Origin of the sequence: Colwellia sp. BRX8-5 (assembly GCF_014077325.1) — a bacterium.
Lineage (GTDB): Bacteria > Pseudomonadota > Gammaproteobacteria > Enterobacterales > Alteromonadaceae > Colwellia_A.
On record NZ_JACGVR010000001.1, the window covers coordinates 57,672 to 115,342 of the forward strand.

General features: G+C 38.9%; 37 protein-coding genes and 1 pseudogene (1 of these 38 only partly in view). 17 read left to right on the plus strand and 21 right to left on the minus strand.

Translation table 11 applies throughout. The features are described 5' to 3' along the window. Positions 1 to 798: the 3' portion of a leucyl aminopeptidase gene (locus H4J62_RS00250; RefSeq protein WP_404842389.1), read on the plus strand. 717 nt of this gene lie to the left of the window's left edge; the window shows 798 of its 1,515 coding nt (coding positions 718–1,515); the start codon falls outside the window, past its left edge; it ends in the stop codon at positions 796 to 798. 109 nt (positions 799 to 907) lie between these two features. Here H4J62_RS00250 and H4J62_RS00255 read toward each other — a convergent pair whose 3' ends face one another. The 13 genes and pseudogenes from H4J62_RS00255 to H4J62_RS00315 form a co-directional block, all read right to left on the minus strand. Then, a complete protein-coding gene (locus tag H4J62_RS00255; protein ID WP_182213403.1) occupies positions 908 to 1,609 on the minus strand; it encodes a VC0807 family protein in 702 nt (233 codons plus the stop codon). Positions 1,610 to 1,746: 137 nt separating this feature from the next. Continuing rightward, positions 1,747 to 4,437, minus strand: coding sequence for a nitrate reductase (locus H4J62_RS00260; protein ID WP_182213404.1), 2,691 nt, complete (start codon positions 4,435 to 4,437; stop codon positions 1,747 to 1,749). A gap of 97 nt (positions 4,438 to 4,534) precedes the next feature. After that, positions 4,535 to 5,989: pseudogene (nirB, locus tag H4J62_RS00265) on the minus strand (nitrite reductase large subunit NirB); the annotation flags it as partial. 116 nt (positions 5,990 to 6,105) lie between these two features. Beyond that, positions 6,106 to 7,290, minus strand: a complete 1,185-nt coding sequence (locus H4J62_RS00270; protein ID WP_182213406.1) for an alginate export family protein — start codon at positions 7,288 to 7,290, stop codon at positions 6,106 to 6,108. A 60-nt stretch (positions 7,291 to 7,350) separates the two neighbouring features. Beyond that, positions 7,351 to 8,211 (minus strand): ABC transporter ATP-binding protein, encoded by an 861-nt coding sequence (locus tag H4J62_RS00275; protein WP_182213408.1) that lies wholly within the window; start codon positions 8,209 to 8,211, stop codon positions 7,351 to 7,353. Between the two features lie 24 nt (positions 8,212 to 8,235). After that, complete coding sequence (locus H4J62_RS00280) at positions 8,236 to 9,192, minus strand: ABC transporter permease (RefSeq protein ID WP_259364858.1); 957 nt, start codon at positions 9,190 to 9,192, stop codon at positions 8,236 to 8,238. A 123-nt stretch (positions 9,193 to 9,315) separates the two neighbouring features. Next, positions 9,316 to 10,662, minus strand: a complete 1,347-nt coding sequence (locus H4J62_RS00285; RefSeq protein WP_182213585.1) for a CmpA/NrtA family ABC transporter substrate-binding protein — start codon at positions 10,660 to 10,662, stop codon at positions 9,316 to 9,318. Positions 10,663 to 11,063: 401 nt separating this feature from the next. After that, a complete protein-coding gene (locus H4J62_RS00290; RefSeq protein ID WP_182213412.1) occupies positions 11,064 to 12,137 on the minus strand; it encodes a CmpA/NrtA family ABC transporter substrate-binding protein in 1,074 nt (357 codons plus the stop codon). A 41-nt stretch (positions 12,138 to 12,178) separates the two neighbouring features. Next, the gene (locus H4J62_RS00295; RefSeq protein ID WP_259366313.1) at positions 12,179 to 12,814 is read right to left on the minus strand and encodes an ANTAR domain-containing response regulator; all 636 of its coding nucleotides are present in this window, start codon (positions 12,812 to 12,814) and stop codon (positions 12,179 to 12,181) included. Between the two features lie 352 nt (positions 12,815 to 13,166). Further along, complete coding sequence (gene nirD / locus H4J62_RS00300) at positions 13,167 to 13,502, minus strand: nitrite reductase small subunit NirD (RefSeq protein WP_182202631.1); 336 nt, start codon at positions 13,500 to 13,502, stop codon at positions 13,167 to 13,169. A gap of 26 nt (positions 13,503 to 13,528) precedes the next feature. Then, positions 13,529 to 16,072 carry a nitrite reductase large subunit NirB gene (gene nirB / locus H4J62_RS00305; RefSeq protein ID WP_182213414.1) on the minus strand — a complete coding sequence of 848 codons (2,544 nt, stop codon included), beginning with the start codon at positions 16,070 to 16,072 and terminating at the stop codon, positions 13,529 to 13,531. A gap of 230 nt (positions 16,073 to 16,302) precedes the next feature. After that, entirely contained in the window at positions 16,303 to 18,084 is a 1,782-nt protein-coding gene (locus H4J62_RS00310; protein ID WP_182213416.1) for a bifunctional protein-serine/threonine kinase/phosphatase, read from the minus strand. A gap of 6 nt (positions 18,085 to 18,090) precedes the next feature. Further along, entirely contained in the window at positions 18,091 to 19,563 is a 1,473-nt protein-coding gene (locus H4J62_RS00315) for a NarK family nitrate/nitrite MFS transporter (protein ID WP_182213418.1), read from the minus strand. Between the two features lie 656 nt (positions 19,564 to 20,219). On the opposite strand from H4J62_RS00315, the gene H4J62_RS00320 reads away from it, so the two are divergent. From H4J62_RS00320 to H4J62_RS00355, 8 genes are all read left to right on the plus strand, one after another. Continuing rightward, complete coding sequence (locus H4J62_RS00320; RefSeq protein ID WP_182213419.1) at positions 20,220 to 22,688, plus strand: S8 family serine peptidase; 2,469 nt, start codon at positions 20,220 to 20,222, stop codon at positions 22,686 to 22,688. Between the two features lie 183 nt (positions 22,689 to 22,871). Next, positions 22,872 to 23,708, plus strand: a complete 837-nt coding sequence (locus H4J62_RS00325) for a DUF6689 family protein (RefSeq protein WP_182213421.1) — start codon at positions 22,872 to 22,874, stop codon at positions 23,706 to 23,708. A gap of 35 nt (positions 23,709 to 23,743) precedes the next feature. Continuing rightward, positions 23,744 to 24,646: an FHA domain-containing protein gene (locus H4J62_RS00330; RefSeq protein ID WP_182213423.1), complete on the plus strand. Its 903-nt coding sequence runs from the start codon at positions 23,744 to 23,746 to the stop codon at positions 24,644 to 24,646. A 26-nt stretch (positions 24,647 to 24,672) separates the two neighbouring features. Beyond that, on the plus strand, positions 24,673 to 28,026 hold the full coding sequence (locus tag H4J62_RS00335) for a serine/threonine-protein kinase (protein ID WP_182213425.1): 3,354 nt from the start codon (positions 24,673 to 24,675) through the stop codon (positions 28,024 to 28,026). Next, positions 28,016 to 28,738: a sensor histidine kinase gene (locus H4J62_RS00340; RefSeq protein WP_182213427.1), complete on the plus strand. Its 723-nt coding sequence runs from the start codon at positions 28,016 to 28,018 to the stop codon at positions 28,736 to 28,738. The genes H4J62_RS00335 and H4J62_RS00340 overlap by 11 nt, the downstream gene beginning before the upstream one ends. Next, positions 28,735 to 29,373: a response regulator transcription factor gene (locus H4J62_RS00345; RefSeq protein WP_182213428.1), complete on the plus strand. Its 639-nt coding sequence runs from the start codon at positions 28,735 to 28,737 to the stop codon at positions 29,371 to 29,373. Before H4J62_RS00340 ends, H4J62_RS00345 begins: the two co-directional genes overlap by 4 nt. A 101-nt stretch (positions 29,374 to 29,474) precedes the next feature. Continuing rightward, the gene (locus H4J62_RS00350; protein ID WP_182213430.1) at positions 29,475 to 31,949 is read left to right on the plus strand and encodes a S8 family serine peptidase; all 2,475 of its coding nucleotides are present in this window, start codon (positions 29,475 to 29,477) and stop codon (positions 31,947 to 31,949) included. A 179-nt stretch (positions 31,950 to 32,128) separates the two neighbouring features. Further along, a complete protein-coding gene (locus H4J62_RS00355) occupies positions 32,129 to 32,722 on the plus strand; it encodes a PEP-CTERM sorting domain-containing protein (RefSeq protein WP_182213431.1) in 594 nt (197 codons plus the stop codon). Positions 32,723 to 33,150: 428 nt separating this feature from the next. Here the strand turns inward: H4J62_RS00355 and H4J62_RS00360 are convergent, their stop codons facing one another. From H4J62_RS00360 to H4J62_RS00380, 5 genes are all read right to left on the minus strand, one after another. Then, positions 33,151 to 34,785, minus strand: a complete 1,635-nt coding sequence (locus H4J62_RS00360; RefSeq protein WP_182213433.1) for an AMP-binding protein — start codon at positions 34,783 to 34,785, stop codon at positions 33,151 to 33,153. Positions 34,786 to 34,881: 96 nt separating this feature from the next. Further along, positions 34,882 to 36,297: a coniferyl aldehyde dehydrogenase gene (locus tag H4J62_RS00365; protein WP_182213435.1), complete on the minus strand. Its 1,416-nt coding sequence runs from the start codon at positions 36,295 to 36,297 to the stop codon at positions 34,882 to 34,884. Then, a complete protein-coding gene (locus H4J62_RS00370) occupies positions 36,297 to 38,645 on the minus strand; it encodes an RND family transporter (protein ID WP_182213437.1) in 2,349 nt (782 codons plus the stop codon). Before H4J62_RS00370 ends, H4J62_RS00365 begins: the two co-directional genes overlap by 1 nt. Before the next feature lie 10 nt (positions 38,646 to 38,655). Further along, the gene (locus H4J62_RS00375; RefSeq protein WP_182213439.1) at positions 38,656 to 39,843 is read right to left on the minus strand and encodes a YCF48-related protein; all 1,188 of its coding nucleotides are present in this window, start codon (positions 39,841 to 39,843) and stop codon (positions 38,656 to 38,658) included. Positions 39,844 to 39,993: 150 nt separating this feature from the next. Then, entirely contained in the window at positions 39,994 to 41,016 is a 1,023-nt protein-coding gene (locus H4J62_RS00380) for an AraC family transcriptional regulator (protein ID WP_182213441.1), read from the minus strand. 160 nt (positions 41,017 to 41,176) lie between these two features. Here H4J62_RS00380 and H4J62_RS00385 point away from each other — a divergent pair, with 160 nt between their 5' ends. The 8 genes from H4J62_RS00385 (at position 41,177) to H4J62_RS00420 (ending at position 52,660) form a co-directional block, all read left to right on the plus strand. Continuing rightward, positions 41,177 to 43,018 (plus strand): DUF1302 domain-containing protein, encoded by a 1,842-nt coding sequence (locus H4J62_RS00385; protein WP_182213443.1) that lies wholly within the window; start codon positions 41,177 to 41,179, stop codon positions 43,016 to 43,018. Between the two features lie 29 nt (positions 43,019 to 43,047). After that, positions 43,048 to 44,409 carry a DUF1329 domain-containing protein gene (locus H4J62_RS00390; RefSeq protein WP_182213445.1) on the plus strand — a complete coding sequence of 454 codons (1,362 nt, stop codon included), beginning with the start codon at positions 43,048 to 43,050 and terminating at the stop codon, positions 44,407 to 44,409. Positions 44,410 to 44,515: 106 nt separating this feature from the next. After that, positions 44,516 to 46,489, plus strand: coding sequence for an alkyl/aryl-sulfatase (locus tag H4J62_RS00395; protein ID WP_182213446.1), 1,974 nt, complete (start codon positions 44,516 to 44,518; stop codon positions 46,487 to 46,489). A gap of 30 nt (positions 46,490 to 46,519) precedes the next feature. Further along, the gene (locus H4J62_RS00400) at positions 46,520 to 48,145 is read left to right on the plus strand and encodes a GMC family oxidoreductase (RefSeq protein ID WP_182213448.1); all 1,626 of its coding nucleotides are present in this window, start codon (positions 46,520 to 46,522) and stop codon (positions 48,143 to 48,145) included. Between the two features lie 13 nt (positions 48,146 to 48,158). Continuing rightward, positions 48,159 to 48,449: a DUF1145 domain-containing protein gene (locus H4J62_RS00405; RefSeq protein ID WP_182213449.1), complete on the plus strand. Its 291-nt coding sequence runs from the start codon at positions 48,159 to 48,161 to the stop codon at positions 48,447 to 48,449. Positions 48,450 to 48,905: 456 nt separating this feature from the next. Further along, complete coding sequence (locus H4J62_RS00410; RefSeq protein ID WP_182213451.1) at positions 48,906 to 51,023, plus strand: bifunctional diguanylate cyclase/phosphodiesterase; 2,118 nt, start codon at positions 48,906 to 48,908, stop codon at positions 51,021 to 51,023. A gap of 50 nt (positions 51,024 to 51,073) precedes the next feature. Then, positions 51,074 to 51,358 carry a MazG nucleotide pyrophosphohydrolase domain-containing protein gene (locus H4J62_RS00415; protein ID WP_070374689.1) on the plus strand — a complete coding sequence of 95 codons (285 nt, stop codon included), beginning with the start codon at positions 51,074 to 51,076 and terminating at the stop codon, positions 51,356 to 51,358. A gap of 480 nt (positions 51,359 to 51,838) precedes the next feature. Then, a complete protein-coding gene (locus tag H4J62_RS00420) occupies positions 51,839 to 52,660 on the plus strand; it encodes an RMD1 family protein (RefSeq protein ID WP_259364627.1) in 822 nt (273 codons plus the stop codon). Positions 52,661 to 52,755: 95 nt separating this feature from the next. Here H4J62_RS00420 and speB read toward each other — a convergent pair whose 3' ends face one another. From speB to H4J62_RS00435, 3 genes are all read right to left on the minus strand, one after another. Then, on the minus strand, positions 52,756 to 53,682 hold the full coding sequence (gene speB, locus H4J62_RS00425) for an agmatinase (RefSeq protein ID WP_182213453.1): 927 nt from the start codon (positions 53,680 to 53,682) through the stop codon (positions 52,756 to 52,758). 12 nt (positions 53,683 to 53,694) lie between these two features. Then, the gene (speA, locus tag H4J62_RS00430; RefSeq protein WP_182213454.1) at positions 53,695 to 55,605 is read right to left on the minus strand and encodes a biosynthetic arginine decarboxylase; all 1,911 of its coding nucleotides are present in this window, start codon (positions 55,603 to 55,605) and stop codon (positions 53,695 to 53,697) included. 294 nt (positions 55,606 to 55,899) lie between these two features. Further along, entirely contained in the window at positions 55,900 to 57,426 is a 1,527-nt protein-coding gene (locus H4J62_RS00435) for a carbon-nitrogen hydrolase family protein (protein ID WP_182213456.1), read from the minus strand. Between the last annotated feature and the right edge of the window lie 245 nt (positions 57,427 to 57,671).

The window sequence follows — 57,671 nt, forward strand, 5'->3', positions numbered from 1 at the left end:
GGAGCACTTGAGGCTGTTGGCCGTGGTAGTAAAGAAGGGTCACGTTTAGTTGTTGCCCATTATCAAGGTAACGATGAGGCACCGATCGCTTTAGTGGGAAAAGGTATTACCTTTGACTCTGGTGGCTATAGCATTAAAACCGGCGCATCTATTGCCCGAATGAAGTCGGATATGGCCGGTGCAGCTGCAGCGTTAGGGACTATTAAGGGACTTGCTTTAAATAAAGCTAAAGTGAATGTTGTTGCTGTCATGGGGATGGCGGCTAATATGGTCTCTCAATTTTCTATAGCACCCGGTGATGTTGTTAAAACAGCAGAAGGGCTAACGGTTGAGGTGGTTAATACAGATGCAGAAGGGCGCTTGGTTTTATCTGATGCACTCTGGTATGCGCGTCAATACTACAAGCCAGAAATTATGATAGATTTAGCCACTTTAACGGGCTCAAAAGTTCGAGCATTAGGTGATCGTTATGCTGGTTTATTCTCAGATGACGAAGCGTTAGTTACCGAATTAACCTTTGCAGGTAAACAAGTGAATGAAAATTTATGGCGATTACCGCTAGGGTATAAAGATATGCTTGAAACGGACATTGCTGATTTAAAGAATACCGGTTCAGGTGGGCCAGGTGCAACCACAGCAGCTAGTTTTCTCCAGCACTTTGTTGGCGATGTTCGATGGGCTCATCTTGATATTGCCGGTAATGCGCTTAGCAGTAAAGCAAAAGATGAAGTACCCACCGGCGGTACAGGTTTTGGGGTGAGGTTATTGTCTGAATGGTTAATGACTAAAGAAAAATAGTACAGGGTTATTAACTGAGCAATACAAAAATTGACTTTATTGAAAATAGACGGAGTAGGTCGAGGGTTAGCCACTTACATCCGTCTATAATTAATCGGTAGTTAGGAGGTTATTTCTCACCGTTTAATATTTTTTCTAACGTTAAATCTGTTAATTTCATGGTACTTTTTACCACATAGAACATAATTGCAATTAGCATCACCATTGAAGGTACGGCAATCACGGGATAACTTAACAGTGTCATTTCGCCAAGTTGCTCATTAAACTCTACTGTGCCAGCGGGGCTAATAACAATCCATTTAGCTAATAGGTAATTCATAGTGGCAGAAAAAACAAAGGTTGAAGCTAAAAGATGATTTGCCCACTGAATTCTTGCTTTAAACTGATCAGTTTTGTTTTTGCTTGCTAGCGTTTGATAGATTAAATCTAAATTAAATAACAGTGGATTTAACAATATTTTAGCAATTAAGGGTTTTCCCCAAAAACCAGATATCAGCACAACTATGCCGATAACAGATGGAATGGCAGCTTCTTTGATAGCGAGCCATTCAACGTCCAGTTCAAATAAACCTATGCCACCCGTTAACAAGGTACTGAAAAATCCTAATAAGGAAATAAAATTCATCGACTTGTTTTTAATAAAATCATACAAGCCATAACCGAGTGGAAACAATAAGGCAAAAATTAAGGCCGGTACAGTGCCTAAATACTCATCTGTCGAAAGTTTCATTAAAATAATCGATGGAATAGCAATATTATATAGGAGTTCTAAAAAGGTATTCGGGCGTTTAACAGGTGTTTGAATTGGCATTATATTTCATATTTAGGCACAACTGACCATCGCCAGTTTATTTAAGTCTGCCGACATTTTATCTAATAATAGCTAAAATGTCATATTATAATCTGCTAGTGCTCGCAAGCTTTACATTTACTGGCAAGCACTATCCATTATTCACTCCAAGTGCTGTTAATTAATGTGGCCTTATCGATGTGATGTTCACTAAGTAATGCAGCTAATTCTGATTTACATGAACCACAGTTTGTGCCACATTTTAACCCCTCTCCTAATTGTTCAACAGAACTACAGCCGCCTTTAATTGCGCCTACAATGTCTTTTTCACCAATATTAAAACAGCTGCAAATTTGTTTACCTTTGGAGAACTCTTCACTTGAAGTCCCTGCGAGTAAAGATTTAATATTAGCTTCGCTTAGAGATGACTGACCAAAAGCATAATTAAGCCATGCGCTTTCAATACGGGGCTGTGTTGTTGACACATAACACAAGAAAACTAATTTATTGGCTTGTAAGCAAATAATGTAAGAGGTGCCTGCTTGGCTAAATTGGTGCCACTCACCAGATATATGGCTGCTTGTTTGACACCAATTTAAAAGGTCACTTTCAAGTTCAATATTAGCAAATTGATAACTAAGGCCATAATGGGTGCGTGCTTTATTCCAAAAGTCATTACTCATTTGGCATTGCACGATAAATTCTTCGCTAAGATGAAGTTGACCAAACTGGACAAAGTCTGTTTTGCTTAATGCGATCGCGCCATGCTTCATTTCAGGTTGACCAGAAAACGGGTCGGTAATGCTCTCATATAAGTTGTTAACATTTGCGCTAGACGCAAATTGCTTATTCCAATGAATAGGCATAAAACATTCATTAGAACGCTGGTTTTTATCTAACTTTGCATGCACTTTTGCTTGCCCAGTGTTTGATGCAATATTGACTATCTCATCATCTACTATGCTTAATCTCGCCGCGTCATCAGGATTAATATAAAGGTAACATTTATCGGTATGAGCGGTGAGCTGAGGGGATTTGCCTGTTCGAGACATCGTATGCCATTGATCTCTTAATCGACCACTGTTTAACCTAAAGGGAAATTTAGCGGATAATTTTTGAGTTGGCTGGCGTGGCGTAATAGGAAAAAAGACAGCTTTACCTGAAGGGGTAGAAAAATTACCCTCTTCATAAACACGTTTTTTACCTTCAGGATAGGTATCATTAACTGGCCATTGTAGAGGCTTTAAACGGTTATACTGTTTTGGAGTAATGGCTGAAAATGCAGAGATATCAAAGACTCGTTTGCAATTGTTTTCAAAACCTGACAGTTGAGCGAACTCTCTAAATACCTCACTAACGTGTGAATAGTTAAAGCCTGAAAAACCCATGGCCGTGGCAACGTCCGCAATAATTTGCCAGTCGTGCTTTGCTTGTCCGCTCGGAGCTATAGCATTAGTTTGGCGCGAAATTCGGCGCTCTGAGTTGGTAACGGTACCGTTTTTTTCTAGCCATGGCGTTGCCGGTAGTTTTACATCAGCAAAGTCTAACGTATCATTGTTTTCAGCACAGTCTGAGACCACAACATATTCACATTTATTTAATGCTTGGGCTATTTTTTTAACGTTGGGCAAGCTTACCATCGGGTTAGTTGCCATTATCCAGACCGCTTTTATTTTACCTTCATCGATAGCGTCAAACAGATCAACCGCCTTATAACCTGCTTTAACAGCGATAGTGGGGGATTGCCAAAAACGTTGCACTGTTGAGCGGTGTTCAGGGTTTTCAATATCCATATGAGCGGCTAATTGATTAGACAAACCTCCCACTTCTCTACCGCCCATAGCGTTGGGTTGACCTGTGATAGAAAAAGGCCCACAACCGTCTTTGGCTATTTTTCCGGTGGCTAAATGACAATTAATAATGCTTTGACACTTATCAGTGCCTGAGTTTGACTGGTTGATGCCCATTGAATAAAAGCTGAGTACTTTTTCAGTGTCGGCAAATAATTGATAGACACTGGCAAGGGTTTGTTGGTCAAGATCGCAATAGGCTGATACTTCAGCGAGTGACCATTTTTTTGCTGCTAATAAAGCTTGTTCGAAACCTTGGGTATGCTGTGCAATATAGTCATTATTTAAGCCATTGTTAGCGCTTAAGTAGTTTAAAAGACCGTTAAAAAATGCGGCGTCAGTGCCTGGCTTTATCGGTAAAAAATAATCAGCTATTTGACAGGTTGCGGTTTTACGCGGGTCAATAACCACAATTTTCATCGCTGGATTACGTTTTTTAGCACGTTCAATACGTTGAAATAATACCGGATGGGTCCAAGCGGCATTAGAGCCGGTAACTAATAAAAGCTCTGTACTGTCTAAATCGTCATAGCTACATGGTACAACGTCCTCACCGAAACTGCGCTTATAAGCGGCAACCGCTGAAGACATGCAAAGGCGTGAATTGGTATCTATATTGGCTGAACCTATATAGCCTTTCATTAATTTATTCGCCAGATAATAATCTTCAGTCAGTAGCTGTCCTGAGACATAAAAAGCCACGGCATCAGCGCCATGCTCTTTAATAATTTGTGTAAATTTATCGGCAACATGATTTGTCGCTGTTGACCAATCAACCGTTTTATTATTTATTTGTGGCTCAAGTAAGCGGTTGGTTAAATCTGTGGTGGCTAATAAATTGGTACCTTTAACACACAGTTGTCCAAAGTTGGCTGGGTGCTCTATGGTGCCGACTAATGCACTGGCCTTGCCATTGTTAACCGTAATATCAATACCACAACCTACACCACAGTATGCACAAGTTGATTGAACAATATGTGATGATTGAGAACAACTCATAAAATTTACCTTTAAAACAGAGAATGATATACAGCCCGCTTTATATGGGATGTTTTGTTTATTTATTTATGTTCGAATTTTATTCGATGACATTTATACAAATATCTTGTTTAACTTTCACAGCACGGCTTGCAAATTCTGCCTCAGCCAGACTTTTCAATAAAGCGCTACAACCGCCACATCCGCTACTGGCTTTAGTACAAATTTTAATATCATCTAGGGTATAAGCTCCTTGATCGATTGAGCTGATAATATTGCTTTTTGTGACCTGATGACATGAACAAATAATCGCGCTATCAGGTAGTGCACCAACGTCTAATGTTGGCTTTTCACCTGATGAAGGCAATATCAGCGTTTCTGGTGATTCAGGTAAATCTATGGCATTAAGCATATATTGCAATAACGTGTCGTATTCACGGGTATCACCAATTAATACTGCGCCAAGCATTTTGCTTTTGTCACTAGAGATAACAATTTTCTTGTAAACGCCAGCCGGTTGATTTTGATAGGTATAGGTTATTGCCCCGGTTGTTTTTGCGTGAGCGTCACCTATTGAGCCTACTTCAACACCCATGAGTTTCAATTTGGTACTCATATCGGCACCGGTAAACAAGGTTTGTTCACCCATAATATGTTTTGCCGCCACTTTGGCCATCTGATAACCCGGCGCCACTAAACCAAAAATAAAGTTGTTCCAGAGGGCACATTCACCAATAGCATAGATATTTTCATCTGAGGTTTGGCAGTGGTTATTAATCACAATACCGCCTCGTTCCCCCATTTCAAGTGCGAATGATTTAGCTAGATTGTCATAAGGGCGAATACCAGCGGAGAATAAAATAAGGTCAGCTTCTAGCTCGGTATTATCACTAAAACAAAGCTTGTAACGACAGGTTTTGCCGTCTTCAATTACGCTGGTGGCTTTTGATGTATGCACCTCAACACCCAAAGCTTCAATTTTTTCTTTTAATAAGCGACCGCCACCAGCATCAATTTGCACCCCCATTAATTGTGGCGCAAATTCAACGACATGGGTTTTTAAGCCTAAGTGGCTTAGCGCATTTGCAGCTTCAAGGCCGAGTAAACCACCGCCGATAACCACCCCCACTTTACTGACCTTTGCGCTGGCCTGAATCTTATCTAAGTCATCTATGGTGCGATAAACCAAACAATGCTCGCGGTCTTTTCCTGGAATAGGCGGTACAAAAGGATAAGAGCCAGTGGCTAAGATGAGTTTGTCATAAGCGATAACTTGGCCGTTTTGCGTGACAACATGCTTATTGCTGCGGTCGATATCAACAACTTTGGCATTAGTTTGAAAATTTACCGTCCAATCTTGGTAAGTTTTTTCGTCAGCCATGGCCAGATCTGCCGCTGTTTTACCGCTAAAGTATGTTGAAAGGTGAACACGGTCATAAGCAAGGCGAGGCTCTGCTGACAAAACGGTTATCTCAATGGCTTGAGCAGCTGTGTTCATTTGAGCCAATTGCTCAACAAAATGGTGACCGACCATGCCGTTACCGACCACGACAACTTTTTGTTTCTCTATGATTTGTTGGTTACTTGAGCTAATTTTATTTACCTGCTGCAATAGTGATATGGGTTTACAATTTGTGATAACGCTTAACAAACCTGTAGAGCGTTATCATTATAAGTGTGTTTGGAGAGCTAAAAATTTGCACTTACCCAAAGCCAAATTTTATCTGTATCAACTTTACCTGCAGTAGAATCGCCTGCTGAGTAAGCCGCATATTTTAAGCCTGCCTTATAATTCTTAGCGAATTTTTTCGCGTAAACGGCATTAATTTCGCTGCCTAAATCATCAACCGTATTGGTTGATTCATCAGCAGAATAATCATGAATTGTCACTGTCCAACCGCCGCCGAATGCTTTACCTGACACAGAGGCATAAAGATCAACCAAGCCTTCTTTTGGTGTGCCTAAAAACTGATCTGTCCAACCATTGAATTTATGCAGTGTCGCCAGGGGTGTTGAAAACCCAACCATTGAATCATCACTGCCTAGAACTTCTGCACCTAATTTAAGAGTTACAGCATCAAAGCTATAGCCGCCTTCTATGGCCATATAGCTTGCAGAGTAGTCAGTTGCACCGCTTTCTGAATCTTGAGTAGCAAATTCGGCTGAATATGAAAACTTGTCTTTTTTACCGTTAAAACTCACCCCGAAAGTATCTAAGCTATTAGCTGTTCCTTCATCAACTTCTAAGAGATAGCTGTAAACGGTTAGTTTGCCATAACTCGTTTTGTAGGCGAGGTTAAGTAAATGGTCTTTTGCATTAAAATCTTTTTCATTGGAAAAAATACGATTACGTTTATTAATGTAGCTATAGCTCATTTTTACATTGTCTAATGCGTCATAAGTTATGGTCGCGGCATCAAATGTTTGTCTATCTTGACGCCATCCTACATGCCCAACATAACGATGATTATCTAAGGTCAGTACTTGGCGACCGACTTTAGCGGTGATCCCATCTTTTTTGTATTGCACATAAGCTTGGTCTAATTCAGTCGTTTCTGGATCGGCAATAACAGAATATTCAGTATTATTGCCCACGGCATCGTTATACCTGTTAATACCCGCTACTTGGCGTGAGTCTTCAAATTCAACAACTGCGGTAAAATTATTGTAGCTAGCACTGGTGTAATTTAGACGAGTTCTTAGCGTTAACGCTGAGGCATCTTTTTTGGTATTGTCTTGATCAACTTTTTCATATCGCAAGTTTAAATCTATACTGGCTTTAGCTTTAGTCTCGCTATTTGCGGTTGCTGAAGCACTGGCACTTGCTAACAAAACCACTGCCGTAATTTTTGAGAATGTATGAACGTTTTTCATGGTTTATCCCTTAAAGTTTTTTTAAATTATTTTTATAATTTTTCAATTTAGCGAAATGTATTAAGCAACACTGGACGTCTTTTGTTTTACTTGAGCTTTTTCAGTTGATTTAGCCGATTTAGCTGTGGGAATAACTTCAACCTTTCTTTGTTTTTCATACAAAAAAGTTAAAACAGCTGAGCGTAAACGGTTATATTCAACATCTTCTGCTAGCGCTAAACGGTTTCTTGGATGAGGTAAGTTGACGTCTAATATTTCGCCTATTGTCGCGGCTGGCCCGTTGGTCATCATGACAATGCGATCTGATAATAAAACAGCTTCATCTACGTCATGGGTGATCATGATGACGGTGTTGTTAAGCTTTTGCTGAATTTCCATTAATGAGTCTTGCATATGAGCTCGCGTTAAAGCGTCGAGCGCACCAAAAGGTTCATCCATCAAAAGTACTTCTGGTTTCATTGCTAAAGCTCTGGCAATACCAATACGTTGTTTCATACCGCCTGAAATTTCATCAGGACGCTTGTCTTTTGCATGATCCATATGAACTAAACGTAAGTTATGTTCGATCCATTCTTTCATTTCGCTTGAAGACATTTTATTTTTGAAGACTTGTTTTACCGCTAACTCAATATTTTGATAGGCGGTTAACCAAGGCAATAATGAATGGTTTTGAAAAACAACAGCACGTTCAGGGCCGGGTTCTGTTACTTCTTTGTTATTTAATAATACGCCACCTAATGTTGCTCTGTGCAAACAGGCAACAATATTCAATACGGTTGATTTACCACAACCTGAATGACCTATAAGTGAAATGAATTCACCTTTTTTTATTTGTAAATCAACACCCTTTAACGCGGTAAAATCACCTTTAGGGGTTGGAAATACCATATCTACTTTGCTGATGTCTAAAATAATGCTCATGTGATTTCCTTAATCCTATATTGGCTAAAGTTGTGCGCTTGATTTGTCCCAAGACAATATTCTTTGCAGTTGCAGCATGGTTCTATCAAGCATGTAGCCAATAAGGCCTATGGTTAATACTGCGGTCATAATGCGACTAAGAGATTGTGAGCTGCCGTTTTGGAATTCATCCCAAACGAACTTTCCTAACCCTGGATTTTGTGCCAGCATTTCAGCCGCAATAAGTACCATCCAAGCAATACCTAATGACATTCTCATGCCAGTAAAAATGGCAGGAATGGAAGCAGGTAAAACAATTTTTTGAATATGCACGTGTTTAGGCAGGCTTAATACTTTACTGACATTCACCCAGTCTTGATTTATTGAAGCCACACCAAAAGAAGTGTTGATGACCATAGGCCAAAGACTACATAAAGTTACTGTGATTAAAGAGGTGATAAAAGATTTAGCAAACATAGGATCAGGAGATACATAAAGTGCACTGACTACCATGGTTACTATCGGTAGCCAAGCCAAAGGAGATACGGGTTTAAAAATTTGTATAATAGGGTTTATTGCCGTATTTAAATTTTTACTTAAACCAATGGCAATACCTAAGGGAATAGCAACAACAGCAGCCACTAAAAAGCCACTAATTACCGTCACTAAACTGGTGAATATTTGGTCTAAAAATGTTTCTTTACCGGTATAAACTCGTATTTTAGCTTGATAGCTTGGATCTTTTGCCATTCGCACTTTATTTCGTTCGTCCTGGCGAATATAAAAAGCATCTTCTTTGGCGCGTTCAGCATTATGTTCATCAATTAAATTAACTACTTGAGTAGCCACTGCACTGGGGCCAGGGAATTTTCCGAGCGAAGTATCAATGCTACTTGCCGTAAACGACCATAGCAGCATAAAACAGAAGATACCGGCCATAGGTAATATCAACGCTTGTGCCTTTTCTGAAATAAAGGACCCGATTATTTTGTTATTGCTCATTGGCACAATACCTAATGTTTTTTTATTAATTACAGCAGTCATTTTTGCTCTCCTTTATGCGCTGCCAGTTAATGGACAGCGCATAACTACTCAGTAAAGTACTGGCTAAAATACGACAAGGTTCTAAAGTTTGTCACCGGCTTTTAGGCCAATTTTAAACTTGTTTATATAGGCGTTTGGTTGAGTACCGTCATAAACAATGTTGTCAATAAAGTGTTTTTGAGGAGCACGGAAACCGTCTTCACCGACTAAGTCTGAAAAGTCGCTTTTAGACAATAACTTGTCATCAACTAATGATTGCGCTGCAGCCATGTAAATATCAGGACGATAAACTTGTGCGGCAATATCTTTGTACCAACTATCAGGTTTGTCATCGCTAATTTGTCCCCAACGACGCATTTGTGTTAAATACCAAATAGCATCAGAGTAGTAAGGATAAGTGGCGTTGTAGCGAAAGAATACGTTGAAGTCAGGTACTGAACGCACATCGCCTTTTTCGTACTCGAAAGTCCCTGTCATGCTGTTTGCGATAACGTCGTAATCAGCACCAACATAGTTCGATTGAGATAAAATTTTCACTGCTTCTGGACGGTTAGCATTATTGTTTTCGTCTAACCATTTAGCGGCACGAATCAATGCGCGTGTTAAACGAATGGTGGTATTTGGGTATTTTTCAGCAAAGGCTTTAGTAATACCAAATACTTTTTCCGGGTTGTTCTTCCAAATTTCATAATCGGTAACGACCGGCACACCAATGCCTTTAAATACGGCTTGTTGGTTCCAAGGTTCACCTACACAATAACCATAAATAGTGCCGGCTTCCATTGTGGCTGGCATTTGTGGAGGAGGCGTTACTGACAACAGCACTTGTGCGTCAATCTTTCCTGATGTATCACCTTTATGAGGAGCGTAAAATCCAGGATGAATATCACCAGCCGCTAACCAATAGCGTAACTCGTAGTTATGTGTCGACACTGGAAACACCATACCCATGTTGAAAGGTTTGCCTTCATCAAGATACTTTTCTACAACAGGCTTTAAGGCATCAGCTTTAATAGGATGAACAGGTCTTCCATCGGCTTGCTTAGGAATATTGACCTTCATTTGCTTCCAAATTTCATTAGAAACAGTAATCGCATTGCCATTTAAGTCCATTGAAAAAGGCGTGATGATTTCAGCTTTAGTCCCGTAACCAATCGTTGCTGCAATGGGTTGGCCAGCAAGCATGTGAGCACCGTCTAATCGACCATCTATAACGCCATCAAGTAATACTTTCCAGTTAGCTTGAGATTCAATCGTGACGTATAAGCCTTCATCTTCAAAAAATCCTTTCTCATAAGCAATAGCGATAGGGGCCATATCGGTTAATTTAATAAAACCAAATTTAAGTTCTTCTTTTTCTGGGTAGCCTAGCTCTGCTGCTTGCAAAGACGAAGTCAGTAGGGAGCCAGAAATACATAGTCCTGCAATAACAGTACGGCATAATTTTTTACATTCATTTTTTAAAGTCGTTTTCAAAATACCTTTCTCCAAATAAAAAAAGCCCACAGTACTTCGGATACAATCCGAGTACTGTGGGCTTCAATGCCAAACTAATAATGACTACGTCGTTGCAGTGCGATTAGTTTTAACGAAATAAGTTTTGAGTCAATTTTCACTTTATCGTTAAAACAACCGCTGTTGATTGAATTAACATGAAAACGCTATTAACTATAAAGCACAATTAGTGCCACCTATTAATTGTATTTAAAATCAGTAACTTACTTTGCTTTATGTTTTTTGATTAAATACTTTGCTCCAACAGTGAGAAGTATTTGCACTATTTTGGTGTCTATAGGCCTGTAGGCAGATACTTCATTTTAATAAAGGCTCTACTTATTCTTATATATTACAGCTTGATAAATATCTTCCCTGTAGATCGAAGTAATGTCTAGATCCGTTATTTGTTGTCTGTTTATGTGTCCACACGCTTGCATTAATTTGGCAATGTTTTCACCGTAATGATGTGCTGGCCTATTGAATGTGGGATCACCTAATGTCGAAAATTGTTGATAGCTTTCTACTTTACGAGGTGATGTATTGTTAAGGGTTAGGCAACTCCCCATTAATGAAGGCGCAATTACGTCGATATGTGTGTCTAAATACTTTGCACGACTCAAGAACCTCGCTGCTTCAAAGCGATTGGGAATATTTTCAAGCCATTGGCATGCTTCATATAAAGCAGATACTAAAGCAAATGTTGTTTCTGGGTGCTTAACTTGCCAATCAGACATTAATCCAAGCACCTTCTCAGGTGAATCTTCCCATAAGTCAGAAGAAGTAACACCTGTGATGCCAACACCTTCTCTAACCGCTTTAGCATTCCAAGGACTACCGACACAAAAGCCATCAAGATCCCCTGAATGCATAGATGGCACCATGTTTGAAGGAGGTACAATTAATAAATTAATGTCTGATGGATCGATATCACTATTCTTTAGCCATTCAACAAGTTGATAATGATGACAGCTATAAGGAAAAACGACAGCGAAGGTTAATTTATTACCTTCTTTTTTTCGTTGCTCTATTTCATGTCTCAATATATTGGCCGAAAATGGCATACTGATCTCATTGGTATTGTGTTGTAATAATATTTTTTGGTAGAGTTTAGTCGATAACGTGATGCCATTACCGTTACGACTCAATATCATTGGGGCAATCACGGTTGACTTTTGTCCGTGTAAACCTAAGTTACAGGCAATGGGCATAGGGGCTAACATTTGGGCGGCGTCAATAACTCCGCTATGCAATTTATCTCTTAATGTGGCCCAAGAATTTTGTTTTGTTAGGTTTACGTTAAGCCCCCATTTTTCGAAAAATCCCATTTCATGAGCAATGACTAAGGGGGCACTATCTGTTAATGGCATAAAGCCAAGGGTTATATTTTTTTTTTCAATATTAAACATAATTGATATTCTCTACAATTCTTTAAAACGTCTTTAAATATCTAAAAAATGCTAGCAACAGAAAGGATGTTTTTGGCAACATCATCCATTTTCTGGCTGTTATCCATCGCTATTTTTCGAATGAAGTGATACGCATCTATTTCAGACAGTTGTTTTGTTTCCATTAACCAACGTTTAGCTTTATCGATACTTTTCTGGCTAGACAATTTTTGTTTAGTGTCAGCAAGTTCTTGTTTTAGTCCTTGAAAAAGCTCAAATCTCGCAATAGCCACATCAATAATTGACTTCACTCTTGTTTGGTTAACTTCCCCTACCACATAAGCACTAACCCCTGATTTGACCATCTGATTAATGGTAGTATTGGCACATTGTTGTTCTGAAAAAACTACGATAGGTTTTGGGGCGAATTGAGAAATTTTATTGAGGTTTTCAAGCATATCTCTGTTTGGAGATTCTATATCAATAATGATAACGTCTGGGTTTAGCTGTTTAACATCTCTTAATAAAGGTACGCCAGAATGAGCAACATGATAGATATCATATTGCTCATTTATCAGTACGCTCATTAATACCTTTGCTTTTGCATGGTTTATTTCAGCAAGCAATACTTTTAATCCTGATGGAACATCCTGATATATCGTATTTTTATTAGGTAAAGACAAGGTTTTATTTTTCAATTTATTCAAATTAAAATTAAGAATTAAGTATATTTAAAATATTAAAGCACAATTCACACCAGAAGTTTAATTACATTTATATCAATTGGTTAGGATTGTCCTTTGATTTTTTATACTCGTTTTTATTAGTTTGTGATGCAAAGGTGCACCAAAATAACCTCTTCTAGGATTGAACTGTTTAAACACCTTAGCATGTAGAATTGGGATAATTAATCTTCGCGTATGCAGACTTTTTTTTAGCAGATGCTAAGTGAGTCATATTAGGCTTAAATTTAATGATGAATGGTAAAAAATAAAAATCCCAGCACCGTTAACTTCGCTAGGATTTTTATGAAAATAAAGGATGAAATCCTTAACCAAATATTTCTAATTTTCCATCAGTAACACGTGTTTCATAGGTCTTAATCGCTAAAGTATCATCATCTAAACAGGCTCCTGAATTTAAAACAAAGCGTTGTTTTAATAAGGGTGAAGCAACGTAAATATTACCTTTAGTTTCACCAATTAAACCGCGGTATAAAACGTTTGCTTTACCAAAGGGATCAAAGTTAGAAATAGCATAAACGGTGTCCTTGCCTACTTGGAATAAAGCCACTTGTTCTTTGTTTGCTAATAATGCACAAACACCTGAGTTTTTAATTAAATCACTGGTTGAGCAAATGGTTTGCCAGCTATTTTCTGTTGTCATTTTATTTTCCTTATTCGTAAACGTATTTATGCAGGTGTTAAATCAACGGCTTGAATTTGAACGCCATATTTTTTCTCATCACCTTGAGCGGGTCTAATTTGATCACGCTCAGTAACGAATTCGATGTTGCCATCGACAGTGTCAGAGTTAACAAACTGACGAAAACGCTTTAATTGCTCTTCACTTTCGATGGTTGTTTTCCACTCACATTGATAGGTATCAACGACATTTTGCATTTGCTTTTCTAATTCATCATTAATCCCTAAGTGATCGTCCTTAACTATTTTCTCCATGTAGGCTAAGCCGCCTTCTAGGTTTTCTAACCAGACAGAAGTACGGGTTAAACGATCTGCGGTACGCACATAAAACATTAAGTAACGATCTATATATTTCACTAAGGTTTCATCATCTAAATCAGTCGCGAATAAGTCGCCATGGCGAGGCTTCATGCCGCCATTGCCACTGACGTACAAGTTCCAGCCGTTTTCAGTAGCAATAATACCAATGTCTTTACTTTGTGCTTCAGCACACTCGCGTGTACAGCCCGAAACCGCAAACTTAATTTTATGAGGAGAACGCAAGCCCTTGTAGCGATCTTCTAAGAAAATGGCCATTGCCATGCTGTCTTGTTGGCCGTAACGACACCAAGTGCTGCCAACACAAGATTTAACCGTACGTAACGATTTGCCATAGGCATGACCAGTTTCCATACCTGCATCAATTAAGCGTTTCCATATCGCCGGTAATTGGTCAACACGTGCGCCGAATAAGTCGATACGTTGGCCGCCTGTTACTTTGGTATATAGGTTATATTCTTTAGCGACTTCACCAATAACAATTAACTTATCTGGGGTTACTTCACCGCCTGGCATACGGGGAACGACAGAATAAGTACCATCTTTTTGCATATTACCTAGAAAGACATCATTGGTGTCTTGTAGTGATACATGGTCTGGTTTTAATATGTAATCGTTCCAAACCGAAGCGAGAATAGACGCAGCTGCTGGCTTACAAATTTCACAGCCTAAACCTGAACCGTGTTTTTCTACTAAAAGGTCAAAGGTTTTAATTTGTTCTGCTTGCACAATGTGAAATAACTCAACCCGGCTGTAAGCAAAATGTTCGCAAAGGTCAGTGCTAATTTCTACCCCACGTTTTTCTAATTCGTGATCTGTTACTTTTTTCAATAAGGCGGCACAACCGCCACAGCCTGTTCCTGCTTTCGTTGAAGACTTTACTTCACCGACATCAACGGCGCCACAATCAATAGCAGCAATAATATCGCCTTTGGTGACATTCAAACATGAGCAGATAGTCGCGGTATTAGGTAAAGCATCCACGCCTAAGGTGGGTTTTTCGCCTGAGCTAGGTAAAATTAAACCGTCGGGATTTTCTGGTAATTCAATACCATTTAATGCGTATTGCAATAAGGTATCGTATTCACTGGTATCACCCACTAAAACCGCACCTATTAATTCTTTACCATTGGCACTGACCACTATTTTTTTATAAATTTGGTCAGGTTGATTTGAATAGACGTAGCTTTTACAACCTTGAGTACGGCCATGAGCATCGCCGATCGATCCCACATCCATACCCATTAATTTTAATTTAGTGCTCATATCTGCACCAGTGAACTGCTGTTCACCGCCAATAATGTTATCGGCAGCCACTTTAGCCATAGTGTAGCCTGGCGCCACTAAACCAAAAATAAAGTTATTCCACAAAGCACACTCACCAATAGCGTAAATATTTTCGTTAGAGGTTTTACAGTTGTTATCAACCACAATGCCGCCTCGCTCGCCAACCGCTAAATCAAATTCACGTGCTAAATTATCATAGGGGCGAATACCGGCTGAGAATAAGATGACGTCAGTTTCTAAATGTGTTCCATCGGCAAAATTCATTCGGTGAACACATTCTTCACCGTCGACAATTTCATTGGTGGCTTTTTGTGTATGTACCTGAACACCAATACCTTCGATCATTGAACGCAATAAAGCGCCGCCGTCTTTGTCTAATTGCACGCCCATCAATTGTGGGGCAAACTCTACAACGTGTGTCTGCAGGCCAAGTTCTTTAAGGGCGTTAGCGGCTTCTAAACCTAATAACCCCCCACCAACAACCACACCAACTTTACCCGCTTTAGCTGACGCTTGAATGTCTTCTAAATCTTGAATAGTACGATAAACCAAACAATGGTCACGTTCTTTACCTGGAATAGGGGGAACAAAGGGGTATGATCCTGTCGCCATAACTAATTTATCGTAAGCGAAAATGTCACCCGATTCAGTCGTCACGGTTTGTGCAGCTTTATTAATATTAGTGACTTTCGCGTTGGTAAAAAAATTAACGCCTATTTCGTTGTAATATGCTGGCGTAGTCATGGCTAAATCATCAGCAGTTTTTCCAGAAAAGTACTCTGATAAGTGAACGCGGTCATAAGCTAAACGGTCTTCAGCTGATAGAACGGTAATTTCATAGCCGGCATGTTTCGCCATTTCATCAACAAAGTGATGGCCAACCATGCCATTACCAACGACGACGATCTTCTGAGGTTGTGTACTCATTTTTGGAACCCTACTTCTTTAAATTACTGCTGTATTAGCAGAATTAGATAATGATTTATTATTAGCAATAAACGAACCAAGTAGTTTTTTTAATAAATTCAATTAGATAGTGGTTTGGGTGTGAGTTGTAACAGCGATTTTGCACTGCAGTGAAGGCATCAACGCACCAGAGGTGTGCATCATAATAATGAGTGATAAGTGCAAAGGGGAAGAAGTAAAGGGATAACGGGTTAATTAACTAAAGATACCATCAAGGCAATAAACAATAAGGTTGATACTAATTGCCAAAAAAAGATAGGATCACGCTTTAACAAGGGTTGGTTTTTGTATTCTTCAACGGCAGATGAACTCGGTTTATTTAAATCACTAAAAAATTCTGAAAAGGCTCTATAGCGCTGTTTTGGGTCTGCAGCCGTTGCTTTTTGAAGGCTTAAATCTAACCACAAGGGTAACTCTGGTCGAAACTGTTTAATGCTGCGATATTGCATATCGTTATAATTTTTAATAGTGACTTCAGCACGTTGCATTGGTTTGTAAGGAAGTTCACCAGATAACATTTCATAACAAATAACCCCCAATGAGAATAGGTCACTTTGATAATCAGCTTGCATATGCAATAAGGTTTCAGGTGCAATATAATTTAATGAACCGTGTGGTACTTGTTCTTTTATTGTTTCTTGGTTTTCATCAAGTGAAGCGACAAATACGGTGCCGTAATCAATCAATTTAATTTGACCATATTCATCGATCATAATATTGTCGGGCTTTAAGTCGCGGTGAACTAAATCTAAACGTTGAAATGATCGTAATGCGCCGATCACTTGTTTCATTATATCGCGGACCTGCGCAATGCTAGGTTTAGGGTTGTCATGTAACCATTCACCCAGGGTTTGCCCTTTAATGTATTCACATACATGGTATAAAAACTGGCTGTCTTTTTTAGCGGATAATACACGCATGACATTAACGTGTTTAATGCGTTCTCCCACCCAAGCTTCCCGCATAAAACCTTGTAAATAAAAGGCGTCATCTGAAAAGTTAGCAGAGGGTGCTTTTAACACATAAGGCTTATCTGTTTTAACATCGACGACTAAATACAAGTGTGAACGAATACTGGCGTGTATTATTTTTTTAACGAGATAATCATCAAGTTTCTGCCCAACTTTTAATGCTGGAGGGATCGCTTTTGAACTTAGGTCGCGTTCAATTTCTGCCAGTTTCCGATTCGGTATCGCGTCAATATAAACCAGTAAGCAGGTCACATTGTCATGACTACCGCGCTCAAGTGCGGTGGCAACAATTTTTTCAGAAAGAGCTTCTAAGTCAGACTTATTGGGTGATAACGGCAATGAATCAAAGAGTGTTTTAAAAGCAGCTTTACTAACAAAGTCATGAATACCATCACAACTTAGCATGAATAAATCTCCTGCCTGTAAATCGACTTGATAAACATCAACTTCTAAATGGCTATCAGCACCTAATGCGCGTGTTAATAAATCCTGTTGCCCTATTTGTTTACGATTATGATCACGGGTTATAATTTCTAATTGTTGCTGGCGATATTTTGTTATACGGGTATCGCCAACATGAAAAATATAACCGGTGTTTGATTTAGCAATAAGCGCTGAAAAAGTCGTTAGCCATTGAGGCGAGTCTTGATTAACTAGAGCATCAACAAATCCGCTTTGTGAATACAACCAGTTATTTAAACTGCTTAATACTTTAGCGGCAGATTTCTGTGTAGACCATGTTTCGGGCGTAGCAAGATACTCTTGAATAAATTGAGTGACCGCAAGTTGTGAAGCTTCAGCGGCTTTACTTGCGCTCGATACTCCATCTGCGATAGCCACAACCGCGCCTTTAGCGCGTAATTCAAGTTTTTTTGGCACAATAGCAGCAAAAGCGTCTTGGTTTTCTGCCTTTAAACCTTTATGAGAAAAACCACCAAAGCATAGTTGTAAATCTACAACCGTGCTTTGGAGCGTTTGCTTCTCTGTATTGATAACACTCATGTTAGCTTAGTGACCGACATTAATTAATTCAACTGTGCCATCTTCACGTACCTCAGTCATTGTGCCTTTTGGCTCTACCATAAAGAGTAATGTAATAAAGCCTACCACAGCGGTAGCGGCAATCACCATAAAGAAAGTCGAGTAATCAACCATAGTTAATACGGTTAAGTAAACCACCGCACCCACGTTACCGTAAGCGCCTGTCATACCGGCAATTTGTCCCGTTAAACGACGTTTAATTAAGGGGACTGCTGCAAATACAGCTCCTTCACCCGCTTGCACGAAAAAAGAACAAGCCATAGCTGTTACTACTGCTAGGGCTAATGGCCATTCTCCGGTGATTTCCGACATGGCAAAATAACCCGCAGCTAAACCTGCTGTTAAAATTAATAAGGTTTTCTTTCGGCCAAACTTGTCTGATAACCAACCACCACCAGGACGAGACATTAAATTCATAAATGCATAAGTAGAGGCTAACATCGCTGCGTACACCATGCTTAATTCGAATGTTTCAGCGAAGAATAATGGTAACATCGAAACAACGGCCAACTCAGAACCGAAAGTTGCAAAATAAAGCACATTTAACACAGCCACTTGCTTGAATTCGTAACGATGAATTTCTTCGACCGGTTTTGAAAATAAGTGACCGTTTACTTTAATGGTTTGTTTTAATTCAATGGCAAACAAAACCACTAAGCTAATGTAGGCAATGACGGCACTTTGTTCTGTTAATAAACTGACACCGGCAGGTGATAATTTCCAGGTGAGTAAAGCTAAAGCGCCATACATAGGAATTTTCATAATGAGTAATAAGAAGAAGTCGCCCGTTGAGGTCACTTCCATTGCACCTGTTTGTTTAGGCTTGAAATACGTTGAACCCTTAGGTGTATCCGTTACGTTTTGATACCAGACAACACTGAAAACCAAGCTTAATACACCGGTAAAAGCAACGGCGTATCTCCAGCCATCTTCACCACCAAAGGCTAACGCTAGTGTAGGTAGTGACATGGCAGCAGCGGCTGAACCAAAGTTACCCCAACCCCCATAAATGCCTTCAGCCGTCCCTAATTCGTTAGCGGGGAACCATTCAGAAACCATACGGATTCCAATAACAAAACCCGCACCAATAAAACCTATTAAGAAGCGCGAAAGTGCCGCTTGTTCAAACGTATCTGCAAGCGCAAACATAAAACAAGGGATACTACACACACCAAGCAAAACCGCGAATGTTAAGCGCGGACCGTATTTATCGGTAAGCATACCAATGACAACACGCGCTGGAATGGTTAACGCTACGTTTAATAACATTAATGTTTTTATTTCAGCTTTTGTTAGCCCTAATGAATCAGCAATAACTGACACCAAGGGAGCAAAGTTAAACCAAACAGCAAACGTAATGAAAAACGCTATCCAACTCATATGTAATGCTTTCATCTTACCTTTGAATGAAAATATATTGAGACCTTCTTGACCGCTCATGTACCACTCCTAAAATTGAGTCAATTAAATAAGCAGGTTTATTTAATACTCATCATTGATTGAGTTACGTAGAGCAAAGGTAGTGCCATCATTATTACTTTATCTATCATATTGTTTTAAAAGACTTTATTGTTATTTTTATTGTGTTGATAATTTTTGGTGCACAAGACAATGACGAATACGCACAAATAGAGTGCAAAAAAAGAGTCAGTAAACAATGCATCATTAATGAGCACTTATATTTAGCAGACACCTTTAAAAAGGAGTCAATAAAACCATTGTTGTTGAGAGAGATTAGTTAGATGAGCGCTTTATGGTTGAGTCAACAATGGTGTTGATTTGAGCTTAGGTCACCAGAAAAATGGTGACGGAACTGTCCGCTTGATTAAGTCTCAGGTGATGTTATTTAAGATATAGTGGCTTGCTGTCTAAAAGTACAAAAGCCAGTTATTAGCGTATGAATTAAGAGGGTGAAAAATTGGCTGTGCTAAAACAGAACGCCGCTTAAATCTCCTTAATGACTTATCTGGAAAATTCACAACTAGGGGTTTTCCCCCGCATAAAGTAGGGGCTGTTCCTGATGGTCTTATTTGCCAAAATCTTGTCAAATAATAGCGTAAATAAAATACACTTTTAAAGACGGGTAGATATAAAGTATGAAGACAATAATAAAGAACATGGCATTAACCATGTCAATCGCAGGTATCAGTCTTAGTGCAACCGCAGCTGCAGTCATTGGCTCTCAATTAGAGCAACAATTACAAAGTATGACAGTAACAGACAGCGCTATGGTTGTCGTTTCCTATGATCAACTTGATGCATTAACAACTACCCAGTTGCAAAGCTTATTAAACCTTGGTTTAACTCAAGGTGTACAGTTTAAATCATTACCTATCGTAGGTGTGATGGCAAACGCTAATCAGATTAATCACTTAGCGGCAATGCCAGGTGTTCGTTCGATATTCGCTAACCGTTCATTAGAATATTATAATGCTGAAGCACGTCAGATAACAGGTGTAGAAAAACTACAATCTAGCGCATTCGACAGCAACAATGGCATGAAATACACGGGTAAGGGCGTTACCGTTATTGTTAATGATTCAGGCATTGATGCAACATTAGATGATTTAGAATATGGCGTTAAAGTGATTGAAAATGTGCAAGGCGTTACCCATGCTCAAGCGCTTTCTTTAACCGGTTTTGACGGTATGTGGCTAGAAGGTCAACGTAACACTGACTTAAATGTTGGTCATGGTACACATTGTGCCGGTACTGTCGGCGGTTGGGGGACTCACTCTGGCGGCAAATACCAAGGTGCAGCACCTGGCGCTGATATTATTGGTTATGGCTCTGGCGCGGGTCTTTCTATTTTAGATGCGCTGGGCGGCTATGATTATGCTATTACCCACGTTTGGGATTTTAACTCTCCCATTCGAGTGATGAGTAACTCTTGGGGCTCTAGTGGTAAATATGACTCTGCAGGTCCAATATCTTTAGCGTCTTATAAAGCGCACAGAATGGGCATTATGTCGGTATTTGCTGCCGGTAATAGTGGTTCAGGCGAAGACACGCATAATCCATATGCTCAAATCCCATGGGGTATCTCTGTTGGTGCAAGTACCAAACAAGGCGATTTAATCGATTTTTCATCGCGTGGTAAACGTGGTGAAAACGGTGATTTTACTATGCCAGACGGTTCAGCTTGGACTTATACCAATGAAGTGACTATTGTTGCCCCAGGTGTTGATATTATTTCGACACGTGCTAAAACCAATATCGCTTCTAATGGCGGTGCCGATGATATTGGTGTGATTGAAAACGAATACTTACCATTTTACACAAGAATTTCAGGCACTTCGATGGCCGCGCCTCATGTTGCCGGTATTATTGCCTTGATGTGGGAAGCTAATCCCAATTTAACCAATCTACAAATAAAAACTATTCTTCAAGAAACAGCTACTAATATGCCAGGTTACCAATCTTGGGAAGTTGGCGCGGGTCATGTCAATGCATATGCAGCAGTTGCTGGAGCCCTAGGTTATAACGAACAAAACAGTGTAACGGTGAACAATCTCAATACCTTTAATGCCAATGCGATTATTATTGATGATGAAGCACCTGAGCCATTTAGCGTTTTATTTACCCCAGTAGGTGAACCTGAAGTCCATCTGTTTAACGTTCAAGATGATGCCGCATGGATAAGTGCTTCCTCTGAAACATTGGCCAATCTGGTTAAACTTAAATTGGAAGCTCCAGACGGTACCGTCTATTTTGGTAACTTAACAACGCCTGTGCTAAGTAGCACCATGCGAGTTTCTGCACCAGCACAAACCGGAGAATGGAAATTATCTGCCTTTGGCATCACTTCTTTATCAGGTGTACAAGCTGATCCAACAGGTACCACTAATGGTCCTGGTATTCCTGAATATATCGAAGGTGATATTTCAATTTTAACCTCAGGTGGCTACGAAGGCCTAAGCGACATTGCCGGACATCGTGCAGAAAAAGCAATTGAATTTGCGGTCAGTGAGCGTTTAGTTGATAGTAAAAACGATCAATCTTATCGTCCTGATGCTAAGTTAAGACGTAAAGAGCTGGCGCAATATTTAGTCATGGGTATGTCAATTAGGCAGCACCGTGGCTTCTTAAATGATAATAAAACCGTCTTTACAGATGTTAACGCAAAACACGCCCCCTTTGTTGATGCCGTCACAGAAACTGGCTCAGCGCTTAAAGATCGAGTACAAAACCAAGCACCTGTGATGATCTCTAATGGTGATAGTTTTCAACCACACGCTAAGGTGAATAAACAAGAGTTAGCTTATTCACTGGTACAGGCACTCGGATTAGAAAGACAAGTTAAAGACTTTAGTGGTGATATAACCGTCGAATATAACGGTGAACGTATTGCTGTTAAGGACTCAAGCGATATTAATGAAGCGCTAAAAGGTTATGTGCAGGCTGCAATAGATATGTCATTAATCGGGGTTCGTTTCGCTATTGAACAAGGACCTTATGACCTATCGCCAACCGTTGTTGCTTACTTTGAACCAGCCAGCGTTGTTAAGCGTGGAGACTATGCCATTATCATTAGTCGATTATATGATGGATACTTACGTAAATAACTGTTAACACTTAACATTTATATAATTAACATTGATAACAAAATCAACCTGACTAGGCTTGGTTTTGTTATTAGTAAAAGCACCATAGAACTTGCTAATTGACGTAGATCAACGTAGGTTCTAGCTAGAACAGTGTAAAAATAATTTGATGACATTGTCAGGTTACTACCCAGAGGACAAAATATGTTGCATATAAAAAAGCTACTTACTTTAGTACTAACATCAACAGCTATGTTGGTCAGTACAATCTCATTCGCTTCTGAATCGGTGTCAGTCAACGTACAAGGTAATAAGGTCGAGGCTGTTATTCATTTACCGGGCAACATTTCTGCCGATATGACTCTACAATTTGAAAATGCGGTTGGTTTAACGAAAGAGAGTTTAGGACTAACGGCAGAAATTATTGACGTTACCTCATTAGATTTTATTGACCGTTTACCCGATGGTTTAAATATCACTCCCTCTGCAGCATTTCCAATGATGATCACCATTGAGCCTTTGGCGAACAGTGGCTTTTCATTTTCAGGCTTAGCTTCGGTTGATTTACACACGCATAATTTAGAATATACCGCAGGTACACCGCTGCGATTCTTTAAAGCGCCACTTAATGGTGAGTTTAAAGATATCACCATGACTATGGGGGCAGGTAGCTATAGAACACGTGGTTCAACAGGGCGTTTCTCACAATTTATTATTGTTGCCGACTTACGGGCTCCGTTAGTTGTTGTCAACCAAAAGTTTAACGATTTACAAACTGCACTCAATGATTTTTCACCCAAAATAAATGCAGCGGTTTATTCTATGTTACTGCAAGATGTAAATGAAATTAATCAACTTATTTTGTCGAACAATTACCATATGGCGAGTAGTAAGCTCAATGACTTTAATCGCCGTATTAATGATAATAAAGGCATAAATATTCCTGATGTTTGGCGTTCAAGTCGAGATATTCATAATGTTGCTGGCGAGCTTATGGCTTATGCCAACACCTTACGATTCAGCTTGCGATTAATCAAATAGTATCGACAAAATAGTGTTCAATTAAGGGTGATCTTATGCCAGCTAAAATTACGATTTGTTATCCGGACCAACCAGCGATAGAAAGTTTTCTTTATGAAGATAATGGTTACCGTTTAGGACGTTCTCACGAATGTGAGTTGTTGCTTGATCACCCAACCGTTTCTCGTCAGCATGCTAAAGTTGCCCATTTAAACGAAATTTGGCAACTTGATGATGAGCGCAGCCGTAATGGCACTAAAGTTAATGGTATAGCAATTACCCATTCCACTTTAAAAGATGACGCGATTATTTCTATTGGCGAACTCGATTGCCTTTTTGAAACTAAGTCGTCAAAACAAGTTGATGCAATAATTACCCACAATGCATGGCGCTTATCGAGTAGCCAAACACCTACTTCAATACCGTTGACCGAGCATTTAAAACAAAATCTCTCTGAACAATTGCAAAATATTATTATGTTAACGGGCACTCAACGCGGTATCGTCTTACTTGGCGATACGTTAGCTTCACTTAATGTCAGTATTGCCCATGGTATGCAGCGAAATGATTTTAAACTATCAGATTTTGAAGGCAGTGTTGGCGCGATAACACGTTGTTTTGAAAGCGGACAAAACGTAGTTGCCATGGATGTTTCATGCCATGAACTGTTAAGTGCTCGTAAAAGCATCGAACTGAAACAAATTGCTGCTTTAGCCTGCATTCCACTGTTTTATGAGCATAAAGTGGTGGGAATTGTTTATACCGACAGCAAAATGTCTGATAAAGTGCTAACCGAGTTGGATATAGAAATCTTAAGCAGTATGAGCCAACAACTCGAAGCAACCGTTCAGGCGATGTTGCTGCAACAATCTATTGATTCATTGCAACTAATTCTTAATGAGAACTCGATATGGACATCTAGCGAAAAAGACTGTAGTTTGCTGAATTTGTGTCACTAATACCACATCATTAGTAAAAAGGCTGTATGAGCGATTCTAAATCACCCAAGTTAATACATAGCGATGATGATCAGCTAAATGCGACCCAAATAATACCCTTGTCTAAGCCGCTCGCTGCTGGAGAGTGCCTTGTTGGTCGTTTTGAAATTGAAAGTCTGCAAGGACAAGGCCGTTATGGTTTTGTTTACCGCGCCTATGATAAGCAACTCGATACCCTTATCGCCATCAAAGTCCTCAATAAATCGCTGAGTCAAGATAAGCAAACCATTGCTGATTTTAAAAAAGAATTATTATTGGTTCGTCAATTAAGTCACCCCAATATTATCCGCGTTCATGAATACTACCAAGATGAAGATGTTCACTTCTTAACCATGGATTGGATTTCGGGTAGCAGCCTAGAAGAAGCTATCGCATCGAAATCACTCACTACTGAACAAACTTTTCAAATTATTGAGCAATTATTAGATGGCTTAGCCTTTGCTGAAAAAGCGGGCGTTACTCATAAAGATATTAAGCCTGAAAATATCATGTTAGACGAGTCAGGTCGGCTCTTTATTGCCGATTTTGGCTTGTCTGCTTTTAATAAAGAAAGTAACGCTGACCGTGTTTCAGGGACTCCTTACTATGCGCCACCTGAGTATTTACAAACCGGTAAAATAAACTTAACCACTGATTTGTATGCCGCAGGTGTGGTGATCTTTCAGTTATGTTGTCACGGTTTACCGTTTAGTGGCCATTCGATTGATGAAATTTTACAGACTAAGTTGTTAGATAAACCTAAATTTAAGGCTGTTAAAGAAGAGTTTAACTTTCTAAAGTCATGGTCATTGACACTCATTTCTCCGCATCCAGCATCCCGACCCACTAATATTAGCCAAGCGCAGAATCAATATATTAGTTTATTAGCAGAAAAAGATAATAAACCTATCAACAAAAAGCGGTTAATAGTGACGGTTATGTCGATGATGGTATTTTTTACCATCGCAGTGGTTTTGTTTCTGAGTCGTCAAACACCCATTAAAGCCAATGCGGTCGATCATTACGCGGTGGCGATATTGCCTTTGCAGACACAAGAGGGCGAATTTGATCAAACCTTTGCTAACTATTTGAATTACCAATTAACCGATATTAAGAACTTACGGGTGATTGAACAATCGAGATTAAGCCAGCTATTAGCGCAACTGGGTATTACGCCTCCCATTGATGACGCTAATATGGAGTTGATATCAGACTTACTGCAGATTGACGTGCTCATTAGCCCACAAACATTTATTGCCGGTTCTGAGGCTAAAGATATTCAGTTTCAGTTGGTTTCTGTCGATGGTTTTAACATTCAACGCGAAACCTTAATAAAAGCCCCTTATGACGAGAAAGATTGGCAAGAAGTGACTCGACATTTTGTCGATAAATTTAGGCAGCGTTTAGACATAGAAGTGAATGCCGAAAAAACCATTGAGATTGAAGAAAACCCTTTGGTTGATTTATTTCCTATTAAAACACTTATTTTAAAGGGTGACTTTGAGCAGGCGCAGCAAGCGTTAAGCCAAATATTAACGAGAGAACCCACTGCTGCGCAAGCTTGGCTGCAACAAGGTGAATTAAACCTGACGATAGGTTTATTCATGGAAGCAGAACAAGCTTATAGCCAAGCGATAGCATTAAGCGCCACTAATTCTTATACGGCGAAACTAGCGAGTGCACGCTTAAATGATTTAGCGGGTAAAATCGAACAAGCTCAAGCCGATTATTTAAGCTTAGTGAATGCCTTTCCTTACAACACTGAGCTTAAGATGATGCTATCAGAGTTCTATTTTTTAATTGAACAACATAAAAAAATGGAAGTCTTATTACAAGAAGTGGTAAAAATTGATCCAAACCATCCTAGTGCATGGTTTATGTTAGGTAGAGTGGCATTTTTACAAGGTGATTTTGAAAAAGCGTTAAATGAATATTTTGTTAAGGCACTAGTCACCGCTAAAAAACTAAAAAACCCTGTTCAAGAAGGTGAGGCTCTAAATGCCTTTGGTGTTGTTTATGAACAGTTAGGAGAAACAGAGCTTGCCTTTGATTATTATCAACAATCGTTAAAAATTAGAAGACAACTAACTAACTTAGCCGATGCAGCGACCACTATGACTAACTTAGCCGCTATGCATTTAGCGGTTGGCGAATACCAGCAGACTGAACAATACCTAACAGAAAGTTTAGCTATCTATCAGAAGTTAGACGATCAAGAGGGCCTTTCGAATACTTATAATGAGTTAGGAAAATTGGCTGAAGAGCAAGCTTCGTATCAAACGGCCTTGGAAAATTATCGCCATGCGTTAAATATTCGAGTTGAACTCAATAACTTAATGCTCCAAGCAGAGAGTATGAATAATATTGGCTTCACTTATTTTATGCTGCTTGACCCAGAACATGCCTTGGTTTATTGGCGTCAATCAGAGCAGTTATATCAGCAAGTGCAGTTTCCTATTGGCATTATCCATGTACGACAAAACTTGGGGCAGATGGAACTCGCTAAGGGAAACTGGCGCAATGCCTATCACCTTTTTAACAACACTTTAACCGATGCTGAAAAACTCAATATTACCGAAGAGTCGATCGTTTCGCGTAGTTACCTAACAAAACTCGCTTTTTTACAAGGTAATTTTTATGCGAGCATTGAAGAGTTAACGTTAACTTATCAAGCGGCGGTTAAAGCTAATGACGTACGAGCTATGGCTGAATTTGGTCTATGGTTAGCCGATTGGTCATTGCAGCTTGGCGACCAAGAGCAAGCCGCTAAGCACTTAGCCAATATAAACGATATAGTTTCGCGTCATGGCAATAAAGAACATATGAGTAAATTTCAGTTCTTAAAAAGTCAGACGGTAGGGAATTTATCCACAGCGGTTATGGAAAATAAAAATAATAGGGTTTTAGATCATGCCCATCAATCTATTTATATTCGCCAATTAATTTATCAGGCAAAACAGTCTTTACATCAAGGTAACAAAGATATCAGTGCTTATTTGACACCACTGGCTAACGTTGATTTTAGCCTGCAACAATATCAGTATATTGAATATTTAGAACTTTTAGCCGTACAGCAATATTTTTCAGGAGCTTGGCTTGATTTAAAAGCCACACTAAGGTCAGCCGATATTTTATTAAGAAAAATGGGCGATTATTGGCGCAGCTTTCAATTTGATCGTTTGCGTGCCCAATTGGCGATTGTCAATCAACAAGATCCAACAAAATATTATAAAAAAGTGACTAAAAAGTTGATGCATCTTAAGGCTAATTTACCTCCAGAATTTTCTGGTAAATTCATAGAAACTCAAGATTATTTTGAATTAAATGATTCATTAATGGAGTTATCTCGCCATGACCAATAATGCCAATATTGCTAAAATGGTTGACCAACTTAATGAAAAGCAAAAACAAATATCACAACAGCTTTATTCGGGTAATGAGCAAATGCGTGGTTTGGCAAAACGCGTTTGGCGAGTACAAGAAGATGAACGCAAGCATATCGCTCGAGAATTACATGATGGAGTAGGACAACTGCTTACGGCTTTAATAAATCAGCTGCAGCAAGTTAAAAAAGGAGACGCGAGTATAGCGCTTGATGAGAGTATCGATCTTGCACGTCAAGCCTTATCAGACACTCGCGTGATTTCTCGCTTAATGCGCCCCAGAATTTTAGATGATCTTGGGCTTATTCCTGCCCTTGATTGGTTAGTGCGTATTATGGCGGAACCCGAAAAAGCGACAATTGAATTTCATCATCAAGTTGACAGTATTTTAGATAGTGATACTCAAACCCTAGCGTTTCGAGTAATACAAGAAGCGCTGACCAACGCGATTAAGCATGCACAAGCACAAAAAATAATTCTCAATTTAATTGCAACTGATAATCTTTTAATGATTAAAATAAAAGATGACGGTATTGGAATGAAAGCTGATCAAGAATCTAGTCCTGAGGGTTTTGGCTTAGGCGCAATGCGCGATAGAATAAGTGCCTTCGGTGGTCAATTAACAATAAATTCGCAGCCAGGACAAGGCTGTGAAATAAAAATATTGGTAACGGGGAGGAATGGCCGATGATCCGTGTTCTTATTGCAGATGATCATACTATCTTACGTCATGGACTGGTCAGTTTATTAAGTAAAGATAATGATATTCAAGTGGTTGCTGAAGCCGCAGATGGACTTGAAGCAGTGAGTAAAGCGCTGGAATTAAAACCCACCGTTATCGTTATCGATATTAGCATGCCAGGATTGAACGGTATGGAAGCGGTTAAACGCTTAAATGGCCAACTGCCAGACACAAAAGTGTTAGTGCTAACTATGCATGAAGAACAAGAGTATGTCATTCATATGGTTAGAGCGGGTGCTTCTGGTTATTTATTAAAAGACAGTGCGAGTGACGAACTCATCGATGCGGTAAAAGCATTAGCTGCGGGGAAAACCTATTACAGCCAATACGCGGCAAGTGTGTTGGCATCACAATACAATAAGCCGGCAGAAAATTGGCAAGACCCCTACAAAAATCTGACTAATCGTGAACGTGAAGTCTTTCATTTAATCATTGAAGGTAAAACTACCAAAGAAATTGCTCGTTCATTAGATATAAGTGTTAAAACAGCAGAAAACCATCGCGGTAAAGTGCTAGATAAATTGAGCGTTGCCAACGCTGCTGAATTGGTCCGTTATGCGGCCAAAAACAACCTACTGCTATAAACAAGGTATATTAACCTCTTCCTTGTAGGGGTTTTACCTGATTATTTTAAACCTTAATGTTTGGCATGCTCGATGTATCAAAACATATAAGGTTTATTCCAATGCTAAAAACACAATTAAAAAATAAAATATTAATCGCTGGCCTTATCGGTGCAGGCTTAACTTTTATGTCGCTAAATATTGCTGCTAAATCTATCGGACCTGAACTGAAAGGTTTGATGGCGACTGCTGAAGTACATGAGGTTTTTAACGTCATCGTTACTTTCGAAGGTAAAGGAGCTATTAATGCACAACAGCTAAACGTTATTGAATCAACGGGTGTTATTGGTGGCGTAAGCTTTAAGCAGTTTCCTATTGTCGGTATAACGGCAACAAAGGCGCAAATAGAAGCTATTTATAAATCAAATAAAGTACGCTCTGTTTACTACAACGCGCCATTATCATTAGAAAATGATAGAGCAACACAAATTACCGGTGTTGACCGCTTACGTGATGACAGCTCTTTACGTAGTAACGGTATGCCATATTCTGGACGTGGTATCGGGGTTGTGGTTAATGACTCGGGTGTCGATGGCACGCACAGCGACATTAAGTTTCCTAACCACGTTGTTCAAAACGTATTGGCACAAACTAACCTACATTCGTTATCAGATATTTTACCCATAACTTACCAAGAAGATACCGCGAACAGTGATATTGCTGGTGGTCATGGTTCTCATGTTGCGGGTATTATTGGCGGCAATGGCGCGATGTCGAGTGGTAAATATCAAGGTGTTGCTCCTGGCGCAAAAATTGTTGGTTATGGCTCAGGTGCTGGTTTATTTATTTTAGACACTATCGGTGGTTTTGATTACGCTAAGACGCATCAATTTGATTATAATATTCGCGTTATTTCAAACTCCTTTGGTAGTACAAGTGATACAGGTACTGACTTTAACCCTGACCATCCAACCAATGTTGTCACTAAAACATTATCAGATGCGGGTATTATTGTCGTTTTCTCTGCGGGTAACTCAGGAAGTGGCGAAGCGACAATCACAGGTAACTTCAAAAAAGCACCTTGGGTCATTACCGTAGCAGCGGGTGATAAAGACGGTAAATTAGCTGACTTTAGTTCACGTGGTGTTAAAGGTAAGGGTGGCGAAGTTACGGTTGATGGCGAGCTTTTTCAGTGGGAAGACCGCCCTACTGTAACTGCGCCGGGTGTTGATATTATTTCAACCCGCGCTTCATTATCTAGCTTAAGTGCCTTGAGCATTGCCGATGATAGCGACGTGATGGATGCAAATCACGTACCTTATTATACTTCTATGAGTGGTACATCAATGTCAGCGCCACATGTTGCTGGTATCGTTGCCTTAATGTTAGAAGCTGAACCTGAGTTAACGTGGCGTGAAGTTAAGTCAATACTACAAGAAACAGCAACCAATATGCCTGGCCGAGAAACATGGGAAGCTGGCGCCGGTTATGTCAATGCCTACGCGGCAGTACAATCAATTGTCGATAAAAGTTTAGCTTTTGGCAAAACAACTAAAATCAACCGTGATTTTAATGCTAAAGCGTTAACCTCAGTACAGTCAGAAGACGATATGTCTGTGCCGTTTAGTCCTGTTGGTGATAATGAAGGTGTTGTTTTGACCGTCAATGCCGAAGCTTCTATGGTGATGGTTCGAGCAAATGTTGATGATAATACGGTAGCCCTTACCTTGACTAGTCCTTCGGGCAAACGTTACGGGTCAAGTATTGCTTTACCCGTTTTAGGTCAAAACATTGCAGTGACAGCGCCAGCTGAAGCGGGTAAATGGATACTTAAAGCAGGCGGTATTGGTAGTCTTTCGGGTGTTGCGCTTGACCCTGCTGGATTAACCAATGGTTATGCGGTACCTGGTGATATTGACGTAACGGTTAAGATTATAAAAACTGATGGTTATCTTGGTCTTGATGATTTAACTGACCACCCCGCTAAAGCGTTTATTGAATTCGCAGTCAGTGAAGAATTAGTCGACGCAAATACGGAAGGTTTTCAACCAGATATTAGCCTTACCCGTGAAGACCTAGCTGATTTTTTAAGCTTAGGTGCTGGTATTCGTCAATCAAATTTGGCAACAACAAGCATATTTGCTGATGTCACAGAAGATACTACTTACACTGCTGCTATTAACGCGGTTAGTGAAAAGGGTGCCGCTTTACGAAATGGTGCACAAGATCAACATGCAGTAATGTTGACTAATGGTGATTATTTTAATCCACAAGGCTTAGTTAATCGCAATGAGTTAGCTTATTCTTTTGTACAGTCATTAGCTTTACAATCGACTGCAGAAAGCTTTACTGGTGATATTACCGCTATTTATGGCGAGCAACGTATAGCGATAGCAGACCAAGCTGATATTCCACAAGCAATGAAAGGTTACGTACAATTAGCCTTAGACCTAGGAATATTAGGCGCAAGCTTTGACGTTCAACAGGGTACTTATGATTTAGTCCCTACTATAACGGCGACCTTTAACGGTAAAACACGAGTTAGCCGCGCTGATTACGCAGTAGCCGCGACACGTTTTTTTAATAACTACCTATAGACTGAGTATCAGGGTAAACAAAGCCTATCGGGTAGCATCGGATAGGCTTTAATTACCCACTATTATTACAATATATACCAGTATCAGATTAGCTTTTTTATTAGCACAACACATTGATGAATTATCTTTTTTAGCATTACTCATTAATATTATTTTTTGGGAATAAATAGGAATATCAAATGAAAACTAAATTTATAACAGCCAGTGTCACAAGTTTTATCTTCGCGTGTAGTTGTTTAGTTAATGTCGCATCGGCATCACTAATTACTATCGATTTTGAAAGCTTCCCTGAAAGTGATTTTAGTCAAGGTAGCGAAAACGGTTTTAATATTAGTGCTAATGGGCCAGATACTAAGATTGTAGACCCAGGGTTTAATAGCGGTAATACCGCTTTTTCTGATGGTGGCTCAACATTACAACCATCAAATTGGTTTTTCTCAACTAACGGCTTATTTACTTTTGAAAAGCTTGATATTGGTTCATTCTATAATCAGGGGGACTATGTCATTGTGACGGGGTGGCTAGGTAACGTACTTCAAGCAGAGGACAACTATAAAACGACTACCTCACTATGGAATGGTCAGTTATCAACTAAAGAAGCGATTAATTTGAAGGGTATTCTGGTCGATAAAATTAGCATCTCGATGTTAAGTACCAGTAATCTTTATGGTGTAATGGATAATGTCGTAATGAATAAAGTACCAGAACCGACCAGTTTAGCTATTTTTGCCTTAGGTATAATGGGATTAGCAGTACGACGCCTTAAGCAATAAGCGTAATGATTATTTAGGTTGTTAACGTTTTATAAAAAACACTGATGGTAATCATCAGTGTTTTTTTATCAGATGAATTTGGCTATTAAGCCTTATAACCTTGTTAATAGCCAAACAAGGTTATAAGCAAAGATTATTCATCGTGGTGAGTGGCTAAAACCGTTAACGTTTTTTTATCAGATGAATTTGGGTATTAAGTCTTTACGCTTGATTAATCGCCAAGCAAGGTTATAAGCAAAGATAATTCATCGTGGTGAGTGGCTAAAAACCGTTAACGTTTTATAAAAAACACTGATGGTAATCATCAGTGTTTTTTTATCAGATGAATTTGGGTATTAAGTCTTATAACCTTGTTAATAGCCAAACAAGGTTATAAGCAAAAATTATTCATTGTGGAGAGTGGCTAAAAACTGATGATGAACATCACTCTATCTTAGCTCTCTGCGCAATAATTTTCCGACACTTGATTTAGGGATTTCATTAATAAAAGTGACATGTTTAGGGGTTTTATAAGCCGTTAGTCCTTGGCGACAGAAATTGATAACATCTTGTTCTGTGATGTTTTCATCTTCTTTTACAATAAAAAGTTTAACCGCCTCGCCAGTTTTATCATCGTCTACGCCAATACAAGCTGATTCTAATATGCCAGCCATTTTAGCTACTTCAGCTTCAATTTCGTTAGGGTAAACATTAAAACCAGAGACATTAATCATATCTTTTTTACGATCAACAATATGAAAGAAACCTTTGTCGTCAAGTATACCGACATCGCCAGTTTTAAAATAACCATCTTGGGTCATACATTCGTCGCTTGCTTGAGCATTGTTCCAATAACCTTGCATAACTTGTGGGCCCTTAGCACAAAGTTCACCCGATTCGCCTTGCGATACTATATTGCCATCATCGTCTCGAATAGAAATATCTGTATTAGGTAATGGCACGCCAATACCTGGTATGTAGACGGTTTCGTTATCAATAACAGTGCCAAAGTTTAATGACAAAACAGGTGAAGTCTCAGATAAACCATAGCCTTCATGCAGCCTAGCGCCGGTAACTTGTTGCCATTTATCGGCAACGGCTTGTTGCACTGCTGCACCACCGCCCAAAGAAAGTTTTAATGCTGAAAAATCAACTTGATCAAAGCCCGGTGTATGTAATAAACCATTAAATAAGGTATTTACCCCGGTAAACATAGTTGCATCGGTGTTTTTCCATATATCTACAAAACTGGCCATATCTCGAGGATTAGTCACTAAAACGTTTTTGGCGCCAAAGTAAAAGTAGCTGAGTGTATTCGCCATTAAAGCAAAGATGTGGTACATCGGGATGGCGGTAATAACAACGTCGTTACCGTAATGAATATGATTTTTAGCAAACTCTTCGAATTGTAAAATATTAGCAATTAAATTGCCGTGGCTAAGCATCGCGCCTTTAGATAACCCCGTAGTTCCGCCGGTATACTGTAAAAATAATAAATCAGCTTGGCAAAGGGTCGGTTCAACCAACGCGAGGTTTTGTCCTTGAATTAAGGCATCAGTAAAGCGGATCGTTGTGGTTAACCGCTGATCAACCGGTTGACAAGGTAAGCTTTTATTGACGAGATCGTCTAAGTTAACCGTAATTACATGTTTAATATCAGTCGTATCAATAATATCAGCGAGCATCTTTGTTGAGGGTGAAAATATAATAATAGTGTCGACTTGTGCATCATTAAGTTGGTGCTTAAGTTCTCGTGCGGTGTACATAGGATTAACATTTACCTGCACCCCGCCAACACGAATAATGCCCCACATTGCTATTGGAAAAGCCAAAGTATTTGGGCACATCAGCGCGACACGTTTGCCCTTAGTAATGTTTAATTTATTTTGTAAAAAAGCGGCAAAGTCGCGAGACAGTTCATCGACTTGCTCAAAAGAGAGTTCAGCGCCAAAATTACTAAAAGCGGTTTGTGGCTTATATTTAGTGGTGGTCTGGTGAAATAACTCTAATAAAGAGGCATAACGGTTTAAATCGACTTGCTGTTCGACGTTTTTTGGATAATTTATCAGCCAAGGTTTAGTCATGTAATTTCCTTAAGTACGCGTTGTTTTGAGCTTAAAAAGTAATAGTTAACACAAGTAAAGCGATTAACATTGTAAAACTAATTCTAACTAAATTAATTAGCGTATAAATAACGCAAATAAAATTTTATGAATTCTCTTACCAAAAGGTGGGAATAATAATGAGCCTAAGCTTATTTTTCCTCGCGATAATACTGACTTTCCATGAGAAAAAGTTTTAAAACCTTCACTACCATGGTATTGCCCCATACCCGATGCACCTATGCCTCCAAAAGGTAGATCATCAATAGCAACATGGAATGCCGCATCATTAATGCAAACGCCACCTGCATGGGTATTTAATAAAACTTGTTGCTGAAATGACTTGTTAAAACTGCAAATATACAAGGCAAGCGGACGAGGCTTACTGTTAATATAGTCTATCGCTTCGCTTACGTCTTTATAAGCTATTATTGGCAGTAGCGGGCCAAAAATTTCTTGTTGCATTACGGTCATATCGTCGCTGACATTAGTTAATAAGGTTAACGGCATTTTTCTTGATTGAGTCTTATTACTTTTTGGTTGTAAGGAAGTAACAGTGGCGCCTTGCTCGCTAGCATTAGCAAGCAAACCATCAATGCGGGCCTTTTGGGCAGGGTTAATTATAGCGGTGCAGTCATCATTACCTTGAACGTTAGGGTACATACTTTGATAGTAGGTTTGAAAAGCCTGGGTCAATTCAGCTACTTTATTTTCTGGGCAGAAGACATAATCGGGGGCGACACAGGTTTGTCCAGAATTAAGGGTTTTTCCAAGAATTAATCGACTAACAGCGGTTTTTATATCTATGTCGTCATCAATAATAGTTGGTGATTTGCCACCTAACTCTAAGGTGACCGGGACTAAATTTTCAGCCGCGGCTTTCATCACTAATTTACCAACGGCGGTAGAGCCAGTGAAAAATAAATGATCAAAAACTAACGTTGAAAATGCCGCCGCCATGGCAGCTTCGCCACAAACAATGGCGACTTGTTCAACAGGAAAGGTTTCGGTAATCAGCTTTGCTAATAAGTGATTCGTTTTTGGGGTGTATTCACTCATTTTTATCATAGCGGTATCACCTGCAGCCAAGGCAGCAGTTAATGGTCCAAAAGCTAGAAAAACCGGATAATTCCATGGCGCTATGATACCAATAACACCTTTAGGTTGATAAACCACTTCACCCTTTGCCGGTTGAAATAATATACCGATATGCTTTTTTTCAGGTTTCATCCATTTCTTTAGGTGTTTAATGCTGTAATTAATACCCATGACAGTGGTGAGAATATCCCCAATTTTTGTATCTTCGGTACTGCGATGACCAAAATCATCACTCATAGCATCAATAAAGGCTTGTTGATTATTTATCATTAAGGCTTTCAATTTTTTTAAGTCACTAATACGCTTGTCATAGCTTGGGTAAGTGTTGTTAGCAAAATATTGCTTTTGCTGTAAAAAGGTATCATCAAGTGCTAGTTGTGTTGTTATTGTTGTCATTATTTCTTACTCCTGTGAGAGCCTATATTGAGCAGCCATGCAATGGCAGGGATCAGCGTTAGGGCGCCTAACATGTTAAAAATAAACATAAAGGTTAGTAATATACCCATATCTGCTTGAAATTTTATTGGTGAAAAAACCCAAGTAGCAACACCAATAGCTAAGGTTATCCCCGTAAAGGCAACGGCTTTACCGGTTTGATTTAATGCGTAGCGATAGGTCATGTATAATGACTTACCTTGGCCTAGCGCTTCTTTAACTTTACTAAAGATATAAATGCCATAATCAACACCGATACCGACACCTAAAGCAATAACGGGTAAAGTGGCTACTTTTACGCCAATGCCTAATACGCCCATTAAACCTTGGCTCATAATGCTAGTTAATATCAGTGGAGTAATGATACAAATTACAATGCGACCACTTCTAAAGGTAATTAAACAGATAATAATAACAATGGCATAAACCCAAACGAGCATTTCAGTTTGTGCTTCTTCGATAACCATATTGGTGGCTGACTCTATGCCTGCATTGCCTGCTGCCATTAAAAATTCTATACCGTCAATTTGATTTTCTTGATTAAACTTTTCTACTGCTTTAACGACATTATCTAGGGTTTGTGCTTTATGATCTTTGAGAAAAACCAGCACGGGCACCATAGAGCAGTCTTTATTCATCAACCCTTGTGGTGTTTTAGACAATGAAGCATTGGTCATTAATTGATTACGGTTTAAGCCATACCATTTTAAAGAACCTTCATTCATGCCAAACAGGCCAAATTTTGAAACATCGGCGACAGACTTAACCGCCTGAACACCCGCAACATTGCGTAATTGCCATTGGAATTGATCGACCCAAACCAAGGTTTGATATTGAGCACACTGCTCGACCTCTGTTTTGACCATAATGACAAATAAGTCTGTGCTGGTGCTGTAATTATCAACAATATAAGCGTTATCAAGGTTATAACGAGAGTCAGGTCTTAACTCTGGAGCGCCTGCATCTAAATCACCAATTTTCATTGATTGTGAAAAATACAAACCAAGGATTAAGCAGCCAAGACCAACAGCTAAAGCTACTTTTGCTAGTGGAGGCTTAGCAAAGTTTTTAAATAAGCTTTCGACTATACCTGTGTTATGAGCTGACTTTTGTGCATATTTAAGACCCGCTGGAGAAACACCGATATAACTCATTAATATTGGTAAGGCGATTAAATTAGTAACAATAATGATTGCAACACCAATACTAGCGGCGATGGCTAACTCTCGTATTACCTCTATGTCAATGACCATTAAAGTGGTAAAACCGATAGCATCACTGACTAAAGCGGTAATGCCAGCAATATAGAGTGAGCGAAAAGCAAGCTTGGCAGCGTCAATTTTATCTGCGCCGGTTACGCTATGATGAATAATCGAATTAATAATTTGAACACCATGACTGACACCAATAGCAAACACTAAAAAAGGCACCAACATAGAATAAGGATTAATGCCAAAGCCCAGTAAATTTAAAATACCTAATTGACAAAATACGGCAAAAATTGAAAATACCAACACTGATATTGTGCTACGTAAACAACGCGAATACAGCCAAAGTAGTACAAAAGTAATAACAACGGCTAAGACAAAAAAAGCAACAACTTGTAAGGCGCCATCGATTAAATCACCAACAACTTTTGCAAAGCCAACAATGCGTATCGTGACATCGTCACTGCTGTATTTGTCTCTTATCTTCTCTTCTAAAACGCTTGATAACTCTCGGTAGTCGAGTGGTAAGCCTGTTTCAGGATTAATGTCTTGTAATGGCGCTAAAATAATAGCGGATTGAAAGTCATTAGCGACCAGTACGCCAATTTGTCCCGACTTAAAAACGTTAGCTTTAACGCGTTCAATCATTTTTGTCGTGCCATTATAGCCATCAGGAATTACCGCACCGCCGACAAAACCTTCTTCAGTGACTTCTTGCCAGCGAACATTGGGTGTCCATAATGATTTTAAACCATCTCGACTTATCCCCGGGATATAGAAAACTTCATCGGTTACTTGCTTTAAGGTTTCTTGAAAGTCAGCGTTGAAAATATCCCCTTTTTTGTTTTCAACGACAATTCGAATGACATTACCTAAATCAGCGAGTTCTTTTTTGTAGGTTAAAAAATTATTAACATAGGTGTGCGAGCCGGGGATCATTTTAGTGAAACTAGCTTCAGGTTTAACTTTAGTTGCTTGTAGGGTTAACAGGGTGATACAAATAACGATTATCGTCATCAATAGTGCACGATGACTAAAAATAAATTGCTCTATTTTTTGTGCTAATTTGCTCGGTGTATGTGTCGATTTATCAGTAGACATAAGTTTTTCCCTATTCCTTAATTGGCCATTGGGTAATGCCGAATTGGCCAGCAAGAATTAATGAGTTTTCTTTAACTAAAATACTAGAGAATGCGGCGCCTGAAGGGTGCTTTTTAATGTTTAATAACGCTAGGTTTTCAGGCGAGAAACTGACAATTAAACCGCCATGTCCCACTAAGTAAGCGTTGCCCTGCTTAGAGAAGTTACCGCCAAGTAAACTGATACCATTAGGTAATTTTTCATGCTGCCAATACGTGCCACCATCAAGGGAGATCATCAAGTTTCCTTGCAAGCCAAAAGCGACAAGTTGTGTTTTGTTATCAATGAAATGGCTACCGTTAGCGGCTCTTTTATCAACATTATTGGTGTTAGCGATAATGCCAAATAAGCTACCAGAATAGGGGAGTGTCATTACTGACCAAGTTTGTCCTACATCATGAGATTTAAAACCTAAGCCATTTTCACCGACAAGATAGAGTTCATCATCTACTGTAGCTATCACCGCATTAAGGTGATAATTGTCAGGATTATCAAGTTGATTATTGATTAACTGCCACGTTTCTCCTTTGTCTGTACTCGTGAGGAGGGTACCGTAGGCGCCACAGGCAAATAAGGTATCATTTGAGGTGTGAGTAACAGAAAGCAGCGGTTTATTTGGCCCTGATATTAATTCTAACTGATTATCTTCAATCGCAAAGGCCAAATCTTCTAGCTGGTAGGTTAATTCCTCTAGTTCATCTTCATCTTGCGTTTGCTTTATCAGCTGTTGTAAGTCTTGATATTGTTGCTTTACCTGTTCTATTTTAAGTTTGATTAATTCAACACCGGTAAATACTTTGTGCCAAGTTGTGCTATCGCTATTTGCTTTGAGAATAACACCATCATGCCCAACGGCTATTTTACTGCCGTCAGATAATATTGTTACCCCAGTAATAGCAACACTGACAGGAGACTGTTGCTGTTGCCAGTTATTGCTATTTTGCCAATTAATAATATGGCCTCGTTCTCCAACCACCAGCACACTGCCATTGTTTGGCGTCATTGCCATAAGTACACTTTGACTTGCCAAAGCGCTTTTTTGGGCGGGTAATGCCAATAAGTCTGCGGAGTTTTTTGCTTGAGCCAGAGTAAGTAATGAACCAAGTAAAGTAACAAGCATTACACTTGTTATGCTAAAGGCAATATAAGGTGTGCGCATAGAAAACCTAATAAGTAAAAAGTTATGCTTATTAGTATTAATGAACAACGCTGACTTGAGAGGTGTTAAACGTGCCAAATGATTATCTTTGCAACACGTGACGTTTTGTTATTAATTTAAAGGCGATGAAGGGGGGTAAATACGCCTTTATTATGTTTTGTTGTGTCGGTAATCACCAGGTGTTTGATTTGTCCATCGTTTAAAAGCGCGATTAAAGTTGCCAACACTTGAAAAACCAACCAAATAGCCAATCTCACTGAGACTTAAATGTTTTTGAACAATGTAATTCATGGCTAATTTTTTGCGAGTACTCTCTAATATTTCTTTATAACTTGTGCCTTGGTCATGTAACTTGCGCTGTAAATTGCGTAAGCTCATCCCTAGATATTCGGCTATTTCAGTTTGTGATGGCGCACCAAGGGGCAATAATTCAAAAATTTTATTTTTAATGACATGACTTAAATCACTCTTATCAACTCTTGCCATAAACTCATCAAGCATTTTCTCATGACTATGGGTTATTAATGGATTACCACACATTAATTTTTCTTTTGTTTGTTTAAGATTAAAGACAATGGCAGTGTGATGGCTATCAAATTCTACCTTACAATTAAAAAAATCATCTAGATAAGATAAATTATAGTTCGGCTTTGAGTAGGCAAAACAGACCTTTTCAGGAGCAAAGTCTAACGTGACAAGCTCCCGAGAAAACCGGACGATAGTTGCTAAAAATGTCTCAACGATCTCTTGTGACAATACAGGCCTGTTGGTTGATTCATACGTAAATATGTTCATTTCAAAGACTAATTGTTCATTAATCTCGTGGTTAATCAGTTGACAAGAGTTCGAAACGACTCGCTTGTAATGAGCTATACGCTCTAATGCATCGTGTAAAGTGTTTGAAGACATCATGGCATAACCCAGAGCATGAAATATTCCTGGGTGAAATTGCTCTGCAATTAAAACAGAAAAATCATGACGAGCTAGTTTCTTATTACAGTGCTCAATGAGTAAAGAGAATTTCTCTGCAGCAATACGAGATTCTTGATCACTTACGGCGTCCAAAGAAATATTACATTCTTCTAATGCCTTTATTGCATCAATGCCATGTGCCTCCATAGCCCTTGATATAGGGATCATCCAGCCGGTTAATGTTGAATAATAATCTTGCATTGCGTTGCCTAACCTTTTGAAGTTGTACCACTGTACGGGTTTTGCACGAAATGACAATAGGTTGGCACATTTAGCGAAATATTAATCTATTGATTGGCGTAATGTGATCAGGGAAGAAATATTACATTACCTATTACAACGATAATAACAGGCGAATAATATGCTAAATAATAACTGTAAAATCAAACCAATAGCTCTGGTTGTTGCTATGGCGCTGGGTGCATCATCTTCGCACGCCGCAGACTTTAATTTTGGTGAAGACAATGACATTCTACTGCAAATAAACTCTCAACTAGATATTGGTGCAAGTTGGAGGTTAGGGGATGCCGACCCTCGTTTTATTGGTAAAACTAATGGTGGTACTGGTTTTACATCGACCACCGATGATGGCAATTTAAATTACGCCAAGCATGATGCGTATTCAAAAATAATTAAAGGTGTACATGATCTTCAACTAAGCCAAGGTGATTTCGGCGCTTTTGTACGTGTGAAATATTGGTATGATTATGCGCTTAAAGACGGCGACGTTCTTCATGGTAATTCTAATAATGGTTTCACGCCAAATACCCCGCTTAGTGATGATGGCTTTGAAAATAATACTAAATTTTCAGGGATCACTTTACTTGATGCTTATATCTATGGCTCATTTGATTTGGGTGAGTCTCCGCTCGATATTCGTCTAGGTCGCCAAGTGGTAAGCTGGGGTGAAAGTACCTTTATTCAAGGGGGAATGAACTCATCTAACCCTTTTGATGTTCCGGCATTACGTCGCCCGGGAGCAACCTTAAAAGAAGGTATTTTACCGGTTGGTATGCTTTACGGTAATTTAGGTTTAACAGAAAAATTAAGTATCGAAGCCTTTTATCAATATGAATGGGAAAAAACCCAAATTGATGGCTGTGGTACTTATTTCTCTGGCGCAGACTTTGCGGCAAGTGGCTGTAACTTCGTTTCTATTGGTCCCTTTGGAGATCAAGCGGGTTTGTCAGCAGGTTTTGCTGCAGAGCGACAAGCTGATGTAGAGCCCGATGACGGTGGTCAATATGGTGTTGCTGCGCGTTATTATGCAGAAGAACTAAATGACACCGAGTTTGGTTTTTATTATATGAATATTCATTCTCGTGTTCCTTTAATCAACGCTATTCGTACCAGTGTCCCTTTAGCAACGGGAAGTCCAACACCCGTTTTTGTTCCTAAAGCATTAGATCCAACAGGGGGGGCTTTAGCCGCACTCAATCCTGGTTACAACATTGAATTTCCTGAAGATTTAAAGTTTTTTGGAGCCAGCTTTGCCACAAATATTGCCGGTGTGGCTTTATCAGGCGAAGTTTCTTATAAGCCCGATACCCCTATTCAAATCAGTGGTCCTGAAATATTAAATGGCGCGTTATCTGAATCACCTGTTTTACGCTTTAGCCCAAGAGTTACCGCTGTTGGTTATGGTGAACAAGTAAAAGGTTGGGATGAATTTGATGTTACCCAATTACAAATGACGGCTATTCAATTTTTTGAAAATACCTTAGGTGCTTCTCGCATTACCGTTATAGCCGAAGTGGGGGTTATTTTAACCGATGGTGTTGAAGACTCAGACCAACATTATGGGCGTAATTCAGTATTTGGTTTAGGTGACTTTGATGCTGGTGGTGGCTTTAACTGCACTAACTTAGTGGCTGCCGGTGCCTTATCAGGGGATTGTCAATCAGATGGTTTTGTCAGTGACAATGCGTGGGGCTATCGAATGAAAGCGATATTTAATTATAGCGATGTTTATGCCGGTATATCATTAAAACCTAGCGTTTTTTGGGCTCATGATGTTAGTGGATATTCGCCAGACCCAGGCCAACAATTTCATGAAGGTCGTAAAAACTTAGGCTTTTCTTTAGAAGCTTCCTATCAACAAAAATATACCATGACGTTAGGTTACAACAACTATTCAGGTGGTAGTCACAGTAATTTAGAAGATAAAGATCTCGTCTCGCTGTCATTTGGCATTTCATATTAATTATATTACAAAACATTAAGAGAATTATGATGAAAAAATATATTACAACAGCAAGTTTACTGATGTTATCACTAGCGACCAGCGCTGTCTTTGCAAAAGTAACTTCAGAAAAAGCAGAACAATTAGGTAAAAATTTAACACCTTTAGGTGCTGAAATGGCGGCAAATGCTGCTGGAACGATTCCCGCATGGACCGGAGGGCTGACCAGTAAAAATACCACAAAAAGTGCAGATTCAGGCCGTCCGGCTAACCCGTTTACTGAAGATAAGGTTTTGTTTGAAATTACGAGTGCTAACTTTAGCGATTACCAAGCTAATTTAAGTGCCGGTCAAATCAATATGTTTGAAAAATATGCAGACTATAAAATGCCTATTTATAAAACAAGAAGAACTGCAGCTTACTCAAATGAGCTTTACGACATCGTTAAGAAAAATGCCACTACCGCTGAATTAGTGCAGTCAGGTAATGGTATCGCTAATTTTAAAACTACGATCCCGTTTCCGCTTGCTGAAAATGGTTCAGAGGTTATTTGGAATCATATAACCCGTTATCGTGGCGGCACGGCTAAACGTTTCTTAACCACTATTCCAGTGCAAGCTAATGGTTCATTTGTACCGGTTAAAATGAATGATCAATTAGTGTGGCCAGAGTTTTTACAAGGGGGACGTGATGATAAAAAAGATGCCAATATTTTGTTTTATTACTTACAACAAATTACCGCACCATCGCGCTTAACTGGCACAGCATTATTGGTTCATGAAACGATCGATCAAGTTAAAGAAGCCCGTAAAGCTTGGGTTTATAACGCAGGTCAACGTCGTGTTCGTCGTGCACCTAATGTGGCCTATGATGGACCGGGTGCTGGAACGGACGGCTTAAGAGCGACCGATAACTACGATATGTACAATGGTGCGCCAGATCGTTACAACTGGAAATTAATTGGTAAAAAAGAGCTTTATATTCCATATAACTCTTATAATTTACTTGATACGACAGCTAAATATGAAGACATTATAGAAAAAGGTCACCTTAATGCTGCGCACTTAAGATATGAATTACACCGTGTTTGGCAAGTAGAGGCAACATTAAAAGAAGGTGCTAGACATATTTATGCAAAACGTACTTTCTTTATTGATGAAGATACTTGGGGCGCATCTGTTATTGATCAATATGATGGCCGCGGCGAGTTATGGAAATTATCAGAAGCACATAACATTCAATTTTATGATGTTGATACACCGTGGATGGTTGCTGAAACCTTACATGACTTAAACTCTGGACGATACTTAGTTACCGGTTTAAGTAATGAAGAGCCAACCTTTATGGTTTGGGGAGAAAAAGTTAAAAGAAAAGACTTTTCTACTTCAGCATTAAGACGTTTAGGTCGTTAATTTATGTAAAATTAAGCTAGCTGGTTAATATTTTTAATGCATTATTTTTCATCAATGTTAGTCAATATTAATCAGCTTTTTAGTAAAATATTAAGGGAGAAAAATCATGTTAAAGCAAGGCCTTTCATTTTTTGGACTTTTATATTGCCTGCTGTTCATTTCGATAGGTTCTGCTCATGCCGATACTGCGTTAAAACCTGCCAGTAAATATACTCTGGCTCTCCAAAATGAATTACTAGAAAGCCTACCTTTTAGCGATAAACTTGATTTTTCTTTAGCTGAAAAAGGTTTAATAAAACGGCCAGAAAAATTACTCATCAAAGATGAGCAGGGCAATGTTGTTTGGGAGCTAGGTAATTATAAATTTTTACTTGATGATAATAATATCGATACCGTTAATCCCAGTTTGCTACGCCAAGCTAAACTAAATATGACTTATGGCTTATATCAAGTCACTGAGCGGATTTATCAGGTTAGAGGTTATGATCTTGCCAATATTACCTTTATTAAAGGTGACAGTGGTTGGATTATTTTTGATCCCTTACTTACTGCGGCGACTTCTAAAGCGGCCTTTAAACTAGTAACAGCAGAGCTTGGAAAATTTCCGGTAAAGGCGGTTATATACAGTCACGCCCATGCCGATCACTTTGGTGGTATTAAAGGCGTTGTTAGTCAAGCGCAAGTTGATTCAGGGGAAGTGCAAATTATCGCCCCACGTGGTTTTATGGAACACGCGATTAAAGAGAATATATTAGCGGGTAATGCGATGACACGCCGTGCTACTTATCAATATGGTAATGCACTTGCTAAAGGGGCTAAAGGCCAAGTCGACGCTGCGATTGGTAAAGGGCTATCGACAGGTTATATCGATTTAATTGCACCGAGTAGAGAAATATTGGCTGATGAAGAAACCCTGATTATTGATGGCATTGAAATGGTCATGCAAAACACTCCAGGCACAGAATCACCAGCAGAAATGAATACTTATTTCCCACAGTTTAAAACCCTTTGGTTAGCTGAAAATGTCACTGGAACATTACATAATATTTATACCTTACGTGGTGCTGAAGTACGTGACTCACAGGCGTGGAGTAAGTTTATCAATAAAGTGATATACCGTTTCGCTCATGACAGTGAGGTAATGTTTGCTTCGCATTCTTGGCCAAGGTGGGGTAAAGAATACATTATTAAAGTCTTAAAAAAACAGCGTGATATGTATGGATACTTACATGATAAAACCTTAAATCTTGCTAATAAGGGTGTCACCATTAATGAGATACACAACCAACTAGCGGTTCCTGATGTCTTAGCGCATCAATGGTATAACCGCGGTTACCATGGTTCTTACTCTCATAATGTTAGAGGTATTATTAATAAATACTTAGGCTTTTATGATGCAAATCCCGCCAACCTTAATAAATTGAGTCCAGCAGAGTCTTCAGGCAAATATATTGAATTAATGGGCGGCGCACAACAGGTGTTATCTCAAGCAAATATAGCCTTTAATAACGGTGAATATCGCTGGGTGGCTGAGTTGCTTAATCATTTGATTTTTGCTCAACCAGAAAATGAACAAGCAAAGTATCTTCAAGCTGACACCTTAGAGCAATTGGGTTATCAAGCTGAGAATGCCGGTTGGCGTAATAGTTATTTAGCTGCTGCTTTTGAACTGCGCCACGGCATACCTAAAGCAGCAAAAGCCACTAAAGCTGGCCCTGATATGATCAAATCGATGAGCAGTGAATTAATTTTTGATTTTTTGGGGGTGCGTCTAAACACCGATAAAGCATTGGCGCACCACTTTAAAATTAATTTTGTCTTCCCAGACCGTAATGAAAAATTCTTAGTTGAGCTGAGCAATGCACATTTAAATAATATTGAAAATATTCAAGCAGCACAGGCAGATTTAACCGTCACGATTAATCGCAAAGATTTAAATCTTTTGTTGTTAAAACAACAATCATTTGGGCAACTGGTTAAATCAGGCAAGATGAAGCTCGATGGTAATGGCAAGGTATTTGGTCAGTTGCTGATGATGATGGATGATTTTCCTTTCTGGTTCAACATTGCTACTCCGTAATAGCATAAAATAAATTAAGAGCGTTTTATTATGAATATTAAAAAAAATATCGGTAATGAATTTGACTATATTATTGTTGGCGGAGGCTCAGCAGGTTGTGTGTTAGCGAACCGATTAACTGAGAATGGTAAGTTCACCGTCTGTTTATTAGAAGCCGGTACCGATAACAATAGTATGTTAGTCAATACGCCAGGAGCATTTTCAGCTTTTATGTTTTTGAAAAAATTCAATTGGAGCTTTAATGCTAAAGCTAAAAATGATATTCGTCATGGCAAACCACTTTTTGTGCCGCGTGGCAAAGGCTTAGGCGGCAGTTCAGCGACCAATGCCATGCTTTATATACGTGGACAAAAACAAGACTATGATCATTGGGCAGCACTCGGTAATGAGGGTTGGGCATTTAGTGATATCTTGCCTTATTTTAAAAAGTCGGAAACCAATAGTCTTGGCGAAAGTGAGTTTCATGGTAGTAAAGGACCATTACAGGTTACCTCACGGCCTGTTCTTTATGACATTAGTAAGCGTTATATTACAGCAAGCCAACAGGCTGGTTTTAAAGTGACTGATGACTTCAATGGTGCTGACCAAGAAGGTGTTGGTTATTACCAGTGCACCATAAAAGAAGGTAAACGATGCTCTGCCGCCCATGCGTATTTACTGCCGGTGATGTCTCGGCCTAACCTTAGCGTGTTCACTGGTGCACAGGTAAGCAAAGTGCTCCTAAAAGATAAAGAAGCCTATGGTGTTGAGGTTTATATTGAAGGTACAAAAAGTATATTAACGGCTAAAAAAGAAGTGCTGTTAAGTGGCGGTAGTATCGCTTCACCACAGTTATTAATGTTATCAGGCATTGGTGATAAAAATGAACTCGACCAGCATGGCATAGCGTGTTTGCATGAATTGAAAGGTGTTGGCAAAAACTTACGAGAGCATGTCGACGCCTGCATATTAGTTAAAAGCAAAAAAACAGACGGTTTTACACTGTCAGTTACCGGTTTGCTAAAGATGCTGCCAGATACCCTTAAATATATCACCAGTAAAAAAGGTAAACTTGCTAATAGTATTCTAGAAGCGGGGGGCTTTATTAAATCGAATGACAATGAAGATAGACCTGATATTCAATTACATATGCTGCCTTTGTTATTTGATGATAATGGCAGAGACTTGAAGCTGTTATCACAACATGGCTTTTCATGTCATGTTTGTATTTTGCGCCCAGAAAGTACCGGAACCGTATCGTTATTGTCAGCCAACTATCAAGATGCGCCAGAGATAGATTTTAACTTTTTTTCTGATGTTAATGGAAAGGACAAAGCGGTGCTCATTAATGGTATGCGTCAATTGCGCAAAATATTAAGCGCACCGGCATTAGCTGAGCATTATGATAATGAAATGCATCCAGGAAATGCGTTTGAAAGTGATGAACAAATTTTTGCTAAAACCAAAGAACGCTTAGGTTTAGTTTATCATCCAGTGGGTACCTGTAAAATGGGTAACGATGAAATGGCTGTGGTTGATAATAAATTGAAAGTCCACGGTATTACTAATCTCAGGGTTATTGATGCTTCTATTATGCCAACACTTATCAGTGGTAATACAAACGCACCGACCATGGCTATCGCAGAAAAAGCGGCAGAGATGATGTTAGTCAATTAATGAGGAGAAAAAAATGCTCAGTACCATTATAATTATGCTTAAAATGTCACTTACCGTTTTATGGATATTAGCCTTGCTAGGTCTATTCTCGATATCACCTTTACCTACAGAATATCAATTTTATCTGTTAGCCTTAGCTATTATTGTTCTTTTAGTGCACTTTATTGAGTTTTTTGCGATGAAAGCTAATTTTAAAAATCACAGTAAGTCAGAAATGAATTTTCTACAAACCATGCTGTGGGGCTTTGGCTATTGGCTACCGATACTTAAACATTATCAAGAGCAAGCAAAGCTAATAAAATAGCTATTTGCTTTAAATAGAGTGGCAACATAAGGATCACAGTTAGTCAGCAGGTTGTGATTTTTATTATTGTTCAAGATAGACCTGTACACTAAGGTCACTAAGGTCACTAAGCACTTAACCTCGTTCGCAGAAAAATAGCTCGAATTACGCTCTGTTTTATTAAAATAATTATATTTTAATAAAACAATTTTTACTTTTCTAAGGGATCGCCCGCTGGCCAGTCAATAAACTGGCGAGTATCTGCGCACTTGACATCCCTTTAGCCTAACCTTATATTTAAAACACTTTGCCTTGAAACAATCAAGGTTGCCTAAAGAGTCTCAAGTGCAATATTTGGGCAGGCGAAGTCTCCAATATCGATATAAAATAAACGTATAGTAAAGTGTATTACTTGCAACTTCCGGTAGTGTTATTGAATACCTTTTGCTTGAATTGTCCAACAAGGAACTATGTTAAATGGTGTTTGAACAGGATCAAAATACTACAGCGTTAGATCAATTCGAAGTAAATTCCCATGATATAGAGATGTATCTCGATGTGGTTTTTAATAATCACGACGATCCTATATTCGTAAAGGATAATGAATGTCGATTGTTACTCGTTAACGATGCTTTTTGCCAGGTTTTTAACTTAACTAGAAACGAAATCATCGGAAAAACACTCGCTGAAACAGTTCCTCCAAGCGAGCGTGATCATTTTTTAGCAATTGATAGGTTAGTACTGGATAAAGGGGAAGCGATTTTAAGTGAAGAAACCCTGACGACTAATGGCTCAGAAACTAGAGTTATATTAACTAGAAAGAATCGCTTCATAGATGGTAAAGGTGACTATTTTATCGTCGGTGTCATTAATGATATTACCAAACGAAAACTAGCCGAAGAAGAATTAAAACTCGCTGCCAGTGTTTTTACTCATGCCGGTGAAGGCATCATGATAACCGACGCCAAAGGGACCATTATTAATGTCAATAATACCTTTGTCACTTCAACTGGTTATAGCGCTGTTGAGGCGATTGGACAGAAGCCTAATTTTTTACAATCAGGAATACACCCTGCCGAGTTTTATAGCGAGATTTTGCAAGTGCTGCAGAGTAAAGGGGCGTGGTCTGGTGAAATATGGAACAGTCGTAAAAACGGTGAAATTCATGCTGAAATGCTTAATATTAGTTCAGTTAAAGATGTTCATGGTCAAATAAGTAACTATGTTGGCTTATTTACTGACATCACTCCAATGAAAGAACATCAAACTCAGTTAGAGCATATTGCCCATTATGACGTACTGACTAACTTACCGAATCGGGTGCTACTGGCTGACCGATTATCTCAATCTATGTTGCAGTGTAGCCGTAATATGCAAACACTCGCCGTGGTCTTTTTAGATTTAGATGGCTTTAAACTTGTTAATGATGAGCATGGCCATGATGTGGGTGATGAACTGCTGGTTGAAATTTCCATACGAATGAAAGCGGCACTTCGCGAAGGTGATACTTTAGCCCGTATCGGTGGTGATGAATTTGTCGCGGTATTAACTAATTTAACAAAGGTTGAAGACTGTGAGCCGATATTAGATCGCTTGTTATTAGCCGCATCTGAGCCAGTGACCCTTAGTAACGTCGTGTTAAATGTATCAACCAGTATCGGTGTAACACTTTATCCACAAGACAGCGTTGATGCTGACCAACTTATGCGCCATGCTGACCAAGCCATGTATGTGGCTAAAGAATCAGGTAAAAATCGTTATCACTTATTTGATACTGCGCAAGATGATGCGGTTAAAACACAACAGGAAAGCCTTGAGGCCATTCGCAGTGCACTCGATAACCAGCAATTTGTGCTTTATTATCAGCCCAAGGTTAATATGAAAACAGGCAAAGTTATTGGTGTTGAAGCCCTTATCCGCTGGCAACATCCCTACAGAGGGTTATTAAATCCCCTCGACTTTTTGCCTATTATTGAAAATAATCCGATGAGTATCGAAATGGGCGAATGGGTTATTGATAACGCACTAACACAAATAAGCCAATGGCAAAAATTGGGTCTCGACCTTCCAGTTAGCATTAGCGTAAATATTGCCGCGGTTCAATTACAACAGCCTGACTTTACTCAGCGATTAACAACTTTACTAGCAGCGCACCCTAATGTTAAACCTTGTTATTTAGAACTAGAGGTACTGGAAACTAGTGCCTTAGATGATGTTCATCATGTCTCAACAACCATGCTGGAGTGTATCGCATTAGGCGTAAGCTTTGCCTTAGATGATTTTGGCACGGGGTATTCCTCCTTAACTTACTTGAGACGGTTACCCGCAAACTTAATTAAGATAGATCAAAGCTTTGTTCGAGATATGCTGATCGATACCGATGATTTTGCCATTGTTGAAGGTGTTATCGCCTTGGCTAAATCATTCAAACGTGAAGTTATTGCTGAAGGTGTTGAAACGATTGAACATGGTAAGGCGCTGTTGCAACTAGGCTGTAATTTGGCACAAGGTTATGGCATAGCCAAACCTATGCCAGCGCATGATGTGCCAGCATGGGTCAACAATTGGCGCCCAGATGCGAGTTGGCAACTGTAAGTACTAAATATGTACGATAAAAGACAAATTAAAAAAAATAAGTGAAAAAAATGAAGATTAACGAAATAGCAGAGAAGAACTATCTTTGGGTAGAAAAAATGGGTTGGCATAATAAAACAACGTTAGAAGCATTGGCCCTTGTTGCATCAGAAGTCGGTGAGGCTATTAATGAATGTCGGCACGAAAAACCTAGTGATGCCTTTGGCGAAGAGCTTGCCGATATTATCCTAAGAGTACTAGATATTTCCCATTGGCAAGGAATTGATATTGAAAACGAAATTTTAAAAAAAATGAGCAAAAATGAAATCAGAGGCACTAGAGGAAGGCTTAAATAAATTAAAGACTAATGCTTTTTCTAGTTACTTTCGCTGCAAGTAAACACTGACATTTAATTTATTATAACGTGCAGTAGCAACCAGGTTGTTGCTGTTAATTTAACCTACAAAGAACATCCTCTTTTTACAAACAAAAAAATTACTACATCTTTACCATTCTTGCAAAACTCCTACCGAGATACTCATTACGGTAGCGTCTTAAGGTGAGTTTAAGTCCTATTTTATTTTTAAAGCTAAAAATATTAACTCAAATAGAGCAAATTTTATCGCCATTATATGCGCCGGTAAACAACTAAACGATATCAATTTTTTTATCAGACTGATTAAAAAATTGATATTGAGTATTTCTATTAATGGCGCAGAATCTAGCAAATTTAGTTAGTGTTCATCAATAAAACTTTTTTGTTGATCACTAATGACTAAATTTTTTAATGCATTTTAAATCGAATAAAAATCAGACAACCACTTATAAGAGCAATCATGAGTAACTTAATGGCAGGTAATGAAGTCATTTTTAGCGACGATAAATTATCAGTTTATAATTTTGGCGATAATTTTTTATCAGAAAAATCGAATATAGATAAACGCTTTTTTGAAGGCGGTACTCGTTATAGAGACGCTGTACAAATAATCGTGGCAACGGGAGAGTATTGGATATTTGACTACGGTGTAGTGGTTTTTTGGGCGGTAGCCGCAGGTGAACGTCAAGCATTAATCAACCGACTTAAGAGTGATAACACCCCTTACATTGAAAATATTGAAGAACATTTACGCTTTACTTTTTCTAATGAACTGATCATTAAAAAAGATACCATAGTACTACCTGATAACGATCCGTTGACACGTCTGGCGATAAGCCATGCGTTAGCGCAATCTAACAAGTTGATGGAATTTGAACTTCAAGCGCAAAATAAAATAATGGATTATTCTCATATTCCTGAAGAATTGGCTAAATTAGGTAAAATATCAATTAGCCAAAAAGAAATCGCTAAAATTAGAGGTACGCTACTGAGTACTAAAAGCGATATTATTTTACATTATGGATTACTTGATACCCCAGATTTTATTTGGGAATACCCTGAATATGAAGCGACTTACGAACGTATGGCGCGTTATATGGATATTCATCAACGCGTGGAATTATTATCTAAAAAGCTCTCGACCATTCATGAACTATTTGAAATGTTAGCGGCTGAACAAAAGCATCAACATTCATCATTTTTAGAATGGATTATTATCGTGTTAATTGGTATTGAGATTGTTTTGTTTCTTGTTCAAGAGTTGAAAAGTTTGGCGAGTTAACTCGCCAATTTTTATTGTTAACATTTACTTTTTTAATGTGGGTTTTAAGTTAGTCAGCAGGTCAGTTATTGAGTAAAAATAACTGACCTGCTTTGTTATACAAGCTTATGCTTAGCTGTCCAAATATGTGCCAATTCTAACGCTATTGTTGCAGCGGCTAATGCAGTAACTTCACTGTGATCATAAGAAGGAGCGACTTCCACTACGTCCATGCCAATCAGATTAATACCCACTAAACCTCTCAATATCTTCAACACTTTATCTGTGGTTAAACCACCACATACTGGCGTGCCTGTACCAGGAGCAAAGGCGGGATCTAAACAATCAATATCAAAGGTTAAGTAAGTTGGTGTATCGCCAACTCTAGCTTTAATTAATGCAGTGATCTCACTGACACTCATATCATTAGCTTGCATGGCATTAATGACAGAAAAACCATGGTCTTGCTCTTTGTAATTGGTGCGAATACCGACCTGGATAGATTTATCTTTATCTATGAGATTTTCTTTAGGCGCATGATAAAACATAGTGCCATGGTCATAACAACTACCATTGCTATAAGTATCAGTATGCGCATCGAAATGTATCAGTGCCATAGTGCCAAATTTTTTGGCATAAGCACGCAGTATCGGCAACGTAACAAAATGATCGCCGCCTAGCGATAAAATGGTTTTGTCTGCATCAAGTAACTGACCTACCGCCGTTTCAACTTGCGTACAAAAATGTGCAGAGTCTCCAGGAGAAAAAACCAAGTCGCCAGCATCAATAATTTTACAGTGTTTTAATAAGCTAAAAGGCCAAGGAAATCGCTTACCTTCCCAAGCCAAATTTATTGAAGCTTGCCTAATCGCAGTGGGGCCCATTCGAGCGCCTGAGCGCCCGGTGGTAGCCATGTCATAGGGTAAGCCTAAAACAACAATATCAGCAGCCGACTCAATGGGATTTTGCACTAAAGGCTGACGTAAGAACGTCATTGCATTTGAGTAAATTGACTCATCAACTTGATTGAAAATATTTTTCATTGTGCTTAATCTCTACAAATCTTCAAGGTAGGTGTAGCCTTGTAAGCCATCAACTAACTCTTTAAAAATTTCTTCACCTTCGCTTTTTGATAATCTAGCATCGATAAGCTCGGCATAGGTTTTTTTAAATAATTCGGCATCTAAATGTACATAATTCAGCATATCTTCTACCGTATCGCCTTCATTAATTTCAGTGATTTCTGCTTCACCGTCGTCATTGATGAATACTACCGCACTGTGAGTATCACCGAATAAATTATGCATATCACCCAAAATTTCTTGATAAGCACCCACTAAGAAAAAGCCAAGTAAATAAGGCTCATCTTCTGTCCATGCTGGTACCGGTAATGTGCTTTCAATACCCTGTCCGTCAACATAATGGTCAATAGTGCCATCGGAATCACAAGTAATATCTAATAATACCGCTCGTTTTTCATGTGATTTTTCTAAGTTACTTAAGGGTAAAACAGGAAAAACCTGATCAATTCCCCATGCATCGGGTAGTGATTGAAACAAAGAAAAATTAACAAAAAATTTATCAGCAAGTTTTTCTGTTAAATCATCCATTATTGGGCGATGAAAACGATTTTTACCATCCATTAATTGATTTAATTCATAACAAACACGTAAATTAATTTGTTCAGCCCAAGCGCGTTGGGTTAAATTTAATAATCCCATCGAAAACTGGTTGTGTACTTCAGCTAAATCACTTTGGGTGTCATGATAAATTTCAATTAAGGCACGATCATCATTACGATCATTTAGTTGCGCTAACGAACGCCACATATTACTTAATAAAATAGATTCATCAGGCGTAGGCGCTATGATATTTTCAGGTTCGTAAGACTCAGTGCCAATAACATTAGAAATAAGTACCGCATGATGTGCGGTTAACGCTCTGCCTGATTCCGAAATAATCATTGGCATAGGTTGATGATAACTTTTACAAATATCACCAATAGTATGGACGATGTTATTAGCGTACTCAGCAACACTGTAGTTCATTGAGTTATGGGATTGGCTTCTAGTACCATCATAGTCAATGGCCAAACCGCCACCAACATCCATGCATAAAATACCTGCGCCTAGGTTGCGCAGCTCGCAATAAAAACGCGCCGCCTCACTAACACCTAATCTTACATCTCTTATATTGGCTATTTGTGAGCCTAAGTGAAAATGAACAAGTTTTAAGGCGTCAAGCATGTTTTCTGCTTTAAGGACTTTTACAACGTTAAGTACTTGCGAAGCTGACAAACCAAACTTTGACTTTTCACCACCACTGGCTTGCCATTTCCCTTTGCCTTGAGAGGCTAAACGAACACGGATCCCCAAACGAGGTTCAACATTGAGTTTCTTTGCTTCGGTTAAAATCATTTCTAATTCAGACATTTTTTCTAAAACGATATGAACTTTATGACCTAACTTTTCGCCAATTAACGCTAAGCGCACATATTCTCGGTCTTTATAGCCGTTACAAACAATAACCGATGAAACTTTTTGAGCCATAGCTAAAACAGCTAATAATTCTGCTTTACTGCCTGCTTCGAGGCCAAGTTGTGTGGATTCTTTATTATTTTGGCTCGCCAAAATTTCATCAACAACTTCACGTTGTTGATTGACTTTAATAGGATAAACTAATAAATATTTTTCCTGGTAATCATAGTCTTCTATCGCCTTATTAAAAGCTTCACATAGACTGTGAATGCGATGATGAATTATTTGCGGGAAACGCACTAATGCAGGCAGTGTTAAGCCTTTATCTTCAATCATTTTAGCGATATTGATTAAATCTACTGTGTGATCCTGACGCTCAAATTTTGGCGCGACATATACATTTCCAGCATCATTAATACCGAAATAGCCCTGACTCCAGTGACGTACGTTATAGTGTGCGCGAGCGTGAGCAAGATTATCTTTGTTCATTGATTTTCCTTTACTTATTCTACTTAATAATAGAATGGCAATTCTTCATGGGTAATTAGGGCGAATTAGAATTTAACAGCCGCTTAATGTCCAACAAAAAAAATAATGATAGGTAACAATTATTATTGATGAGTGCTGGTGATAATTCAACTTGAGACCTGAATTAGTGCACTAATTGATAGGGGGAATTTAATTTGCGGGGCTAGTGCACTGATTTTGATATTCAATATTAGTGCGTTGACCCCGCAGATTATTAGCAGGTAAATATATTTAATTACTTATAAAAATAACCAACTAATCTTTTTTATGTTGGGTAATACTGTATAAATCATGGCGTCTATCACGCATGGTATGTACAGCGCCATGACTATGTAACTGTTTCAATAAATCTAGATTTACGTCTACAATAACAGTCATTTCTGAGTTAGGTGTTGCCTCTGCTTTGATGCCCGTTGTTGGAAAAGCAAAATCAGACGGCGTAAATACCGCAGATTGGGCATATTGAATATCCATATTATTTACTTTTGGCAAATTACCTACCGCGCCAGCTATAGCAACATAACATTCATTTTCAATCGCTCTTGCCATTGCACAGTGACGCACACGTGTGTAGCCATTCTGGGTGTCTGTTAAGAACGGCACAAACAAGATATTCATCCCCTGGTCGGCAAGTATTCTAGAGTACTCTGGAAATTCAACATCATAACAAATCATGATACCAATTTTGCCACAGTCAGTATCAAACACCTTGAGGTTTTTACCACCCACCATAGACCAACTACGCACTTCTGCTGGTGTTAAATGAATTTTATCATAACGTTCCCATGAACCATCACGACGACACAAAAAGCCTGAGTTATAAAGATTGCCATCAACAAAAAACGGCATGCTACCGGTAATAATATTAATATTGTAACTTATCGCAAATTCGATAAATTTATCACGAATTTGTTCGGTATATTCCGATAGTCTGCGAATACTCTCTGTTAAACGTAAATGGTTAAATTCTGCCATCAAAGGTGCATTGAACAATTCAGGAAACAGCACAAAATCACTTTTATAATCGGATACGGCATCGACATAAAATTCCATTTGTTCAAATAAATCATCAATACTTTTCATTGAACGCATTTGCCATTGCACTAAACCTAAACGAACCTCTGAGCGCGGCGCATTGATAAGTTTTACCGATTTAGTATAAAAAATATTCGGCCATTCAAGTAACGTGGCATACTCCATTGATTCCCTATCGCCCGATAAGTAACCGGTTAGTAACTTGCGGACATAAAAATCATTGGCGAGCTGAAAGCTTAATACCGGGTCATATAATTCTTTGATTTTTACTTTTTCAATATACTGTTTAGCGCTCATTTTATCTGAATGTTGCGCATAGTTTGGCATACGACCACCGGCTACAATAGCGCGTAAATTCAAGTTTTCACAAAGTTCCTTACGAGCATCATACAAGCGTCTAGCCAATCGTAAACCGCGATAATCAGGGTGAATAAAGACCTCTATTCCATATAAAGAGTCGCCTTTAGGATCATGATTATCAAAGGTCATATTGCTAGTGATTTCAGAATAAGTATGTTCATCACCAAAATCAGCATATTCAATTATTAATGAGAAGGCACAACCGACAACAATGCCATCAACAACTACACAGATTTGCCCATCTGGAAATTTAGTTAATAATGCTTTAACCGTGGGTTCATTCCACGTTGCTAATTCTTTATTAAGGTAAACTGATTCACTCGCCTTGCGAAGCTCGGTCATATCTTGCAATGTTAAATGACGGACGGTAACGCTATTTGCTTCCATTTAAATTCCTAATTAATTTTGGTATTAATCATACTTTTCTCTCATCGTAGAGTGCAAAAAGACGATTATTGTGATTTGTATACCAAAAAATCAACTTATACAAGCATATTAAAAAATCAGAACAAAGATACAAACCAAAAGACCTAAGCAGACACTCACTTAAAATTGAGACCTAAGCAATACCTAAGCAGACACTCACTCAAAATTGAGACCTAAGTTAATAGATCTAAGCAGACACTCACTTA

What these genes read in the sequence shown, in the direction of transcription:
- H4J62_RS00255 (WP_182213403.1), bottom strand. Translation starts at nt 1,609, where the DNA reads ATGCCAATTCAAACACCTGTTAAACGCCCGAATACCTTTTTAGAACTC.
- H4J62_RS00260 (WP_182213404.1), bottom strand. Translation starts at nt 4,437, where the DNA reads ATGAGTTGTTCTCAATCATCACATATTGTTCAATCAACTTGTGCATAC.
- H4J62_RS00270 (WP_182213406.1), bottom strand. Translation starts at nt 7,290, where the DNA reads ATGAAAAACGTTCATACATTCTCAAAAATTACGGCAGTGGTTTTGTTA.
- H4J62_RS00275 (WP_182213408.1), bottom strand. Translation starts at nt 8,211, where the DNA reads ATGAGCATTATTTTAGACATCAGCAAAGTAGATATGGTATTTCCAACC.
- H4J62_RS00280 (WP_259364858.1), bottom strand. Translation starts at nt 9,192, where the DNA reads ATGAGCAATAACAAAATAATCGGGTCCTTTATTTCAGAAAAGGCACAA.
- H4J62_RS00290 (WP_182213412.1), bottom strand. Translation starts at nt 12,137, where the DNA reads ATGTTTAATATTGAAAAAAAAAATATAACCCTTGGCTTTATGCCATTA.
- nirD (WP_182202631.1), bottom strand. Translation starts at nt 13,502, where the DNA reads ATGACAACAGAAAATAGCTGGCAAACCATTTGCTCAACCAGTGATTTA.
- nirB (WP_182213414.1), bottom strand. Translation starts at nt 16,072, where the DNA reads ATGAGTACACAACCTCAGAAGATCGTCGTCGTTGGTAATGGCATGGTT.
- H4J62_RS00310 (WP_182213416.1), bottom strand. Translation starts at nt 18,084, where the DNA reads ATGAGTGTTATCAATACAGAGAAGCAAACGCTCCAAAGCACGGTTGTA.
- H4J62_RS00315 (WP_182213418.1), bottom strand. Translation starts at nt 19,563, where the DNA reads ATGAGCGGTCAAGAAGGTCTCAATATATTTTCATTCAAAGGTAAGATG.
- H4J62_RS00320 (WP_182213419.1), top strand. Translation starts at nt 20,220, where the DNA reads ATGAAGACAATAATAAAGAACATGGCATTAACCATGTCAATCGCAGGT.
- H4J62_RS00325 (WP_182213421.1), top strand. Translation starts at nt 22,872, where the DNA reads ATGTTGCATATAAAAAAGCTACTTACTTTAGTACTAACATCAACAGCT.
- H4J62_RS00330 (WP_182213423.1), top strand. Translation starts at nt 23,744, where the DNA reads ATGCCAGCTAAAATTACGATTTGTTATCCGGACCAACCAGCGATAGAA.
- H4J62_RS00335 (WP_182213425.1), top strand. Translation starts at nt 24,673, where the DNA reads ATGAGCGATTCTAAATCACCCAAGTTAATACATAGCGATGATGATCAG.
- H4J62_RS00340 (WP_182213427.1), top strand. Translation starts at nt 28,016, where the DNA reads ATGACCAATAATGCCAATATTGCTAAAATGGTTGACCAACTTAATGAA.
- H4J62_RS00345 (WP_182213428.1), top strand. Translation starts at nt 28,735, where the DNA reads ATGATCCGTGTTCTTATTGCAGATGATCATACTATCTTACGTCATGGA.
- H4J62_RS00350 (WP_182213430.1), top strand. Translation starts at nt 29,475, where the DNA reads ATGCTAAAAACACAATTAAAAAATAAAATATTAATCGCTGGCCTTATC.
- H4J62_RS00355 (WP_182213431.1), top strand. Translation starts at nt 32,129, where the DNA reads ATGAAAACTAAATTTATAACAGCCAGTGTCACAAGTTTTATCTTCGCG.
- H4J62_RS00360 (WP_182213433.1), bottom strand. Translation starts at nt 34,785, where the DNA reads ATGACTAAACCTTGGCTGATAAATTATCCAAAAAACGTCGAACAGCAA.
- H4J62_RS00365 (WP_182213435.1), bottom strand. Translation starts at nt 36,297, where the DNA reads ATGACAACAATAACAACACAACTAGCACTTGATGATACCTTTTTACAG.
- H4J62_RS00370 (WP_182213437.1), bottom strand. Translation starts at nt 38,645, where the DNA reads ATGTCTACTGATAAATCGACACATACACCGAGCAAATTAGCACAAAAA.
- H4J62_RS00375 (WP_182213439.1), bottom strand. Translation starts at nt 39,843, where the DNA reads ATGCGCACACCTTATATTGCCTTTAGCATAACAAGTGTAATGCTTGTT.
- H4J62_RS00380 (WP_182213441.1), bottom strand. Translation starts at nt 41,016, where the DNA reads ATGCAAGATTATTATTCAACATTAACCGGCTGGATGATCCCTATATCA.
- H4J62_RS00385 (WP_182213443.1), top strand. Translation starts at nt 41,177, where the DNA reads ATGCTAAATAATAACTGTAAAATCAAACCAATAGCTCTGGTTGTTGCT.
- H4J62_RS00390 (WP_182213445.1), top strand. Translation starts at nt 43,048, where the DNA reads ATGAAAAAATATATTACAACAGCAAGTTTACTGATGTTATCACTAGCG.
- H4J62_RS00395 (WP_182213446.1), top strand. Translation starts at nt 44,516, where the DNA reads ATGTTAAAGCAAGGCCTTTCATTTTTTGGACTTTTATATTGCCTGCTG.
- H4J62_RS00400 (WP_182213448.1), top strand. Translation starts at nt 46,520, where the DNA reads ATGAATATTAAAAAAAATATCGGTAATGAATTTGACTATATTATTGTT.
- H4J62_RS00405 (WP_182213449.1), top strand. Translation starts at nt 48,159, where the DNA reads ATGCTCAGTACCATTATAATTATGCTTAAAATGTCACTTACCGTTTTA.
- H4J62_RS00410 (WP_182213451.1), top strand. Translation starts at nt 48,906, where the DNA reads ATGGTGTTTGAACAGGATCAAAATACTACAGCGTTAGATCAATTCGAA.
- H4J62_RS00415 (WP_070374689.1), top strand. Translation starts at nt 51,074, where the DNA reads ATGAAGATTAACGAAATAGCAGAGAAGAACTATCTTTGGGTAGAAAAA.
- H4J62_RS00420 (WP_259364627.1), top strand. Translation starts at nt 51,839, where the DNA reads ATGAGTAACTTAATGGCAGGTAATGAAGTCATTTTTAGCGACGATAAA.
- speB (WP_182213453.1), bottom strand. Translation starts at nt 53,682, where the DNA reads ATGAAAAATATTTTCAATCAAGTTGATGAGTCAATTTACTCAAATGCA.
- speA (WP_182213454.1), bottom strand. Translation starts at nt 55,605, where the DNA reads ATGAACAAAGATAATCTTGCTCACGCTCGCGCACACTATAACGTACGT.
- H4J62_RS00435 (WP_182213456.1), bottom strand. Translation starts at nt 57,426, where the DNA reads ATGGAAGCAAATAGCGTTACCGTCCGTCATTTAACATTGCAAGATATG.